Origin of the sequence: Pseudomonas sp. PGPPP4 (assembly GCF_002256045.1) — a bacterium.
Taxonomy (GTDB): Bacteria; Pseudomonadota; Gammaproteobacteria; order Pseudomonadales; family Pseudomonadaceae; genus Chryseomonas; species Chryseomonas oryzihabitans.
Window position 1 is genome coordinate 1 of record NZ_NKID01000011.1, and the last position, 57,671, is coordinate 57,671.

Below are 57,671 nucleotides of genomic sequence, written 5' to 3' on the forward strand. Positions count from 1 at the left end.
CGCGGCCGAGCTTGGGAATGGTGCCCAGGGTCTCGCCGGTGGCCGGGTTGTCCACGCTGACGGTGGCGCCGCTGTCGGCGTCGATCCAGGCACCGTCGACATAGGCTTGCTGGCGAAACAGGGAAGCGTCTTTGAGCTGCATTACGGTCTCCTTGGCTGAAAGGGCCGGAAGCAAGGGCATGACACCCCTGCGCCTGCGATAGGGTCAGGCCTGGAAACGCTGGCATCGCCACCGTTCAGTGCCCGCTCGAGCAACGTCCGAACCGCCCTGGGCGTTCGAAATATTGAACGCATCCTAGGAGAATATTGAACCCCCGCGCAAGAGCGCCGGAGCGGTTTTCGCGCGGACTTCCTCCTTGTTTATGCAGCCCTTGCCAAGCCCCGCGAAACAGTCGTTCAAAATCAACAACATCGTGCATGCGGGCATGGACGGTCGAGGGCAAGGTGAGTATGATGGCGACCGATTCAGCGTCACCGAATCGCTGCACTCGTAGCTCAGCTGGATAGAGTACTGCCCTCCGAAGGCAATACTCATCGAGTTGAGAAGGGTGTCAGCTAATGGTCAAATAGACCGCCGCAACATATACGCACCAGTAGCTCAGCTGGATAGAGTACCGCCCTCCGAAGGCGGGGGTCGTGGGTTCGAATCCCGCCTGGTGCGCCATATCTGTATGATTTAAAAGCCTTTTCCTAAGGCTCTGCCGATCCAGATCCCGAATTGGCTAATCTCTCAAAATTGATCTCCATGCGGATACTCAGATTGTGGTGAGTACTGCCCGCAGCGCTCCTTTTCGACTCATTTTCGGGCTGTGCCAATTCTGTGCCTAAACCGTGCCTCAAAGTCTGGCGCCCTATTTTGCGAGCGGGGATTTTGAGTACTAGCCATAAATCGAGCTGCAGCTACTAGTCGATGGTAGTGAAGAAATCTTGCGTCGCTGCCTGCCCAGGCGGGTGGCCGGAGGGCCGTGGAATCCAACATCCATGTCATCGGCGGAAAAAGCGTCCCGCAGGATAGGGGCTCCGACAGAACACTGGTCATTGACGACCCTGCGGTGCTCCAGGCTGTGGCGGGCGCAGCGAAATGTATGCGTATCTGCCAACGTACCAATACAGCTATTCGGGATCGTCTACGCAAAGAGTGCAGAGCGCTGTGGCCAAGGCGCAAGCAGCACCCAACCCTGAAAAGCTTCCGCCACCAATTGGGCTCAAACCTAAAAGCCTCCAGCGAGAGCGATAAGGCCATCGCCTACATGACGGGGCACCAATCCATCGAATCAATCAGCGTCTACGGGAACCGTCGATCTGGGGCTGGTCACAAATTGCATATCAGACCTGCACAGGACGCTGACTTGTCAAAAGTTCGTCAACCCAAGCAGCCTGCTGTTTTTGGTCGAGAACGCGTGGTGGGCCGTATCGAGGTGCCACAGCGCCTGGCAAACCGACGAACAACTGCACAACCTGTCGCAAATGAACGTTAGCGGCCGGGCATCATCTCAGGCGCCAGCCATCTGCCTAATCGTAAATGCCCTTCGTCCAACCACCGTAAACCCAGTGGACTCCGATATTGACTGCTCAAAAACACGCCCGGCCTGCTCCAAGCGCAGATAGCGCGTTGCGCATTTTTTATCCAAACAGTTGGCTTTGAACCCTACAGGGCTCTGGAAAACCAGCGGAGCCCTGCCAGTGCAAACCGGGCACTTTTCCAAAGCAAGAATCGCCTGGTTGTGACGTTCCAGGGCTGACGCTTGCGCAGTGGAGTTAGAGGAAACCAAAGCCTCCTTGAGCGCCGTCACTGCCTCCTCGGCCAAGGCCTCAGTAACAATCAGTTCATTTTGCTCTGAATTAACCTGAACCCCCGCAACCTGCTTTGCCTGTTCCAGCACCTTTTGCGGGATTTTTTGCAACGGCTGCGCATACGTAATCATAGCCATTCGGCAAAGCACCTGATCAACCAGCAAGCCAAAGCGCTCCGTGCAATACATGTCTGTGGGAGACAGCGGTATCCACTGCTCTGGACAATAGGCTGCATCAATCTCCTGCCCCATTGCCGGCCAGGCGATAAACCGCTCCTTGCTCTGTGGAGTCACCTCAGGAGCAGGCGCATCACTCAGCCAGGGCACAATGGTAAGCAATACGTCCTCTGGCGTTGAAAGGGCAGGAGAACTGCTAAGCAATTGCCACTCCAGCCCACGTTGCCGAAGAAGTATGTGCCTTCCGGCCCAGACACCTTCGTCCTGGCCATTCAGATAAGGCAGCAGCGCCCTCCTCATGACCAGACCAGCGTAGTGAGAGTAGGCAGAAGCAAGAGACTGGTTCTGCCTGAAGCGCTCTGCCGGCGTGGCACGTTTGGCCTGTGTCACCTTGGCCAACTGATCCCACAAGATAGCCAGATGCCGGTAATGCTGATCGTGACCAAGGATGTTGGTCATATGCAGCACACCTGTCACTTGTGCCTGCCGGCTGACCAACAAATACAGACCACTTTGCTGCAGGCCCGCAATCGTCTGGTACAAGCGTTCAAGCTTTTCAAGCGTTTCACCAAGCAACTTTGATGCGTTACTAGTTTCCTCTGCGCTGAATGTCATCCCCCACAAGCGGCAAATTTCTTCACGCAGACGGTAATCGACATTCTCCGCCTCATAGAAGCGCAGCGCCTGATTCAGCGTCGCCTGCAAGCCACGCAACTCCGCCAAGCGCGCGTGCAAATAGCGTTCAATCTTATCCAGCAAGCGCGCATAGACACGATTCTCATAGATGCCATAGTCATCTTCGCTGAAGCGGGCCAGTACCTTCTTGGGGATCACGCCACTCAACGTCTGCCGCTGCCAGCACTCCGAGTGCGAGGCCAGATGCACCAGCGCCCCTTTGGCCAAACGACGTGCACGCCCGATATCAGCAACCTCATCCTCATAGTGAAGATCGAGGCGCGGACGCTTCGAGATGTGATGCAGATGCCCTTGCTTCACCACATCCAGAAGCCGCTCCTCAAAGGGCTGCAGATGGCTCTTGGCATCGATGATGGAAGCTGGCATCAAAGGAGACATCAAAGGCGCCTGCAGTGCCTCGGCATCAATCGTCGCAATGACCTTGCTCAGCAATTCCGTTGCCGCCGCCAGACTTTTTTGCGGCGGCGTAAAAGTGCAAGCCTCATCACCCAACTGGCAGCGCTGATCACCATCACTCACCAGCACACCCGTAAATACCGGTGTATGGCCATTAAATGCAGGCCCGTCATTCACAGACTGATAGCGACCGGGCTGAATGAGTGCCGGCAACTGCCGGCACTGCTCACCCGTAAAACGATCAAACCACATCAGCTACGGCCATCCAGGCGACGAATATCAGCCTCCAACAGCTCCATAGACTTGCGCGGATCACCCGCCAGATCAGCGCTGATCCAGAAGTCCTCCAGAGCGCCTTTCAGATTGCGCAGCGTCTCGGCAGAAACGTTGTAGCGGCCGGTCACTTTGCCAGGGCGCATGATTCTCGTGGCCAACAAGTGGTCCAGCGCCTCCCCCGAAGAAGCCCCGCAAGCCAGCATGACAGGGATGAAATCCAGCGCCTGCTTTTCAAAGCGGTTCCCCCAGCCCAGCTCAAACTGACTGCCCAACTGTTCGGTGAAGGCATCGCCGGTCAGGTCCTTCAGTAGCTTGACGACCTCCTCCTTGCGCTCAGCACTTGCCTTGCCAAATGCCTTGCGCAAGGAGCGATAAGAGTAGTTGGCCGGCTCAAACGACTTGATCGTGAAGCGCTTATCCTGCTTGGGCAGAGTCATTACATGAGCACGATCATAGGTCTTGTCCGCCAGCTCATTGGTGGTTTCATCATGGTTCGCGGTACCAATAAACCAGACATTGGCTGGCACCCTGATCTTGCGGCCCTCGGCCAGCATCGCAGGTGCATTGGGCAACGACGTTTCCGAGAGGCTGATCAAGCGCTCATCGGGGTTGTTCTTCTCCAGGGCAGAGAGGAACTCGGCAAAGTATTGCTCAGGGCGCGACAGGTTCATCTCATCCAGCAGGATGATGTTGCAGGTGTCTTCCCAACGCGGGGTCTGCGCTTTGTATAGCGCCTGCAAGCAGTCCTTCTCGTAGAACCGTCGCTCAAAGGCGTTGTAATGACCAAGAAGATCATCCCGATCACGCCAACCGGCCTGCACTGAGATATCTGTGCAGAAGCCCCCCATAGCCTTGGCAAATGCCTTGGCCAAACTGGTCTTACCGGTACCACTGATACCCTGGAAGACATGCAGCTGGCTCATGGCCAAGCCCCCCAGCAACACGCGGATATCCTCGATCGGATAGAACAGCTCTACAGGCTTTTCAGCCAGGGCAATCCGGTGTTGCAACTGCTCTGCAAACGTTTTGAGATCAGGCACCGCATCCAGATCCATGCGCGCCCTGAAATCACGACCTGTATCCATCAGCGTCATTGCCGGGAATGGCGTCTGGGTCTTCTGGGCACTGGTCAGTTGCTCGATGCGGCTTTCCAGATCATTGATGTGCACCGCGAGCGTATTTTTGTGTTGCTCCAGAACGCGCTTCTCACGCGCGACAGCCTCAAGCTCTGTAGCCGCGACACGCTTGCCGCTCAACTCACGACGCAGCTCATCCCGCTCAGGGCGTAGCTCAGCTACTTCTCTTTCAAGATCAGCCTTGCTGTCACGCAGGTAGTCATTATCGCGCTGCAATTGCGCCGTATCCGATTGCTCCAGGCTGCGCTTGAGTTCACGGTTTTCCTGACGCAGCGCTTCCAGTTGCTGCAGGATCTCAGCTCCGGATACTTCGCCCAGGGATTGCTTGAGCTCCTGAATATCGAGCAGCTGCTCCTTGAGTTCATTCGCCTTGCTCCAGGCCCGCTCACGCTGCTCTTCCAGCTTGGCAACAACCTGGTGATGATTCGCCCGCTCGGATGCCATTTCCTCATCCAGACGCTGCTGCAAGGCCTTTTCCTCTGCCTGGATATCCGCCCACTCACGATCCAGGCGGCTACGCGCACGATCTAACTCGACCACTTTCTGCTTGATGTCGTGCTCACGCTGATCAAGCAACCTGACACGTTCAGCCTCTGCCTCCGTGCAACTGAACTTGACCTCCGCCAGCCGCCTTGCTGCCTGGGAAATTTCACCGTCGAGCTGGTGCTTGTCTTCGCGCAACGACTGAAGATCCGCTTCATGCTGACGCACCTGCTGACGCTGTTGCGCCTCCAGCTTACGTAAAGCCGCTTCGTTTTCCGCAACAAAGCCGGCTTGCGCATTGGCTTCTCGCATATTCAGGGAACGCTCGGCCTCCAAATTTTCGGCCATCTTCAGCGCCAATTCCTGCTGAGCCTCAAGCAGCTTGTCCCACTCAGCCTTGAGCTCAGCTTTCTCTGCATCCAGTCCGGAGCGGACGGCCACAAGCGCTTCCTGTTCGGCTACCTGCGCCAGTGCCGCCACCTCGGCAGTTTCAGCTAATTTGCTGGCAGCAGCCCACCGCTCGGCATATTCGTCATGCAAACGCTCCTTGAAGCGCACCAACTCCTTGCAGAGCGTGGCGAATTGCTCAATCCAGCGAACCAGATCACTGTCGCCCTCAAAACGCTCGCAGACGCCGCGCAACCACTCACGCTCGACAGAAATATCCAGTGTCATGTCAAAGGACTGATAGGCCTTGGAAGCGTTCTCGAAAGAAGCGCTCAATACATTCACTTGCTGCTCCACTGAAGCACGGGCCATACCGGCCGCAGACGGTGCCGCTGCTGGGATTTGCTGTGGACCAAACTTGTTCGAGCTTTTCTTGCCCATTACATCCATTCCTTAAAAAATTCGGTGAAGCCCAGCGCGTACTGGATGTTATCCAGCGTTTCCTCATAGGTGAGGGGGGCGACTTCTCGTCCGGTAAAGCGGCTCTGCGCATGGCTGCTGCGGTTACGCAAATCCGCAAGCAGCAACAGCCTGTCAAGTTGCAGCTCGCGAGCTAACAGCGTCTTGAACGGGTGCCCAGAGTGGTTGAGCGTTCCCATTGCTGCAGCAAACAGCAAAGCTTTGAGAGAATCGCTTGGCCGGGAACAAGCCCGAATAACCTGGCCAATCTTTTGCCCAGCCAGCGTACTGATAACCCCCGAGGTAAAGGCCGGTAACTGCAAGGCTGATAGCAAGCGCTCATTAAGCTCTCGATTAACGATTTTCTGTTTGGGCAGATGCCCTGCTTCAACTGGATATTGGTGAATCAACCACTGCATGAGGACCTCAAGCAGTTTCTGGCACTCCATCACTGCAGCATCCAGTTCCTGCTCACTCTGGTCGCCTTGTTCCAGCTTGTTCATACGCAGTAGCAGGGCTGCCAAATGCCGCTTGATATCCGGTTGCCGCGCCGCCCAGGGGTATTCCGTGAGCACCTGCATATCCGCCTGCTGGCGCATGGCCTGCAGCCACTGCTCAACCGTCTGATCATCCGCACGCGGAACAGAAACCAAAGGCTGTAAATGGTTGAGCAGGTACTTGTTACCCCCCTCAGTCTGCTCCCGCAAAGCATCCTGTAACCACCAGGCGTTGGCTCGCAGCGCAAACGGATCGTCGACTGCCCACAGCTCCAGCCCCTCGTCATCAGGCTTGGCCCAGAGCAGTACCCTTGCAGGCTTGGCGGTATCATCCAGCCGCTGCACACCAGACAACTTAAGGAATTGCGGGAACTGGCCGCTATCGAGCTGCCGAGCTGCCCGGCAATCATCCCGATAGTCGCGATAAGCTATCGCCAGCGCCTCATGATCCAACGTCGGCAGTGATGACTTGCCCGCCGCCATCACAAACGGCCGGATTGACTTGCCGCTTTTCCGCTCCCCTTTGAATACGGGATAGCGTTGCAGCGGATCTTCGGGCTCGATCGAATCAAGCTGCTCAGCGAAGCGTGGCCAGAACTGACCACTGATAGCATCCTGGAACAGATAACCAGCCTTCAGGTTGTCATCCTCAACAGACTCACCATCCAGCAGTTGCTCGCCTTTTTCAGTCAGCCCACGGGCACTATCAGTCAGCCAGCCGTTACTCACCCCTTGAGCCAGTATCAGCTTGATCAGATTGACATGCAGCCCGGTCAACTCAGCGATTGCCTCCGCTTGCGTCAACTGTGCCCGGATCAACCCCAGCACAGCGCGCTGGAACAGATTCAACTGAGCCTCTTTTGCCTCGGGATAAAGCACGCGATGAACCAGCACCGGCCACAACAAGGGCCTGGCCTCGCCGCGAGGCTTTTCAGCAAACTGCAGATAAATACCGGTTTCAGCGAATGCAGCCATGCTCACCCCCACACAGCTGATAAAAAGCAGCCAGAGCTGGTACAGCCTCTTGTGCATCCGGGTTACTGGCCAAAGCAGCATCCCCGACACAAATCAGCATCTGCCTTTGCCGGCTCATGGCCACGTTCATGCGGTTTGGCAAACGCAGGAAACCAAACTGACGGTTCAGTTGCAGCTCACGCTCATCCCCCTCGCTGGCAGCAGCTCGCACCGAGCGATTGGGCTGGAAACTGCGCACGCAAGACAGCAGCACCACATCGAACTCCTTGCCCTGGAAGGCGTCCACCGAGCCAACCCGCAAGCGTTCCTCTGCAACCACGCTTCCATCTGCCTGCACCTTGCGGGTCAACTTGAACTGCTCATGCGGCTCGTAGCCCCCCTCGCGCTTTACCATCAAGGGAGTACCGTCGATTTTCTGCTGAGCGAGCTTCTCCATGATCAGATCGCGCTGTGCCGCGTAGAAAGTAATGATGCCAACAGACAACGCCTCACCGCCGGCCTGCATCAGCTTTACCACTTCGTCAGCAATGCGCTGCGCCTCAATCTCTCGAACCCGGCTAGTTCCCCGGCGCTGATCACGCCCCTGTACCGCCGGCACATCAATCCACTGACAAACATGGCCACGGTAGGACTCCGCCAGCGGCCCCAGCCTGGAAAGCAGCTCCTGGCTGAATACAAACGCCTCTGCCGGCCTGCCGGAATGCAGAACCCCCAGGTTTTCACATTCGTAGAAGTGCTTACTGACAAAGTTGCCCAAGACCGGATGCATGCGGAACTGGGTATCAAGCATCACCACACGGCGAATCGAATCCTGCTTTTCCAAATCCTGTAGCTTGACCCGCATACGCTCGAAAAGACTGGATCGGAAAGCCGCCAGTTGCAGTTCGGTCAGTTCATGCTCCTCCTGTAACTGCCCCTCGATATCCGGCTCAAGCATGTGCGGGAGCTGGCGGTCATCGCCCACCAGAACAATCCGCCGCTTGGCCATGGACATCGGAATAAACAGATCTAATGGATTGGCCCGTGCTGCCTCGTCGATGACAACCGTATCGAACTCGATATCCGAGTTGGAGTTAGTGGATACCTCTTTCAACATTTCCATCTGCTTGCCCGCAGCCTGCTGGCAGGTTGCACCGACCACCATCGAATACTCATTGACCACAGCCCGCGCAGCGGAACGATCGGACTCCAGACTATCGACCAGTTGCTCCAAGACCCATGCAACCCCCTGCTTGCGCTTGGCCATGCGGTCTTCCAGATAGCGATCCACCTCATCAAGCAGCGCTAGGCCATCAGGGTCTACCTGGCGTTTCAGCGCAGCCGGCCGGTAATCCGGCAAGTGCTGATCAAGCAACAGATCCTTCCAGATCTTCAGAGCCTGAAGGGTCGCCGGCTCAACGTGCGAGCTGTCGGCAAGTTCTTCCAGCAGGCGCAGCAGCTCCGGGGCCACACCTTTTTCATGGCGCTTGAGCCAGCTCAGCAGATCCCAGGCACGCTCGCCGCCATCATCGGTAAAGGCAGCAACCTCGACACGCAGAGCACGGATACGCCTGAGCAGCTGAGAGGGAGGCAGACCTCCCGCAGCTGTAGCCGGCGCTTGACCGGCAAGCGTATCGATATACTCCTCGAACTGACTTTCAAGCCGGGGCGGCAATGCCAGGCCGCTTTGCTCCAGTTCACGCAAGTCATGCAAAAGGCGCTGGAACTCATCCGCCTGCTGTGCAGGGCCGGTACTCGCTACCCGGGCAAGGGCCAACCTCGCGGAAATGGCCCGCAACTGCTCAAGCTCAGGGAAGCGGCTGTATTCCTGCGCAATCTTGCGGTGCAAATGAGCCGCCTGGCGTTCCAGCCAAGGCTCAATCAAAGCCGCCTGATCACTCTCGCCGTGCTTGCCGCCCACCCGCGCGCCAGGTAAGCCGAATACATCGCTACGCTCCAGTGCATTGTCGACGGCATCATGCTGAAAACTGCTGACCAGTACCTGCGCCGCAATATTCTGCTTCTCCGCTCGCTCACCCAGACAACGCTGCAATGCTGCAATAACCTGGGTTTTACCGGTACCAGGAGGGCCGATGATGATTGCCAGATCAGGGGTATTGAGCGCGCAATCCAGCGCCAGCGCCTGCTTCTCGGTCGGCTTGCCACCCTTGAAAGACTCCAGCACGTATGGGGTCAGCCCGCTGATCGGGCGTCGTCGCGCAGCAGGAACCGCAACCCCTTCCAGCAGCCATTTCAATTGCGGCAGCCGCTTGCCCGAGTCAATCGACTGCTTGGCTGCCAAGCGACGCTTACCCATCGAACGTTGGCCGGCAAGAGACAGATACAACCAGCCCTCCCCCGCTTTCGGTCGGATGTTGGTCTTACCCGCCGCCTGTTTGAAAATCACGCAATCTGGCTCGAAGCGAATAGTCCCCCGCGGAGCATTGGCAGTCCTTTGAGCCTTCTCGGATGAAAGCTCTTCCAGCCAGTCCGGGCGCTGATCGCCCAGATCAAACTGATCATTGCTGCTCAGCTCCAGATCGCGCCAGCGCTCGCGGAACGCCTGATACTGCTCCTGCGACTTGGGAATAAGACGCCAGGCATTGCCACGCCCCTCCTGAAAGCCGTGGCACTCGGCGTAAGCCAGAGAACCCAAACTTTCTGCCTGCTCTAAAGCTCTTTGCCACTCTTTATCGTTGTAAAGATTCCAGAGTTCGAGATAGCTGGCGTTGTCACGCAGCGCCGCACTCAGCAGAGCCTGCTGACTGGCGCTGCCGAGTGCAGCCGCAACAGAGGCATCCTTAAATTCAAATTGGCCAAGCAGGATGGAGAATGCACCATCACGATGGGTATGACGGTTAACACGCTTAAGCAGATAACTGCCATCCTGGCGCCGCTCGACATCGGCACGCCAGCCATTACCCAGCAACTGAAAGCCGCCCTTGGTAGCGGTATTGCTGAAACGAGCAACCGTCAGCCAGTCATCCTCAGCCAGGCCCTGTACCACAAAGTGCTCGGCAAACCAGCGACAGGCCAGTTCAACAGTGCTGCCGGCAATTTCGCGCTTGGCGTGCAAATCCTCAGCAAGCAGCTCATCAACACCCAGTTCAAGCTGCATTGCCGTTACTTCAACCGGTGCGCAGTATTGCACCAGCAGCTTGTTTTTCTTCGTACCCGTCAGCAACCAGCGGGTCTGATCACGCAGGGCCAGACGGCCAAATATTTCGGCATCGGCCTTGGCACAATTAACGCGGATGCGCACATCTCCCTGCACCGCCAGCCAGTCATCTTGATAGCGCTGCAGGAAAATCGCCTGCCCGTCCTGCAAGGCATCCACAGACTCATCTGTAGAAAGCGCCAGCACATCGGCTGACAGCATGGGGAAATCTTTAAATTCCATTTGCCATCACCACCGGAATTGCCAGACGACTTTGCTGGAGGGCAACCCGGAGTCCTTATGCCCTGACTTCGCAGGCTCACCTACATGAATCAGGAAGGGTTCCTCATCCTGGCCACGCAGGCTCTCCTTGAGGCCCTGATAACGCTGCAACGGTTTAATGTTCTCCCCGCGCTGCAACTGCAACTGGCTCTCAGGCAATGGGAAAATCCCCAGGCCCTTGTCGCTGTACTCGATACGGATATGGTCAGCCGGCCAACAGTCATAGCTGAACGTCGGCAGCAAGCGCTTGAGCTCAACCTGCCCTCCCGGCTGCAGCCAGACCTTGCGCCCCGTCGCTACCAGGTCTGGAGGAGCCTCCGCATCCCCGTCCTGCTCGGCAGACAAGGCAATGAACTCCTCAAACATAACCAGACGACTGTCAGCCGGCTCCGGGCAGAAATAACACTCCGCTTTGTCCGCTGCCCGCAAGTCCGCTGGCAACAGGCTGGTACTGCCGCAGCCAGGGCAGCAATAGATACGCTCGTCCACTTCAACCAGCGCCTCAAGCCACTCGGCCATAGCCGGGCGCTCATAGGGGCTGGCTCGCCCACCCTCAAAGCAACGGCTAAACAGTTGGGGCAGCTCGCTGTGCTCCAGCAGTTGCAGCGGCAGATTAACGAAGCAAGCGTTACTGTCGTCCTCGCTATCGTTGATCCAGGGGTGCTCACCGCGCAGCGCGGCATCCTCGATTTCAGGCTCACCGCAGCTGACCATCTCACCCTTGAACGGGTGGTTGTGTGTCAGCAACTGATAGGCAATAACGGCGAAGCTCCAGCAATCGGTGAGGCTGGACAACAACGCCTCACCACGCACCACTTCCGGTGCGCCATAGTCCACGGTGTGCAGGGTCAAGCCACTGTGGCTATCGAGGCTGATGTTGTCGCAGTCAATCAACCACGTCTCGGCAAACGCCGGATCGTCCGAGACAAAGATATTGTTCGGCGACAGATCACCGTAGAGCATGCCGCGCCCGTGCAACTGATTCAGTGTTCTGGCCATCTGGCCCAGAATACGAATACGCCGACGCAGCCCGCCCTGGCGCAGATAATCTTCATGCGCCTCTTCTTCAGCATTAGCAAAACTGTCCAGCAGCCCCTGCAAAGGCACCAGCCCGTCCATCAGCTCCATCACATAACCGCAGCGTGGCTCAGCCAGCAGTTCAAGCGGTCTAGCCAGCTTCAAATCGGCCAGATCCTGCCGGGTCAGCCATTCGATGTGCTCACGCCAACGACGGCGCGCCTGCTCATCCTTATTGGTAAACCCCTTGATCAGAGCTTGTGGGTACTGGGTGCGGTAAACAACGCCCTGCCCACCACTGCTCAACTCACTCGTGAGCTCATAAACCGAACCTTTGCTGTCCTGCACCATGCGCTGCTTCTGCGGCGCGGCCTTGTTCGTGCTCATCTGTATCAATCCGTTAAGAAAATTCCAGCAATGCTCTTGTCGTCACCATGGCGTGGCGTCGACCAGTCCAGCAGCTCACCCGTCAACCAGCGGCGCATGCGGCGCTTGCTACTACAACGCAGTTGGCGCCGGTAAATGGCATCAAAAAACGACTCAAGCTGCGATGGAATCAGGTCATCCGAGATACCATCCGTCATCAGCAGTACGCCATCACCCGGCTGGCTCAACTCAAACTCGAAACTGCGAGTATTCCGGGCATCCGCCTGGGCCAAGGTCAGGGTCTGATTACCGAAGCCCTGGCGTTGATCGGTCAGCACCTTGAAAGCGCCAGCGCTTCTTGCCAGCAGCAATCCATCGCCAATCTGCCCGGCAACAGCCCGGCCACGGGCATCCACGCGCGCCCACAGGCAGGTCGTTTCATGCAGGCGATAACGCTCGCCAAAACAGGCCAGCCAGGCCTTGCGAACCTCGTCAGTAACCGCTGCATGAGTAATGTCCGCCTGGCACCGAAGCACGTGCCGTGACAACTGCACCGCCTTGCGCGAACCGAAGTGGCTCAAGGGGCGACTGCCCAATCCATCGGCAACTGCAACGCACCAACCGCCGCGTATACCACTGACGGCCAGGGCATCCTGGTTAGGTGAGTCATCCTGCTGGTGGGCGGGGCCCCTCACCGAAGCCCCACTCGCCAACAAGCGCATCAGAAATCCCAGTCCTGATCATCCGTCGGGATTTGCAGCGGAGCAGACTGATTCGGCGTCGCCGAGCGGCTACGTGCACTGACGCTCATCGTCACAGCGCGGAAAAAACGGTGGATATCCGCAGCATTCTCGGCACGGAACAGCGGTGCCTCCGGGTCATTGGCAAAATCACCGAGCATGCTCTCATCGGCATCAGCACCGATGGCCATGGCAAAGCGAGTGGCCTTGGACGAGCGCTCGCCATTGGCCAGACGAGCAAAGGAACCCTGCCAGTCATCAGTAGGGTGGCCATCGGAAACCAGCACGATTACCGGTTTGTAGGCGCGGGAGGGGATGCTGTCCTTGTCTTCGATCATCTGGCTGGCCAGTGCCAGAGCACCACCCAGCGGAGTCGCCCCCGCAGCAGTAAGCGGGGTGAAGCCCTGCAACTGATGAGCCGGAGTCAAAGGCAAATTCACCTCTGCTTGACTGCCAAAGGTGATCAAACTGACCTGCAGTTCAGCCCGCAGGCGGCTCTCGCCGGCAAAGCTGCTGATCATGTCTTTCAGGCCCTTGTTCAGCGCCTCGATCTTGCCATCCACAGACATGCTGCCACTGGTGTCAGCCAGAACGATGATCGGCAGCGGACGGGCGGTTTGGACCTGGAATTTTTTGAGTTCTGACACTGTGTACTTCCTTGATAGTCAATTGGATATCTCCCTATAAGCGCATCCCGTGCCAACTCATGTTTTATTTTAAAAACAGTATGTTATGCAATCTTGAAGGCCGAGAAAGATCGTTATATACGTAAAAACCGTTATTTATTGGTAATTTTGTTTACCGACACGAAGAGGGGCTCATTCACAACGCTGTGGGAAATACCCCTCACAATCCCCAGTAATACTGCTTAATCTTCTGCGCCATCAGCCGGCGGCGTTCGGTGAGGAAGGTTTCGAACTGCTCAGGCTGATAGGCAGCGAGGTCATCCGGGAGGCAGTTGGCCGCCAGGTTGGCCTTAAGGTCATCCAGGCTGATGATCGCACCATAGTGCGCTGCGCCTTGCTGACACTGGTCAAAGACCTTCGCCATATAAGCGGCCGGGGCGGTGTCGCCGATTTTGATGTTCACTTCCTGCTGCACGTACACGTAGTTGGCGACCTGGTTGTACTTGCTTCTGAGCAGCCCCCGCTGCTTGAGGAAGTTCTTCGGGAAGATGTGGTGGATATCGCCGTGGTGCGTGAGCATGTCACGCACGGTGATGTCCTTGGACAGGAAGCCCTTATCACCGCGATTGGCCTGCGCGGCCCAGAACACCTTGATTGCCGGAGCGTTCACTGAAGAGGTGTTCAACGCCTGCGGCAGACCGAAGTCCCAGAAAGCATCAGACAGTTCAGCCGCTTCGATATCAGCCAGTACGTCAGCAAACGCTCGCTCGTGTACGGCCTTGATGTCCTTGTCGAACCGGGACTCCGGCGAACCCGAGTAGCGCCCCGTCAGCAGCGACATGACGAACCAGCGGCGCACCCAGCTTTCGATATTGGGGTTGTTGCCCAGGTCGCGCTTGAGCTTGAGGTACAGCACGTAGGCGAAGTTCAGCGCGTTAACCGAGCCGATCATGGAGCTGTCCACGTAGCCAGCCGAACGGATGATCATCAGGAAGCGCTTGAAGTGCGTTTCATTGATGAACTCCCTGACCCCTTCGCTCAGGGTCTTGAAGGATGCTTCTTCGATTTCCTTCTCGTAGCTGCGGGTTTCGAAGTTACGGCCCGAGAGCAGCCCGACCAGATCCGACAGCCTTCCACGATTGAACTTGGTGGTGAAGGCCACGCGCAGCATGTCCGAGTAGCTGGGGTCGTAGAGGTCGTCGTTCTCACTCTTCAGCCAACGCATGGCTCGGAAGTAGTCGGTTTGCACGAAGGCCTTATCGTTGTTCTCGATATGCGCGTAGAACTCGGGCGCGATGGACAGGTGGCAGAAGTAGTCGATGGCCTTGCGCAGGGTGTTGCCGTCGAACTCCTCGTTGGCAGCGATCTTCGACATGACAAAGTCTGCCTGGCTCAGCACCACACCCTTGGAGTTGATGCGGATAAAGATCTCGGTGACCGTCTCGATATCCAAATCCGCCGCCAGCTCGATCAGGCCGATCTGCTTCTTGGTGATATCGCACAACCTGTCCAGGCGCTCGAAAACCAGATCTTCTTTCACATCCGGATTTAGCTCCAGATAGTCTCTCGCCACCTTGTACGACCGCTGCTCGCCGTTAACGATGGGCGCGATATCGGCAAACCAGGCTTTGTCCTTCTCGATGGCCGGGTTGCTGACCTCGAAGCGTTCTTCGATGGGGTGGAAGGCGATGCGGATACGCACCTGCTGGTAATCCTGGTTGACCACCTGCTGCCCGGCGATGGCAGCGGTCAGCGCCGTGACACGCTGCTGACCATCGATCAGCACCTTCTTGCCCTCGGCCAGCGAGCCGTCTTTCAGCTTCACCGTCGGGTTGCGCCAGGCAATGATGTAACCCACCGGAAAGCCCTGATACAGGCTGTCCATCAGATCACGCACCTTGGTGGCATCCCACACGAAAGGCCGCTGGATTTCCGGAATGGCGATCTCGCCAGACTTAACCCAGCTCAGCAGGGTTTCGATCAGGTGTTGGTTTACGGAGTATTTTTGAGAAGACATACCAAAATCCCTTTCTTATATTTAATGCAACTTAATCTGCCACCTGAAAATCAAAAATATACGACAGGAAAATAGCAATCGACTATAAATACAACTCAAAAATCAACCACAATTGATAACTTCATTGCCGTTCTAGCTTTTTCCAGCGACTTGCTTGCTACCGATACATCAACCCTTCCTTTATATATTTTGCTCATCGCGGACAATTTAGCCTTGGTCGAAGAGTCAAACATTCGCTTAATGTCTTTTGTTAGGTCAAGTGTAAACTCATGCTTAGTCAACTGATTAGACTTCAGCCTACGCATCTCATAAATGCTTCTAAACATATCATCTTTAAACAAACCATATTGCTTAAGCATTTCTTCAGCCGCCTCCAAATCTGGCTGGCCTCCAGTCGCCTCAGCGGTCAACCCCATGGTTCGCTTATTGACCTCATCGCTTGCTTTATTTGAGTTACGCTTTACTCCCGCCTCACCACTACCTATTGGCGACGTGACGCTTAAACCGACATCAAGATCAGATTTATCTTGCTGCTCGATCGATACATCCTCAATATCTTTAACAGATACTTTTTTTGCACCTAACGTTATGCACAACTGAACCCATAACCTATATTTCCTAAGCGCATAGTCTTCTGCAAATTCATCAATAGAACCAAACTGATCCGTATAACCTGCCTTAGCAATTACATTACCAACTCGAATCTCTGAGGGTGGCATATATGCAATCAATTCATTGATCTGCTCGCCTGTAGCAGGCAACTTTATTATTTGCGTATCGACTTGAGGCTCTATAAATTCCTTGAACTCAGCCAAGGACTCCTCCCTTAAGTCCTCCAAAAAATCGTTATCAACAAAGAAAATCTTCTGCGTATAAGCTTCAATCATCTACTTAAGCCTCTCGAAAAAATAAAAATGTGCATAGCAATAAAAACAACTGGCCAACTCAATATCTTTTCAAGCGCATCAATTGCGGAACGCTGCTCAACCGAGAAATCTCTCCGCATTAATTTTTCACAATCAAGAAGCATACGGGCCACACTCTGCCGAAGCCCATCATACACATTAAAAATTAAGACTATTGGAGCAAGGCGCCCACCGAAATCACGAGTCAGCGGATTTATTTTAATTAAACAATCTCCCTGAAAAGTCACCTTACACTCAAAGCTATCTGATCCAACTGGCCATAGCCTACCGTTATTATGGACGTGATCAAGAGATCGTAAAACTTCTGTTCGCCTAGGATCGGCATAATCAATCTCTTGGTATTCACCTGGGGTTTTGCTTAGCCAACATAAACTATCACCGGAGTTGTCTAAGGTCTGTGCATATAGATAGGCACATGCCTGACTGCTAGATCTTGCTATCATTGGCAATATCCTGCAGCAAGCGACTGGCACTCTTTTTATCCATTAAGTTTACTGAGTACACATAGCCTGCGACGCTCCCAAAAAGCTCACGCACCTCACGCATACTTGGATCTTGAAGAATCGTATTGTTAACTCGAGCCACATCAACAGACCTCCATTCAGATTTATCCAAGTGAGTACCAATAATATTAACCCGCTTACCTTTAGACTCAGGATCGGCTAGTTTTTCAACAGTTTTTTCTATATCGAACTTTACTTTTCGACGATAGCCTTCGTCCGCGACCCTGGCCAAATTAACAATATAAAATATGTGTTTTTTCGATGCCACTTGGTCCAACCAATCATTTAAACGATCTTTACTACCCGGCATATCAACAAGTTCTTGTATCTCATACGGACCACCATCCAAGCCCTTGACCTCAAACTTCCCAAAACGTCTTAATGAAGTCGTTTGTTCTTTCTCACCTGTAGGATCAACACCGCGTAGCCGTGCTATAAAAGTAGTCTTCCCAGTGTCAGGCTGCCCCCAAACTGCAAACTCACCCAAACTCTTGGGCGCCTTGGTCTCGCCGGCAGGCTTTTTTGAACTTGCATATTTATAAATGCCACCCGCCAAAGCGGCCACCCCAACAACGCCAGCAACGATAAAAGGCAACATGCATAACTCCTACTTTATAAAAACCGCGTCAAATTTCATTAAATACCAGCATAGAGAAACGTATGGCTATAACTTTTCAATTCATATTTTCGCGAACGCACCATCGCCTCAGTCAGATCATCAAACTCACAGGCAATCTCGAACTGCTCGGCGCCTTCGGCCAGGCTGAAGCAGTTCATATCGCTTTTGTCCGCCTTGACGTCGCCGCTCTCGAAGAAGATCGCCAGGGCTTCGAGGATGGTCGATTTGCCATAGTCATTGCGGCCGACAATGCCGGTCATGGCTTCGTCGATGGGAATGACGGTGGTGGCACGGTAGCCACGGAAGTGGGTGAGCTTGACGGACTTGAGGCGCATGGGGATGTCCTTATCTACAGCTGGCCAGAAAACGCTTTTTGGCTTAGCGATTCAAATAAACTGTCTCCCGCCTCCCTTGAAGAAGCAGATGCGTCGAGAGTTTCTTGAAGAGCCCAATAAATACGCTTGAATTTTTCCTGAAGCTCCATATTCGGAAAAAACGCATCTGTCTCTTCGAATTTCGACTTTGAAATATTCAACATTGAACCACTCGTACCAGTAGCCTGAGATGTCAACCTTTCTTTAAATCTTGGCTGCCAAAGTAGGTAGTTAAGGAATTCCGGCAGAAGTTTCTTTTGATCGGTTTCAACCAACCACAGCTTGTCTGGCAGAAAAACATCTTCTACATCAGTCATAACAATACAACTTGCAGCCACTAACTCCCTTGTATTTGCCCGACTGAACAAAAGATCCCCTCTTTTGGGGAATAAAAGCTTTTTCCCCTCAGGGATCTGGTCAAGGGGGACGGTTTTATTTTCTTCTGGCTTGAAAACGCCACTTGTAACTGCACTAATTTTAAGGACGCCTTTCTCACCATCGCTGCAAGGACGGTTTTCACCAGACGCACTCCACCCCGAGGAGATTGACCTTATACTGGCGGATAGCGGTTTCACGTCCCACCCCTTCGGATTGGTCACCGGGTCGCCGAACATGTCCAGAAACACGGCGCAGAGGAAGTCGTCGGCGAGCTGGATGGCTTGCTGGCGTTTGCGGCGGATGGCGTCGGCCTTGTCGAGGATGGCGGCGATGCGCTTTTGTTCGGCCAGTGGTGGGAGGGGGATTTCCAGATTTCTAATTACATCTAGCGTAATGCCTTTAACCGTTGCCCCCTTTCCCTGTTCATCAATAAATGCGGCTTTTGACTCTAAAAAACGCATTAGATAAAGCTTCGAAAGCGTTTTTTCGTCATTTACAAGCAAGGCTTTCAAGTCTTGATTGATTGCCATGTCAACTTCATTGATTGCTACTTTTCCGAGGGCCATTCGCGTCGGAACAATAACATTACCTGCAGGGATAACATTTGTTGCAGATTTTTCTACACCTAACTTAGTGATATAGTCGGCAGTTTCTTTAAGTGAACTAGATTTGAAATCCTTGACCGATGCCCAAGGTATATCCCCGCCCCAAAACTCCGGATTACTCTTGCTTGGAGTTCCGCCTCCTTTGATGTCGACAATATTTCCCAACTTCACCATCGGCCAACTCACAGCATCGCCTCCAGCTCATCCAGATCCGCCAGAATCTCCTGCTCCAGTCCTTTCAGCCGCTGCAGAATTACTTTCGGGTCCTCGTACTGCTCCTGCTGGTACTCCACTTCCTTGTAACGGTTGATGGAGAGGTCGTACTTGTTGGCGGCGATATCTTGGGCCTGCACGACAAAGGCCTTTTTGCGCTTGTCGCCAAACAGGGTATTGATGGTGCTGGCGCTGATGTTGCCCTCCACCATCTGCCGGTATTTGTGCCACTGGGCGATGGCGTCGGGCAGGTCGTTGCTGCCCTCGCCTTTCAGTTCGGTGCGCTTGTCGTCCAGCGAATAACCGTCGGCCTGCAGGTCATAGAACCACACACGCTCGGTGCTGCCGCCCTTGGTAAACATGAGGATGGCAGTGCTGACGCCGGCGTAGGGTTTGAACACACCGCTGGGCAGGCTGACGATGCCTTCAAGCTGGTTGTTGTCTAGCAGTTCCTGGCGCAGTTGCTGGTGGGCCTTGGAGGAGCCGAACAACACGCCGTCTGGCACGATCACCGCCGCACGGCCACCGAGCTTGAGCGAGCGGAGGATATGGGCGACGAACAGCAGCTCGGTCTTCTTGGTTTTCACTAGGCCGAGCACGTCGGGGTTGGTGTTGGTTTCGTCCAGGCTGCCTTTGAACGGAGGGTTGGCCAGCACCACGTCGAAGAAGTCCTGTTCCTGACGCGGGTAGTGCTCCTTGATGGATTTGCTCAGGGAGTCCTGGTAGCGGATGTTCGCGCCGTTCACGCCGTGGAGCATCATGTTCATGCTGGAGACGCGCAGCATGGTGGTGTCGAAGTCGAAGCCCCAAAACATGTACTTGTTGATGTGATCGCGATAAGGCTCCAGCAGGTCGCCAGTGTAATGCTGGTTACCGTCCTCATCGGTAATGATGCCTGCCTCGCTGGAATGCATCCGATTTAGGTATTCCATGGTGCGGGTGAGAAAGCCTGCCGTGCCGCACGAAGGGTCACAGATGACTTCGCTCGGCTGCGGAGCGATCAGCTCGATCATGGCGTCGATGATGTGGCGTGGGGTGCGGAACTGGCCGTTGATGCCGGCGGTGGTGAGCTTGCTCAGCAAGTATTCGTAGATGTCGCCCTTCACATCGCTCCGGGTCAGCGGCAGGTCGTTGACCATCTCCACGGCGGAGGTGAGCACGGACTCGTTCTTGATCTCCAGATCGGCGTCCTGCATGTATTCGCCGATATGCCCCAGCCCCTCCAGCGCGCTGCCCTCCTCGCCCAGGCCATCGACCGCATCAGACTTTCGGCCCAGCTTGGCGAAGTAGGGGTAGACGTTATGCTTGAGGTGCTTGTGCAGCTCCCGGCCGCTCATGTTGCGAAAGTTCTTCCAGCGCAGCAGTTGGCCTTCCGACGTGTTGGGGAACAGGCGGTCGAAGGGTTTGCCGGTACGGTTGGCCTTGCGCTCGGCCACGTCTTCCTGCATGTCGAGCATACGGGCGAACATCAGGTAGCTGATCTGCTCGATCACGGTCAGCGGGTTGGTGATGCCGCCGGTCCAAAACTTTTCCCAGAGCTTATCGATATCGTTACGGATTTTGCCGGTGAGCATTTACTGGTCTCGATCTATAGGTTGTGCGGCCATCAGGCGGGTGTGCCGGGCTGGTCAGGGTTTTTCAAAAAAGGCTTGAGCACGGCCACCAGTTCGGTGACATCGGCAGGGGTAAAGACGCCGTCGATACCCTCATGGGAGATACTGGAGAACGGTGCGTCGTAGAGCGTTTCTATGACGATGCTGCCGTGCTGGGCGATGTAGTTTTTCAGTAGGTTCATAAAGCGAACCTGCTGAGCGGTGAGGCTGGGGTGAGCATGGAGGAACTGCTTGAAGTGTTCCTCGATGGCATGGGCATGCAGGCCGATGATCTCGCGCACGGTGAGGTGCAGTTGATCCGCGGTGCGGCCATAGAACTCGTTTAGCACCTCCAAGCTGACGCCGGGGTGGCTGGTGAGGATAGTCGAGGTCAGAGTTTTCAGCTCGGTCTCGGCAATCGGCTCCCCCTTGTGGATTTTCTGCAGGGTCGGGCTGGCGGCGAGCATGCCAGCGAGGATGTCCTTGAGGCGGCGGCGGTAGATCATGGCCTCGCTGGCACCGGCAATCACCACCTTGCGCTCCTTCACTTGCACGCCGTCGTCGCCGGTACGGGTGCTAGGCATGGCATAGCCGCCCGTGCTGCCGGTCTGCCGGTATTTCATGATGCCGCGCAGTTCTTTGCGGGCGTTCTCCAGCCTGTCGATACTCGGCTGCAGCCAGAAGTCGGCGGTGCGTACTTCGGCGATCAGAGCATCTTTCTGACGTACCGCCTGGATATTCACGGCAAGTTTGTCCAGCTCGGTCAGCAGGGCAATTTTGCCGTCCTCAAAACAGCTGGCCTGGTCGACAAGGCAGCATTGAATGCCGGCGATGAGCTTATCTAGCGCGGTGGCGTGTTTGTCGCGCAGCACACGGGCGGACATCAACGGAGCAATGGTGTTGGCCAGCAGGTGCTGGGTTTTGCCATCGAACTGCTGCAGCTGCTGGGTTTGCTGCAACTGGTGTACGGCACGCAGCTCTCGCTTTACCGCCACGCTGGTATCGGGCAGGTCGTTGATATCGGCCCGCAACAGGGTAATGGCAGCATCGAAGGCGGCAGCATGGTTATGACGCAGGGCGGCCTGCGCAAGCGCCAGGCGCGCTTCAAAGGTAGTCTGCAGCAGGGATCTGCTGCCGGTGTCTTCCGGCTCCTGATATTCCTGCTCGAAGAAATCGAAGTTTCCGTAATGGTCGAAGATAAGGAACTCAGTCTTGTCTTTGCCGGGGCCAAACAGATCAGGGCGCAGGCGCGTGCCACGACCGATCATCTGCCAGAACTTGACCCAGGATTTCACCGGCTTGGCGAACACCAGATTGACGACTTCCGGTACATCGATACCGGTGTCGAGCATGTCGACCGAGATGGCGATACGGAAATCGTTATCCGGCTTTTTGAATTCCTTGATCAGAGTGTCCACATGCGGAATAGCGTTGTGGATGACCTTGCAGACCTTGCTGCCGTACTGCGGGTAGAGCTTGCAGAAAAGTTTTTCCAGGTGCTCGGCGTGGTCCTGACGCTGGGCGAAAACGATGGTCTTGCCGACCAGTGAGCCGGTTTCATCCTTGATGCCTTTGTTGATCAGGTTTTCCAGGATGATGCGGTCGGTGTCTTCGCTGAAGATCTTGCGGCCGATATCCTTGCCGGCGATGGTAGTGCGCTTGGCTTCTTCCTCGCCAAGGTCTTCTTCGAGCTGACGCTTCTGATCATCACTCAGATCATTGTAGTGGATGCCATCGCGCAGGAAGTCGGTGGTGTGATCCTTGACGCGGAAAGGCACCAGATACGGCGGATCGTTGTTGATGGCGGCATCCAGACCGAACTCGAAAGTGGGGTCGGTGGTTTCGCAGTCGAAGATATCGAACGTATTACGGCTGATGAACTTCACCGGGGTGGCGGTGAGACCCACCTGCAGCGCATCGAAATAATCGAAAAGGTCGCGGTACTTGTTGTAGATGCTGCGGTGGCTTTCGTCGGCAATGATCAGGTCGAAGAAGCCAACATCAAGCTGGGCGAAGCGGTTCATCATGCCTGGGTATGTGGCGATGTAGACGCGGGCGGTCAGGTCCACCTTGTTGGTTTCACCAATCACACACCGCGGTTCGCTAGGCAAGTTCTGCTTGAAGGCATCATCGGCCTGCACACGCAGCTCCTTGCGGTCACACAGAAATAGCACGCGCTTGGCCCAACCAGTGCGCAGCAGCAGCTCGGCCAATGCAATGGCCACACGGGTCTTGCCCGTACCGGTCGCCTGGATGATCAGCGCTCGGCGGCGTTGCTGCTGGAAGTGAGCGGCAACCGTTTTGATCGCTTCGATCTGATAGGGACGGTCAGCAATGTTCAGATCAGGGTTATGGCGCTCCAGCTCCGCTTTGCGGTATTGCCGCTGGTAAATCAGATACTCGATGCTGTCCTTGCTGTAGAGGCCATACACCGGCCGGTAGGTGTTGTACTGCGCGTCGTCCCAGATGAAGGTCTCGTATCCGTTGCTGTAGAAAATCACCGGACGTTGCATGCCCATGCGCTCGAAGCCATCGGCGTACATGCGCGCCTGTTCGCGTCCGGCTTGCAGGCTGACATTGCCGGATTTCTTGGCCTCGATCACCGCCAGGGGCTGACCGTTGTCGCCCCATAGCACGTAGTCCGCACGACCCTTGCCGGAAACGTTGCTGGGGAAATCAACTTCGACTTCCTGACCGACCTGCGCGGGATTGCTGACATCCCAACCCGCCTGCGTCAGCATGACGTCGATCAACAGGGCGCGGGTCTTGGCCTCGTTCCACTGCAGGCTATCTGCAACCCTCTGGCTCTGCTGCTGACGCTTCTGCTGGTCCGGCTTGGCAGGCGGTTCCAGCTTGTCAAGATTGCGGGTGCGCTCCTGCTCCAGCTTCTCCATGACGCGCTGCAGCTCTTCCTGCTGCTGATTGAGCTCCTTCTCGTAGCTGGAAACGGTTTTCTGCAGGCGGGCGAGGGCTGCGGTTGGATCTTGCACTTCGATAAAGACAGGAATATTGGCCTGTGCAGTAGCGTAGTACTTGATGGCCATGTACATGGCCAATTGATGGGCCGTCTTTAGCGCCAGCTGGGCGTTACGCAGGTCACCTTCAGCGCCGTGAGCGGTGTCGTTACCCTGGATGCGCAGGAAATTGATCTGGTGAACCAGCGGCTTGCTGACGCAATCGGCAAACACCGGGTTTTTCACCAGGTCGTAGAAGGTCGACTGCGGCATGCGCGGCAGCAGCTCTTCCTTGTAGATGGCTTTGGTGAGCTCTTCGGCGAAGCTACGCAAGCGAGTAAGCGCACTGCCCGGATCGATGTGCAGAACGGCTTCGGCAAGGCCGGCAAGGTTTGCCAGCAAATCGTTACCGGTGCGAAGAAACTCGAAGTTAACTGATTTCATGTGGGCGATTCTGTTCATAACGGTCTTTTAGCGAGGACCGTGCCAGGTTTTATTCGATGCCGTACTTGTCCATCCAATTGCTCAGCGTCTGCTGGCTTTTGAGGCCAAGCAGGCTAGCCGCACGGGTCTTGTTGTTGCCGGTAAGCGCCAAAGCCTTACGCAGATAATGCCCTGCTACCCCAGCAATTATCTTTTGTAAATCAATGCCTTGCGCAACATTCATTGCCAGTACGTCGACCTGCGCGTGCGGCAATTTGAACAGTGCCTGCTCGATATCATGAGCAGCAATCAGATTGCCCGAGCACCAGAGAGCCGCGCGCAACAAGGTGGATTGCAGTTCGCGAACGTTGCCACGCCAGGGATGCTGAAGGATAAGATTTTTTGCTTCGGCAGAAATTTTCTTATCGCCGAGGCTGGCATCCTGGCTGGCAATGCCGACCAGCAGCTTTTCCGACAGTAACAGCAGATCACCTTCGCGCTCTCTGAGCGGCGGGAGGTGCAGCACACCCACAGCGATGCGATAAAACAGGTCTTCACGGAAGCACCCACGAGCAACTTCCTGCATCAGGTTGCGGTGAGTGGCGGTGATCAGCCGCACATCGGCCTTGAGTTCCTGGCTGGAGCCAACCGGAGTAAACGTGCCTTCCTGCAGTACGCGCAGCAGTCGCACCTGCACATCTGGCGTCAGTTCGCCGAACTCATCGAGAAACAGCGTACCGCCATGGGCCTGTTGGAATACCCCGGGCCGATCGGCAATTGCGCCGGTGAATGCGCCCTTCTTGTGGCCAAACAGAGTGGAGTCGATCAGCTCCGGCACGATGGCCCCGCAGTTCACCGCCACAAAGGGCGCAGCAGAACGCGGGCCGGCATTGTGGATGGCGCGGGCAAACAGCTCTTTGCCGGTACCGGTTTCGCCGTAAATCAGCACCGGAACCTGCTTCGCCGCGAGTATTTGTGCCTGCGCCTTGAGGGCCAGCATGCGCTCGCTCTGCGTCACGATGCTGTCGAAGGCCGCATCCACAGGAACATCCAGTCCGGCGAGCTGAACCAGCTTGTCGGTGCTGATGGTATTGGCGGCTGGCACATACTCGGCCGCGATTTCAAACGGCACCTCAACCTGCTGCACGCCTTGCTCAAGTGAGGACTGGTAGAACTTCGCCGGATAGCGTGTTTTGCCCAGCAGAATCCACACTGCTTGCATGGCCGGTGTGCCGGGACTGAGCAGAATGGAAAGCTGATTGCTGGAGATGCTCAGGCGTTTTAACTGCTGGCTGGCGGCCTGGTAGATTTCCCCGAAATGAACGGGAGAAGACAGGGAAACGTAATGCGCTGCGATTGATACATCGACCTGCTGGCGCAGCCAGTCCAGGTAGGGTTCAACGATCTCGGCGGGATATGAACAGAGCAGCTCGACGCTATCAAAACCTACCCTGTTTAGGGTCGATAGAATCGGGCCTATTTCACCGCCCTTAACTGCCTTGAGATCATTTCCGCCCACCCAGCTTGCCAATACGCTTTGCTTCTTTACCACTGTCCCTGTACCCCCGGATTCCCTCTTGCCTGCCTGCAGGCAGGAAAAAATGTGCTCTGGTTCGCGCCATGGATAGTAAACCAATCCGTCGATCCGGGTCTTCAAATGTCTGACTACATGTACAAGCTGAGGTGTAGCCGGCAGGGACTGGTGACTCCACCAAACGAAGATTAGCGAGTGAATGGAGCAATCTTGCCACTACCAAGGGGGAACAATGAAGGAGCCTTTCGGCCCCTTCCGAACTTAGTTAACCAACAGGTTCTCAAGCTTCTCGATCAGATGATGCAGGGGACTTCGACCCTGCAGGCGCGTCTCGAAAACTTCATTCCGGTGGTAAGCAATCCAGGTTTCGAGGGCGTGCCGATTATCCTTCTCGTAGCCGGAGCCGAGGATGCAGACAAGCTCGGTGCCATGGGGATTCTCAAGGTAGAGACTCATGGCTGAAGCCAGATGCTTAAGGTACTTATGCTCGCGAGCCTCCATCGATGGATGCAGAGGGGTCACGTTGTCACGTTTGATCAGTTTCATGGTGGAACTCCTCAGCCCTTGAGATTGGCTTTGATCAGGTTGTCGAAGGCACTGCCATCACGCCGGGTCAGGTTGGGGACATAGCGCGAATAGACACGGAACAGCATCTCGGTGGTGGTGTGTCCCATTTGCCTGGCGATCCACTCCGGGTTTTCGCCTGCAGCTAGCCAGAGGGTCGCGGCCGTATGACGAGTTTGGTAGGGACGCCGCCTACGCAGACCCAGGTGACGCAGCAGCGGATACCAAACCCGGTCGTTGATGTTGCGGTATGCGTGCGGCGTACCTTCGCGGGTGCTAAAGACAAACTGTCCGCTGCCGGTTTTCTCCCGCTGGCCGAGTAGCGCCTGGTAAACCGGCCCAGACATATCGATCTCACGCTGTGAGCCGTCGTTCTTGGTGTAGTCGAGCTTGCCGCCCACCCAGGTTTCACGGATCAGAATCTGCCGTCGCTGAAAGTCGACATACTTCCATTGCAGACCATCAACTTCTGCCGTCCGCATGCCTGTGAAAAAGCGCACGGTGTAGTAGTTGCGAAAGTCATCACGCACTGTGCTGAGGATCTGCAGCACCTCATCCAAGGTGAAGGGTTCCACGTCTGTCTTGGGGACTTTCAGTGATTTGATGTTGAGATATGGCGAGGTAAACTCGAAGCGGTCAGCTGCCTCACTAAGGATCATGCGCAATGGCGTCATGATGTGGTTGATTCTCGTCGCTGTCAGACTCTGACCTTTCTGCCCGGGAACTTTGCCGAGTGCCGAGCGGAATGACAGAAGTTCTGCTTTGGTGATGGCGCTGACCTCTTTTTTGCCGAACTCAGGCAGCAAGTGCTTATCAAGGGTAAGGCGCACGGTTTTGGCGTGCGTATCACGCCATTCGACCCTCATCTCCTCAAACCACAATTCGGCAAAATCCTTGAAAAGTGGTGTTTTCAGTGATGCACAGCCAGCCTGCAGCCGACTGATCTCTTGCACCTTGCTGCTTTGAGGGAAGTAGGTGGCGTAGTCGAAGCAGCCGAGGGTGATTTCCGCCTCTATGCGCTCCAGGATCTTCTCCAGCTTTTTCCGGTTAGCAGGCGTATCAGGCAACGTAGTCTGCTCGCGGCACCGCTGATCCAAATAGGTGAAGTCAAAGAACAACTTCTCGTTGTCAGCGCGGGCGCGAACCTTACCCATGGCAGATACCTCCACCAGCCATCGGAACCAAACCAGAAGCCCGCGAGAATTTCTGCATGTCTTCTTCGACGGCTTCCCAGATGAAAAGGATCTTGCGGCCGCCAAAGGGACGGAAGTAGTGAATCCCTTCGAGCAGGACTGAGTCTTTCAAGCGATTACGGATGGTGCGCGCGTCGTACTTCATGCGCGTGGCCAGCTCTTCGGTAGTCAGGTATGTGTGAGACATGGATATGCCCTCTCTGCTAAATTGAACGACAGCGGATTCTTATGAGCTCCTGAATACTCATAATGATCTCCTGCAGATCAATATAACGCTCATTTTGAGCTTTGCAAGAACAAAATGATCTTCTGAAGATCATTTTTGGAGATTAGGATGGTCAAGTGCCATTTATCTCGCTTACTGGGCGAGCGGAAACTGAAGATCAGTGACGTGGTCAGGGACACCGGCATCAACCGCGGAACCCTCACGCGGCTGTATCACGAGACTGCGCAGAGGGTAGAGCTCAAGGACCTGGAAGCGATCTGCCAGTACCTGAACTGCCAAGTGGGAGACTTGCTAGAATTGCAGGATGATCCGGAAGGCTGAATGTCCTCCGGACCTGGTCAGGCGCGGAAATGCCAGTCGATGGAAGCCATCAGCAGCAGGTAACGTAAGGCCGCGCCTGAATGCCTGTTCTGCTGCAATCCATCTTGGAGCTCCAGTGTGGCGCGAATGCCTAAATGCAGATTCTCCACCTCGGTATTCTCCGGCTGGAGCAGCGCGACTGGCTTCCGGGGGGTTCCAAGCGCGCGGCGCCAATATGCTTTGCTCGCTCTCGGCTTTCGCCTGTCATAAACGATCAGCTCAATCGACCGCGCAGGAATGCCTAGCGCATTCAGCAGCCACAAGTAGTCCCGTGCCTGGTCCTCATCACGGTTACGGTAAAAGCGCAGAGTGCTTTCCGAGAACCAGCTTCGCTCTACAAAATCATCTAGAACTCGATTGGCGCGATCGCCTTCGGCGCCTTCCAAGATCGTGTATAGACAGTGGGCGTAAATAGCTACTGAGTTGCGCCCCCCATGGCGCGGCGGCATCGGCACTAGCGATGGCGCATTGGCGTGTAATGAAAAACGCAATCGGTGCTTGTTGCCATTACTAGACAGAGAGCTCTGTGCCAAATCTCGTATATAGCGCGCCCGCTCAAGCATCAAGGCCCGATCCTCTGGAGAAAATTCCAGCCAATCCAGATTAATCTGCTGATTGGCTTCCTCCGCATAAGAGGCATAGGCCAGCATGGACTCGATTTGGCAAATTCGCTTTATCGCCCAGTTTTGCTCAACGAACTGCACGACTGGACGCATTACAGCTTTTCGAGTCCGCCTATGCGCTCTGAGAGACCTGACCCGACGGATAACCTTCAGAAGGTGCTCAGCTTCCGAAGACGCCTCCATCGTAGGCAGACTCACCTGTGCAATCGACGCTACATTGGAAGCGCTAAACAGCCAGGCTTTGGGGTTCCACTGCCAGGCTAGTGCCAACATCTGCGGCAGGCAGTGAACATAGTGCAGAAGCGACACCTTCGGGCTGCTATGGCCGAGAAGGGCGCTGACGATATGGGCAACACGCCGTGTTGGCCCGCCACCGGGCGGTGCTAGCCCAGCACGCAATCTTTCTAGATCCTGCAGCCACCGGCTAGTCTGCGGTAGATCATCGAAAATAAGCTTCGGTGTGACATTGGTAACTAAACCGCTCAGCTTGAGCATCAGCCAGGTGGCGCATGAGTGGCGCAGATGATGGTAATGAATGACGTCCGAACCCGTCACAGCACGCATGCAGGCATGTAATGCCGGCATTAAAGTGCTTTCGCTTATCCACTGTGATCTCAACTCTGGGATACAGAGCAGAAACTCCGAAAATGGCTTTTTACCTTCCTCTGCCTGACGTTGCTGGCACCAGCTCATCAACAAAGTAAGCTCGTCAGGCTCCAGCAGCATCACAAGGGGCAGCCTTCTGACCGAGTTCTGTGTTTTCAGGCCGCGCAGGGCGTGAGGTCGAACGAGCAGGTCAATGGGCAAGTCCAGATGAACAAGCTCTGGTAGAGACAGTCTGCGCATGTTTGGTTGACGCTGGTGAATGCGTTCGCTGCAATCCGCTTCTAGCAAGGGAAAATGTATATCGCATAGCCGTAGCTTCAGGGCCTCGTTACGCCGCAAGCCTAGCCGGAATCCTAAGATGAGGAACAACTTGGCCGCTGTCACCAAACGCGGTGTTCGAAGCTCAAGTCCGCAGATAGAAATAGCGCGTAAAACCGCCTGATACTGATCTTCGGAGAGGATACGTGCATCAACGCTTGAGACGTCCTGGCCGATACCCAATACTGCAAAGGGGCTGATGGGAGGATAATGGTGATGGCGCTCCAGAAACGTATGAAACTCATAAATTGCTCTAGCCAGAGTCCGGCGCTTGCCATTGCTGGGCTGGGCCTCGAGCAAACCTTCATAAATGTTCTCCAGTGCATCTGGCTCCAGTCTGAATACCGTCAGACCATCTAGCTGTTCGAACGCCTGCCCTAGCAGCCGAACATAGCGGGCAACCGTTGACCGGCCGATACTGTTTCCATATACCGAGCCCCCAGAGAGCATGCAGCCTGCCCACTCCGTCACCAAGAGCTGAAGCTCACCGGCATCTTGGGGTGCCTCAATGCGTTGTTCCGAGCGAATCTTTTGACATATCTCCAGTAACCAATCTGGCGCGTCCGCCCCCTCCTCTATTTCAGCCTCCCCACCAGCACTTCTTCCATAAGCATTAGCGGGGTCATCTAGTCCGGCGACCCCAAATATTTCTCCCCATGAGGAAGGGCGTAGTGAATGGGACACGAACATCTGTCGGCAGGCAAAATTGACTATCATCTGAGGCAGGTGCAACTGCACCTGCATACGTAGCAGCTCCAGTAGTTCTCTCAGACTGCCCGGGAGATCTTTAACAGGCATCCCAGATGACGTCAAAAATGCGTTAACGCATCGGAGCATGCCGCCTCTACGCTGCAGTTGCTCCTTCAATAAGCGAAGATCGTCCGCGCACCGAAACATCAACATCAGCGTCGCCGGATCCGGGAACCACTGTCTGTGCTCGGCCTCTCGCTTGCCACGAAGCGATAAAGGAAGCCTTACCTCAGGCACACCCGCCAGCCATTCGATCCGCTCCAAGGGTACTGAAACGAGAGCATCCAGCTGAGCGATATCTAGCAACCCACCGCTATAGGCAGCGCTCATTAGCAATAGTCCGACGCGCTGTGGAGGATGGAGCGACTCGAGATCGCGCCGGTAACCCATCTGCAAGGCCCTGAGCAACTGACGGCTGAGGCGTAATCGCTCAGCGGTGTAAATATCTGGGTTGAACGGGTTTGCGGGACGTTCAACCGCGATAGCCAGGCGCGCTAGTGGGAATCTGGGGAGGTGGTTCCGCACCCGCTGGGTAATGCTTCGCAGCATGTTACGCAGCGCGTGATCTGTTCCCAATTGAGCCTCCAACTCGCGTACATGCTCGACAGTGATGTCTCGAATGGCACATGCACCTAGTAACCACTGCCCAAGTGGCACTCCACATTCCTCAACGATTCGCCTCAAACGCTCACGAACCATTCCTCTCCAGTCCGGCTCATGAGGTGCTGCAGACCATAAATACTCAACCTCTTGGTCGCTCAGACGTGTCATCTCATCACCCCCACCGACTTCCCTGGACGTACCAGCCCAGTGTTTTCAGCAGTTGCGTTATCCAGTCGCTCACCACCCCGGCATAGGCTGCGGGACAAAACGATGAATACGGGTCTTGAGGCTCTTCTCCGCGCAGCCAGTGCCCCATAAATGCAGCAAGGACCTCTGCAGGACAGCCACGCTCGAACAGCTCTGTGCGTACAAATTTTCGGTAAGCATTGACCCGATGTGGAATGTAATCAGCTACCTGCTCCATATACAGGTAAAGAGTGGCGGGCCTGATCTCTATGCGGCGGACTCCGCTATCACTACGCGAGAGGAAGAACCCGCGAGACCATCGCTCATGATCCTCCGAGGAGCCAGCGAGAAGCACTTTCGAGATAGCCACGCAGTGTGCGAGGTAGTGGGCCAATTGCCGTTGCAGCATTTCAGGCACCCAGACCAGCCGGCTCATGTGCCGATCGCCGTTGTCCTTGTCAGCTATAGCGCCAATCCTTAGTAGCGAATCAAATTCGTCGACGAACCGCAACGGGTTGCTGATCGCCCGGCAGCCCGTGGATAGCATGAACATTTGCACAACCCATAGGGTATAGACGTTATGCCACGTAATTTGGTGAATAAGGGTCGACGACGGCTTCTTACGCAGTATGCTCGCCATGGATCTTACATTGGATGCAATCGTCTCGGGCAATAGGCAGTGCGTGGCGCCCACACTTCCGTGCTGACCGACCTTATCCATTTCTGGCAATTGGTATGCTAAGCCAGCACAGGCATAGACTCGTTGTAGGACGCGTCCCAGAGAAGAACGGTAGATGTGCTGTAAATGGCTGGCCCTGGGCTGCAGGTAATACTGTGGCGTTTGTGCGGAAGGCACTCGGACGCCAGACAGCATTCCAGCGATAGCTACGTCCTGCGTATCCGCGGCGATCTGATAGAACAAGTAGTTCCTGACCTTGCTCAGGGTGTATCTGGGATCGCTCTTGCCTAGAACCGCGAGAACCTCTCTGACTTCTGCGACCAGCTCTTCGACCTGATGGGTAAAAACATAATCGGACGTGCGAGGAAAATGTCTCAACAGCACTGCTATTAAAGCAGAGCTGCCGGCCAGATCAGGCAGCAGCAAGCAGGCCTGTGAAGATCGAAATCCGTATTTAGCCTGCCAACGCTCATCTCCCACCAATTCCGGGTGACGAACACGAACACAGAACTGCGAGACTGCCCCTCTCAATAGGCACATACCGTCGGTGCAATTTGCTTCCCGATCAACCACCGTTAGCTGAACGACGTGGTATGGAGCCTGTCCGAGCCAGAGGCTTATGTGCAGCATTAGGATGGCTTCCATCCGCAGCTGAAGGTGCACCTTATTCTGGCTATGGGTTAGCGCCCGCCGACATTCCTCAAACATATCACTGGCACCGAACAGCAGATCCCTCAACTCTGTCAGAGTGAATTGGGTATATGTGAACGGCAACTGCTGGCGACTTCGTATTATGTGATTTTCGATGCTCCGCTGACTGAGCAAATCAGCAACAAATGGCCGCTCTGCACACACGTCGTCCAGCACCCAGATTTCAGCAACAGGGCTCAACTCATCTGGAGCTAACTCAGCCATGTCGGTATCAGTAGTCGGGGGCTGGGTGAGGATTTGATAATGACCCGGCAACTGGTCAGGATCATCTGGATCGCCCAATGCAAAACCATCGCGATCCTCAGCAATGAAATGCGTCAATTCAAGAGCGACCGGTTTTCCGCGCCGGCCGCGGCTACCGCCGCCGCCTGATCTCGTTGGCGGCTCCTCCCCTTGGCTGTAACGAACCAATCGAGTAATAGAAGCGAATCGATCTGAATTCTCAGAGCTGGAGTCGAGCGCTGAGAAACCTCGACATGCCGCCACGAAGCTGGCTGTGTCCCCCCAAACCCTCAGTTCGGGGGGAATGATCAGATGACGCGTTTCGCACAACCACCTCAGATCTAGAAACGCGGCATACCGCTGAGCGGACAGTGGCGAATGGCTAGGGGGCTGCGTTGCCGCAAGTAGCTGAGCGACCAGACGGTCGTAGTCCGGTGCATTCTCCGTATCTCGTGGCGCATGCCACAGCGCTGCATAAGGGAACCCATACTTTTTCACCCCCTTGCTCAGCACTGGGTTTCGAATAGGTGGTGGTGTTCCCAACCAGAAGCGGTTCCCCAAACGCTCCGAGATTTGGGGCTGTCTGCTCAGCGAGACGATCCACAGGCATACCTCTCGCCACACGAGCGGGTCACAGCTCCCTATTCTGATAGGTGAACCAAGCTCGGATATACGCAATGCGCGCAGCAGCCCTGCCACCATACGTGGCAAGTCGATCAGATCTGGGTGTGCACAAAGGACATCAAGGATTTCTCCAACTACTTGGCCGGATTGGCCTTGCTCTATGGCCAGAGAAATTAGCGCTTTTCGGTTCATATGGTTACCGCTCTACAAAGGGTTCACCTCCATAGTGGGAGAGCCAAATCCCCTAATCACGGGCGCACACGATCCGCGCATGCGCGGATTTTCGATGCCTACCTAGTCGAACCTAGTTGCTGCCAGATAACTGGTTTTGGAGTGACACCTCGTGGCACACCTTCAGTAAGCACTGCCATTCCAGGTGCGAGAGACCATGCTGCAGATCAAGAAGCGATAAAACCGGGTGGAATCCAAAGGTGATCTAGCAGATCGAACACATTGACAGCGCTGCGGCGACTCTTGTCTCGCCTTAGCAAGGATGCGAAATTGGATCAGCTTTAATGCTATGACTCATGAGCAAGATCAACAAGATAAGCAGCGCTTAACTGAAGGGCCACACCCAGCTGAATCAGGAGAGGGCAAGGTCTGCCTGAATAGTTATAATCGATCGGGGAAGCAAGCGGAACTAACATCGACGCGCGATACATTCCAAACGACCGGCACCGGCTAGTTACTTTCCTCAAAGTAGAAAATTGACCCGGAACATTGGGCAGGCATCGACTGCATTTTTAGTGATACACGCCATACTCAATGCGCTGCAAGTAAGCCTCGACAGTTTGCAATCCTACCGGATCAGCGATAATTGCCGATGGTGATTCACCATTGAAGTACCTGCAAGGTCGGCCAAGCCATTCCTCAGCTAGTACTCGGTTACCAAAGACGTCAATTGCCAGCTCCAGCACCCTCTTGTAATGTTCTGAGTTGAACTGGACCGAGTGTTTCTTTACTGAACGCCGTTTACGCATCACGACCTCTTCCTAAGCTATTAAGAATTCCATTTCATCAGATCTTCTGAGTTAAAATCTGTAGAGTTCTTGCCGCTTGAACATGCCATGCATTCCAACTACGATCAGCGCGCGCCATCATGATTACGTCCTTTTTTAGAATCCTTCCATTCCGTCCACTTAGCAAAACACCACGTCGCGGCCCCTAGCGTCAACAAGGCCCAAAGTAGCCATTGCGGAAACTGGTACTGGCTACTTAGCCAAAGCCCTGCGCCTCCGCTAAGCATCACCATAAACAACCATCTCATCAGTTATTCTTCCGATTAGATACGAAACACCAAGATAACCGGATGCTCGGCTGTGCTAACGCCTGCACTGAAAATTTTCTCAACTCCCACATGGGGAATTGAGAATGGGCTCCGCAGGTCAGCGCCAACCTTTTCAAGCCCCGAAATCACGTCGTTCGGATCAGCGCAAGCAAGGCTGAATCGGGACTTTCTGATAGTGAAGACCTCAACGACCTATAAGCCGCCATTTCGGGTCAGCAGACCTCAGCAGACGACAGGCCTTATAATCCGCTTCTAGAATCCGAGTCTGGAAATTTCGCACTCACCGCTTGAAGCGGCCGAGCCGCAGCCTTTGCAGGAATTGGTATTGGCTGCCTGGCCAAATACCTGCGGCTGCGCTAAGCATCATTCGATAACCCTAGGTTTCTGAAAAGCCGGTGCGATTGCTCAGAAAAGTGACAGCAGCCATTCCTAAACGGTGGTTGCAGAATTCCGCGCTAGAGTTTTATGCTTTTGATCTGCGCCGCGGGACTTCGTTGGCAACAGCTCCGTTGCCTCCCCCTGCGGACATCCATTTAACCGCTCTAAGAGTTACGATGAAGCACTATGTGGTGCTCGAAGACTGGAACGGTGACGGTGCTGCTCGGCTTCCTTAAGAGGTCGTGCAGGAACTGGGCGTCGAGGTCGGGGGCACGCTCTACCTCCTTGAGGAGTATGTGGGGTACGGCCTGCCGCCTAGTGCTTAGTAGGTCACCTCGCATACCTGATCGTGTGGATGAGCTAACTGGCCATTCGGCACCATTTGGCAAACTTTCCGCCGAGATAAACGCCAAGGACGAGTGAGTAAACTGCAAAGCCACTTGCCCGCAAGTGTCCTTGATTACGACGCTGGCATTGCCTTTTGCCAAAGCAGGGTCCGCCATGCGCCGATAATTTGGCCAGCCCCATGCTTGGGTTGCGCATAAGTGACAGCCTAGAACCTGCGATAGGTTAGCGAGCTCAGAAGCGGCACGACTTAGCCTTGCATCACACGCACCGACGGGTCCAAAAACGCACCTAAGCTCCTTTACGCTCTAAGCCCACCGGTGAGAGCATTGCGCTACTTTGCTCGCCGCGGACCGCAAACAGAGCTCAAGCTCAATGGGAAGACGGTAGGACGCACCAGGGCCTGGCCAATAGTCAAAAAAACGATACCCCAAATTTCGTTTATTGTGCCAAGGATAACCACGTTCAGATGCCGCTATCTGCCTTAAACTGCTAGGCGCAGCAAAAGGCGAAAACCTTGCCGTACGGCACCTAGAGACATTTTTGAACGCCTTCCGCCGCCCAATACTTCTGTACCGCATTAGCCTCCGACGGGCATTGCCGGCGCAGAATTCGGATGGACCGCAGATCAATGGCTACAGGTTATCCATCGCCTGCAGGACGAAGATCTTGTCAGGTATGATACCAACCGGCGTAAATTGCGTGGCGGCGATACGGCATTTTTTTCGGCCGCAGTGACTCCCACAGGTTATCCACCACATAGGGCACATTACTGTGTACACGAACGGTAGACTGCCGCCCAATACCAATGGCGGCATCTGCAAGCCGGCTGGCGGGAATCGCTCGAAAAAGCTGCATGGCGGTACTCACAGGCAGAAGAAGAGAGGCATCAAAAATCGGTGTAAATGCCGAGCGCATCGCTGAGTTTTCCGCTGCGGATCAACTCAAAAAAACCACGCTCGATATCAGCAACCCGATACTTGCCTGCATAGTAGGTGCCGCTGATACTCCGACACTCCTCACGCCAGAGGTCATACACCTTTTCGTTGTGTACGGTGATAGGGATGCTGGTTGGATAAACCCTTAACGTATCCAGCGCTCTGGGCACAGAGCGGCCAGGCACTGCCAATTTACTTATCTGCAAATCGAGCACACAAAAATTCAGTGGATCGAGAAACATCAGGACTTTGGAAACAAAGGAAATGCCTGAGTAGGCGGGGTAGCCAAGCTTTTTGATGCTCCCCAGGGACAAGGTGCCCGAACTGTGGAGCGAGCAAAAGTCAGCGTATGGATGAAAGGGTTTGATCGTTTTGAGAAACCGGTTGAAGCGATCATCGCGATATCCAGCGCTAGCGTTTCCCCAATAGATAACGTTAGCCAGCCCCTCCTCGACAGCGCCCGGAATACAGGAGCTCAACTGCGCAGCGATTACTGACTCAAGCTCCTGCACGTTCAAAGCCACTCGCGGATTGGCCGTAGGAGCGAGCTTGAAATCGTAATAATCAAGCGGAAATTGATAGTTCAAGACTGCCTGTTCTAACACGCCAACCTGGATACTGCTCAGAGCCATTGGGAGGGGTTTCCTTGATTTGAAACGCTACGAATACATCCATGAGCGTGCATCTTATTCTCGCATCATGGCCAATTGACATCTACCCTCACGGTGCAGCGGATTTCAGACCAGTCCCTCCCTGAGACAGCGCCCTATCTCGCCAGAACCGATACGTCACACCATCAGGGTCCGGCGGCGCGTCGAACTCCAGGCGTAGAAATCCGCTAACCGCTCGCTGGCAGAAACCTGCCCCTGCATTGCAGCGACTTGCAGCCAATGGAGACCGCTCGCCACGTCGTACTCAGCGGACTGTTCTTCCAACAGCAACTTACCGAGCAGGAAACAAGCCATGGGGTCCAGCTCCGCCGCTGCTTGCTTGTACCAAGTGACGGCCTTGGCATGATCAGAAGCAACGCCTTCTTCGCCGTCCTCGTAAATGCTCCCCAGCGCCTGCGCCGCGCAGGTGATGCCGGCTTCGTATGCCTGCTGGTAGTAGCCGACAGCCAACGGCACATCGACTTCAAGCCCTTTGCCGAAATAGGCAAGTTCGGCAAGATTGAACAACGAATGCGCTGAGCCCAGGCACGCGGCCGATATGAACAGACGCTTTGCCAATTGAGGGTTGGCAGCCAGGCGTGTGCCATTGAGCCAAAGCCAGCCCAAGTCATTGAGCGCGTCTGCATCGCCCTGCAAGGCCTGAGTACGGAGCATGCCGTATTGCTGCGAATGACTACGCGATCATTGAGTCCGCCCTGCGCCGACACCGAGATGCCGACGCCCGCATACAACTGCTGCAACAGTCCTGGCTCGCAGACACTGACCTGCTCAAGGGAAGGCAAAAGGTGGTCTAGCAGATTGAACACATCGACAGTTTTGTTCATGCTGCGCCCTCGCTACTGATTGCATCAGGCCATTATCAACAGCGTTGCGACAGCTCAGGTCGCACTCCAGCAAGGATGCGAAATTGGATCGGCTTTATCGCCATGACTTGATTTTGCGTATGCTTCTGAGAAAGGAAAACGCGATCGACACCACGACAGTGGTAGCCAGGCTTGCAAACCAGGGTGTTGAAAAAAGCACGCGTTCCATCCAGCGTGACCTTAAGGAACTCGAGGCAAAGTACCCCCACGTACGCAGTCGTGGAGAAGGCAGCGCAAAACTTTGGTGGGCGGACAAATCGCTATCGCGTTTGAGCATGCTGCCCAGCGATGCGATGAACCTAGTGATGATCATGGACCACGCCGCGCGCTTTGGTATGGCGGCACAGGTAGACAAGCTCCAGCCCCTGCATGACTACGCCAGATCGCTGCTTAGCGGCAACCGGGTAGTTCAGGACTTCACCGGTAAAGTGATGAGCAGTACGCGCTTCGTCATCTTGTTGCCCGGCACCATTTCACCGGAGGTACTCGAAGTAATTCAGAACGCGCTATTAGCGGGGGCTTGCGTCGATGTGCTGTATTTGAAGCGAGGCGCGACCGAGCCGCGGTCGATGCACCTGAAACCCTTAGGCCTGTCCTACCAAGACTCCAATATCTACCTGTCCTGTGTGTTCAAGGGAATGGAGCCAGGCAGCATCGCCGCCTTGCCGATGCACCGATTCGTAGCAGCCAAAGAGACCTTTGAAAATATCCCGGCTCCGGAGAATTACGACATTAAATCGGTAGCGGCGCAGCGCAGCGCAGTCTGACTGGCCTCAAATCCGACACGCCGGTGCAGCTGCAACTACGTGTTAGCCATACGCTCTGTCAGCGGCTGCAGGAAAACCCGCTCAGCCTCGACCAACAGCTGTCCCCCTGTGAAGATGGCTGGTGGCAGGTAACGGCAAGCCTGCATCTGAGCCAGGCCCTGGATTTATGGTTGCTTAGCCAGGGCGAACACTTGGAAGTATTGGCGCCAAAGGCGCTAAGAGAACAGATTGCCGACACGGCGAAACGCATGGCGGCGCTTTACGCCGTCACCTAGGCAGCGCGACACAGTTTGTCGTAGGAATGCCGAAGCCTGGCGATCAAGTCAAACAAACCACACGACACGGAGCAAAGACGTTATGTCAAACCATACATTTGAAAAAGATTACTCAGACGACTCGTTCTGGACGAAGGTTAAAACCTACGCAAAATCCGCCGGTGAAACGGCGCTCGAACCCGCGTTGAAGATGTACTACGCCGCGATTGATGCAGACACGCCGGTCTGGGCGAAAACCACCATTTACGGGGCACTCGGCTACTTCATATCGCCTGTTGACGTTATTCCGGACATCACTCCGATGGTGGGCTACACCGACGACATCGGCGTGCTCTGCGCGGCATTGGCAGCGACGGCAAGTCATATCAAGGAAGAACACGTCGCCAAGGCCAAAGAAACACTAAAGCAATGGTTCTCCTGAAGCCGGGTAGCTCAGCCCTCCCCGGCATCCTGCCGCGGGGAAGGCGTGAGCGAATCGCCTACTCACGCTAGGCACAAAAAAGTATTTCATTGCGCCATCGAATGTCGTAAGGCCAACAGATTCTCTCTCCTGTCACTTCACAGGAGAGTCATCCATGAAAACCTATACCGCCTCGCTGCAACGCGTAGTCGCCAACGCCGGCCCGCGCGCCAACTTCAGAATGACCGTGCAGGCCGTGAGTTCGGAAATGGCGCGGATTACGGCCGAAGCGCAATACCCTGGCTACAAATGCATCAACGCTCCGGTACCGGCGCGTTGAAGATGAGCCACAAAACCATCGCAGTGGTCGCCGCCACGCTGATCGAAGCGCATGAGTTAGCCGAATGTCTTCAGCAGCACGCCGGTTCCGCCGGCAATGCGGCCAGCGGCATAGTAGGCATTTCGTTTACCGCACTGGCCTGGAACCAGGAGTGGCCAGATCAGCCTTTCGCTGAGCTGCATTGGCTGTGCACCAATGAGCAGATGCCCAAGCCAGCGCAAGACATCACCGCGCGCGCAGCGATTGTGCATATTCACTATCTGGCCGGTGCACAGCCGCCGCGCCACTCAGGCAGCCGCACTTACTTATGGAGCAGTACAGATGAACTGGCACGGTTCTGGGCCAGCTTTCACCGGGCACAGATATGGCACAACGTCCTCGGGCTCGACTGGAGTAGCTATGAATCGACAACGCTTTCCGGGGCCATATGCCAAATCGCGACGGGCTGGGGCGCCACCCGCGTCGCCGCCGTGAATGCATTGCTCATCGATGCACCACCCGAGGTGTACCTGGCAACTAGTGATGCCGTGCTGTTAATCGAGGCTAATCTTGACTTTTTACTCGGCGACTCGGCCTCGCTGAAAAACCTTGTCGAGGACGCTCTAGGCATCACTACGGCGGATGTGTTTCTGTTCACCGAAGGCTATCAGGGATACGGCCTGAAGCTTCTGGTCCTGGAGGAGGTTTGAGTGCGACATAAACTGACTGTGCCATGGTCGATGTCGCACGCAACGCTGTGAAGAAGGCCATTTTCAGTGCAGTCGCCACGTCGACTCATGTTGCCAAGCAGTTGTTGGCTTTCAGGAAACTCTGCCAGTCACAGCTGCTGAACCGGCCACCCTGGTCTGAGTCAGTCATCACGTCCTGCTTTGGCTTAGGCCGGCAAACCGCCATCAGCAAGGCATCGATAACCAGGTTGCTGGTCATTTGCGGCTTCATCGACAAACCAAGTACTTGCCCGCGAAAACAGACCAAGCACGACCGCCCGAAATCGCACGGGGCTCTTGTCAATGTTCATCGGTACGTCGCCGCCCAGATACTTACAAGGGCGACCTAGCCATTCTTCCGCCAGTTTTTGAGCGCCGAACACTTTGATAGCGTGCTCCATCACCTTTGCGTATTGGAAGGCAACGGTGCTCTGCTGGGAATCGGGATGTGCAGGCTGCTTACTGCTGTCTGACCTCCAGCTGTCCTGCTGGGCTTACCCACGATTCGATTCATGATTTTTCTCGAAAGTATGTCTTCGACGTTTCACTCCAAAGACGTTGACTATCATCCCGCAGAGCATGGCCCAGCTGAGCTGGCGTGAGCAATACCGAGAAGGATTCCGTTGAGCTGCGACTGTCTTGCGCGTAGGGTCTCGGCGGAACTCGCTGATCGCCAGCTGCAAAATATGACGCAAGTGTAGCGCTATTTGCACATCGTACGTCGGTCCCGCAAGAGCACCTTCACATGAGGTATCGCTCTGCTTGCGGCCAACGCCGCTCGTTAATTCTTTCCGATGCGTCCCTGAACAGCGAATAATTTGCGTTCGTTAGTCCCTTTTGAGACCAATCGTTTTTGGTATCCTATCGATCTGCGCCGCGGGACTTTGTTGGCATCGGCTCGCCGTTGCCTCCCCCTGCGGACACTTCATTCAGCCGCTGCCTGAGGTCACCATGCGGAATCATGTAGTGATTGAGGACTGGGACGGCGACGGTGCTATTCGCCTACCCGACGACGTTCTGCAGGAGATGGGCGTCGACGTTGGGGACACGCTCTATCTGCTTGAAGAGTACGTAGGCACTACCCGTTGCCTGGTGCTCAGTAAATCTCCGCGCATCCCTGATAGCGTAGATGAGCTGGTTGGCCACTGGGAGTCGTTTGGCAAAGTCTCTGCCGACGTAAACGCCAAGGACGAGTGAGCTAACCGCAACGCCTCTCGCCCGCAAATCTTGTTGCTTGCGACTCTGTTGCCTCCTGCAAGAGCAAAGTCCTACACGCATAGATAGGTGCCGGTAACTTTTGACCAGCCCATGCTTGGTTGCGCATATGTAAACGCCCAGGACAAGAAACAGGTTGGTACGAACTCAGGCTCAGGCGCAGCAAGGCTGAAGTCATGCATACCACACGCCGCTGGAGCCAAAGCAGCGCCAGGTGCTAGCGATCCGTTAAGCTCCACGCCCACCGGTGAGCGTACTTGGCCTATCCCGCTGCGTGTCGCGAGCAAAGCTTTGGCTCAATGAGAAGACGGTAGGACGTATCAGGGTCTGGCTAGTGGTCAAAATCGATATCTCGGATTTCGTTTTTTGTGCCAAGGGTAACCGCCCCCAGATGTCACTATTAGCCCTAAACTGCAAGGCACGCTAAAAGACTAAACCCTTGCAGTACGGCACTTTGAGGCATTTTTGAACGCTTACCGCCAGTCAAGATTCCTGTACCGTATTGGCCTCCGAAGGAGGGGTCGTGGGTTCGAATCCCGCCGAGTGCGCCATCTCCCGTTCACCGTCGCGTGAACCTCAGCAAAGCCCGCCATCGCGCGGGCTTTGTTGTTTATGGCTGTCGCTCAAGCCGTTCCGAGACGCTCAAAACGTTCTGTAAAAGGCGATCGCCAGATCACCGGCGTGAATTATCTGACCATTATCCCTGGCGCTAACGCGATTCTGCTCTAAGCTCTGACCTCTAGACCCGCTCCAACAGGCCGGCCGGATGCCGATACCCTGGTGATCACCCTGCAAGGACGCCTCATGAGATACCTCCTGACCAGCTCGGTCACCCTCTTTCTCGCCGCTCCGCTCCTGACCGAAGACACCGCCCTGGCCCAGGCCGGCCATGCCCTGCGTCCGGGGATAGAGGCAGCGGCGCACGCCCTCAACCTGTCGCTGCTGCAGAGCAGCGCGGTTGGCAGAGGGCCGGTGGCCGACGGCGCGCGGCTGCAGCTGGCGGCGCTGGAACGGCAGGCGCGGCTGGACGACTAGGGCTTCAAGGCGTTTGCCAAGGCCCGGCGCAGAGCCATTCTTGAACGAAGCGCCCGTCCCGGGCTCTCAAGGTCTCCACCATGGCCACCCGAGGAGACCTGGATGAAATCCCTGATTCCCCTGTTGCTGCTGCCCCTCGCCCTGGGCGCCTGTACCAAGGAGCAACGACCGCGCGACGATCTCGGCCTGCCCAGCTGCAATCTGCAGCAGCAGCGTGAATTGCCGGGCGAGCTGGGCGGCGCCATAACCGATCCGCGGCAGGCGCATGTATCCATGCGCGCCAATGTGCTGCTGGCGGATGTGAGCACGGCGCGCAAGGCGCAGCGGATCAGTCAGGAACAGGCGACCGCCTTCAGCGAGCGCATTGCCGCGGTGCGCAGCCAGACCGATGCCCTGGTCGGGCAGCAAGGCTTTCTCAGCGCGGCCGAACGCGCCAGCTTCGACCGGGAATTCGACGGGATCGCCATGCAGATCTGCCAGCCGCGCTAGCGGGTGATGGGTAGCGACTGCCAGGCCGGGTCGAACGGCGCGGCCATGAACGGCTAGGATAGTAGAGCCGATCAGGCGGTGGAGCAGCCTGCCGCCCTTCTCTCTTGGCCCCCGGGGACGACCCCGGCGATTGGTGGGCAGCGTTCCGGGACGGCCCGGTTTTACAGGAGGCCGTCGTTGGCTTGGTTCTATCTGGTGTGCGCGGGACTGCTCGAGGTGGTCTGGGCGTTCTATATGAAGCAGTCCGCGGGCTTCACCCGTCTCACGCCCACGCTGATCACCGGGGTCGCCATGGTGGCCAGCGTGGCGCTGCTGTCGATCTCAATGCGCAGCCTGCCGCTGGGCACCGCCTATACGATCTGGACCGGTATTGGCGCGGTCGGCGCCTTCATGGTGGGCATTCTGGTGCTGGGCGAGGCGGCGAGTCCGCTGCGCATCCTGGCCGCCGCGCTGATCGTCAGCGGACTGGTGCTGATGAAGCTGACCTCGTCCTAAGCGCCCTCCCCTAGCGCGGGATCACCGAGCGCGCCAGCCAGATGAACAGCAGCCCGCCAAGCAATCCACCCACGGCCATCGCCAGCAGCCCCTCCAGGGTGCGCGTCGCATAGATGAGCACGGGCATGGGCGCGAAGGCGTCGATCAGGCGGATGGCGGCGACCAGGCTGAGGCTGCTGGCCAGCGGCAGCAGGCAGGCGCGATAGGCACCGCTGTGACGCCCCAGCCAGAGGGCCGCGGCAAAGGCTGGTAACCAAGCGGCGAGCACGATCGCGGCATAGACGGGTCCGAAGCCCAGCAGATCCTCCAGCGAGGTCCGCCAGCGCGTGGCCAGGTCGATCGGCTGGCCGAGCCCCTGGAGGGCGGCCAGGTTGTACTGGGTCTGCACCAGGCTGCCCCAGGCGGTGGCCAGCAGCAGGGCCCCGGCGAACGCCAGCAGGGTGCGCGCTTGCAACAGGGCGCGCCAGAGCGGTTGAGGCATGGTCGGAAGATCCCTTGGAGAGAGGCAGATGCTAGCGAAAGCGGGTACCCGGAGTAGACCTAAAGCGTTACCTAAAGCTTCCGGCCGCTGGGCCTGGCTGGCCTGGCTGGCCCTGCTGGCGGTTCCGCTGGCGCTGGCGACGCCGGCCTATCGGATCGAGACGGTGGCGACCGGACTGGACCGGCCCTGGTCGCTGGCCTTCCTGCCCGATGGCCGGGCGCTCCTGACCGAGGGCGCCGGGCGCTTGCGGCTGCTGGTCCCGGACGGCGCAGGTCGCCTCGGGCTGCAGGCGCAAGCCATCACCGGACTGCCGGACCTCTACTCCGAAGGCCAGGCCGGTCTGTTCGAGGTGCTGCCGGATCCGGACTTCGCGCGCAACCAGCTGATCTATCTCTCCTATGCGACAGGCACGCGCCAGGCCAATCACTTGAGGGTGGTACGCGCGCGGTTGGAGGGCGAACGCCTGCAGGACGTCCAGCCGTTGTTCACCAGTCAGCCGGCCAAGGCCTTCGGCCAGCACTTCGGGGCGCGGATGGCCTTGCTCGGCGACGGCACCCTGGCCATCGCCCTGGGTGATGGCAACGTGGAACGTACCGACGCCCAGCGACTGGATACCCATCTGGGCAAGATCGTGCGCATCACCCGCGACGGCCAGGTGCCGGCGGACAATCCCTTCATCAAGCGACCCGGCGCCCTGCCGGAGATCTACAGCCTGGGCCATCGCAATCCCCAGGGCCTGGTCTGGGTGGCCGAGCGCCAGGCGCTGTACGAGCACGAGCACGGCTCCAAGGGCGGCGACGAACTCAATCTGATCCGCAGCGGTGCCAACTATGGCTGGCCGCTGACCACCGGCGGCGTGGACTACACCGGCGCGCGCATCTCGCCCTTCCGTGAATTGCCGGGCATCACTCCACCACTGCTGGAGTGGACCCCCTCCATCGCCCCGGCCGGCATGACCTGGTACGACGGCCAGGGCTTTCCCGCCTGGCGCGGCAGTCTGTTCGTGGCGGCGCTGCGGGAAAAATCGGTGCGGCGAATACCGCTGGTGAACGGCCAGCTCGGTCAGCAGGAGCTCCTGTTCCAGGAGCTGGACCAGCGTCTGCGCGACGTGCGCAGTGGACCGGACGGCAATCTCTGGCTGCTCACCGATGGCGAAGACGGGCAGCTGTTGCGGGTGGTGCCTGGGTAGGAGCAGCTAGTTGGTTGCGTCTATAGCGGTCCGTTGAGACGGTCGCCTTATCGCGGCCATGGGCCGCTCCTACGGGACGCATCAGCAGTCTTTAGGAGGATATTTCGACAGCCAAGCGAGGCGGCTCGTCGAAACGACGAATATTCCGTCGTTTCGTCAAATAAAGCACAACGATTCGACGCTCTGACGCTCACATCTGACAGCGCCACTTTTTAAGCTGGAGCCTCAACCACGGAGGATCCGCCATGAAAGTAACCCTGCTCGGCGCCGGCCATATCGGCTACACCATTTCGCAATTGCTGCACGCCAGTGGCGACTATCAGGTGACGGTGGCGGATCGCGACGAGCGCGCCCTGGCGGCCATCGCGGCCTTGGGCGTGCAGACCCGGACCCTGGATACCGCCGACGCCAGCGCCCTGGCCGCGGCCCTGGACGACCAGGACGTGGTGCTCAATGCCCTGCCCTATCACCTGGCGATTCCCGTGGCCCAGGCGGCCAAGGCCACCAACACCCACTACTTCGACCTGACCGAAGACGTCAAGGCGACCAAGACCATCCGCCAGCTGGCCGAAGGCGCGAGCAATGCCTTCATGCCCCAGTGCGGTCTGGCACCCGGCTTCATCGGCATCGCCGCCCATTCCCTGGCCAAGCGCTTCGACAGCGTGCGCGAAGTGAAGATGCGCGTCGGCGCCCTGCCGGAATTTCCCACCAATGCCCTGAAGTACAACCTGACCTGGAGCGTCGACGGCCTGGTCAACGAGTACTGCCACCCCTGCGAAGCCGTACGCAACGGCGAGCTGCAACTGGTGCAGCCGCTGGAAGGCCTGGAGCACTTCTCACTGGACGGCGTGGAATACGAGGCCTTCAACACCTCGGGCGGTCTGGGCACCCTCTGCGAGACCCTACAGGGCCAGGTGGAAACCCTGGACTACAAGACCGTGCGCTATCCCGGTCACCGCGACCTGATGAAATTCCTGCTGGAAGACCTGCGCCTGGCCGGCGACCAGGAGCAACTCAAGAACATCCTGCGCGGCGCCGTGCCCACCACCATGCAGGACGTGGTGCTGGTGTTTGTCACCGTCAGCGGGATGCGTGGCGGCAAGCTGGTGCAGGAGGTCTTCAGCCGCAAGATCTTCGCCGCCGAGCGCGACGGTCGCCTGACCAGCGCCATCCAGATCACCACCGCCGCCGGCATCTGCACCGCCCTGGACCTGTTCCGCGAAGGCAAGCTGCCGCAGCGCGGCTTCATCGCCCAGGAGCAGGTAGACATGGACGCCTTCCTGGCCAACCGTTTCGGCAAGGCCTACCAGCCAGTCTGATCGGGGAAGCTTAGCGGCGCACGCGGGGTCCATAACGGAACAGTTGCCGTTAGAGGACCCTTCGTCATGCTCAGCGTCGCCATCGTGGGTTGCGAACAGATCCACGCCCAGGACTACCTGGACACCAGCCTGGCCGATCCGCGGGTGCGGGTGGTGGCGGTGGCCAGCGAACGGGATCCCGCCCGCGCCCGGCGCCTTGCTGCCCCTCAGGGTTTGCCGGTAGTGGACGATTTCACCCGGCTGCCCGTGGTGGACCTGGCCTTCGTCACCACCGCCATCGAGGATCACGAGGCGGCGGTGACCGCCCTGCTCCCGCGCGCCCGTCATCTTTTCGTGGAAAAGCCGCTGGCCGTCTCGGCCGCCCGGGCCACCGCCCTGGCCAGGCAACTCGCCGGGCATTCCTGCTTCAGTGGCTTCTATCTGCGTACCGATCCTGACCTGCAGCGCTTGCGCCAGCTGGCGCAGGGCGGGGCCATCGGCACGCTCAGCCACCTGTCGCTCACCGCCGGCCACCCCGGGCTGCTGGAGGGCTGGCTCAGCGACTGGCCGGCGCACCTGGACGAGGGCCGCATGGGCTATGGCGCCTTTGGCGACTTGGCCGTGCACCTGCTGGATTTCAGCGCCTGGATTAGCGGTGAGACCCTGACCGTCACGCACAGTCGGCTGGACCGCGATCCGCGCTGGCCACTGGATCATGGCGGCGAGGCCCTGCTCCAGGCCGGTGCTCTGCCGATTCATCTGCGCGCCAGCGCCACCCTGCGCGGTCCGCGGCTGGCCATTCGCCTGAACGGCAGCGCAGGCAGCCTGGAGCTCTCCGCGGGGCGCCTGGAGCTGCACGACGCCGAAGGCCATCGGCGGGTGCTGGCCGAGGGGGTGGAGCCCGGCGTGCCCCAGGGCGCCCGGGCGGTGTTCGACCAGCTGCTCGGCCAGCCGCGACCGGAACTGGCCAGTCTGGCGGACGCCCTGGTGGCCAATCGGCTGCTCGACGGTCTCTATGGACGCGGTTGAAGACGGACTCAGACGCTCCGGGGCTACCTAAAGGTCGGACAGTCGGTGCCGATAGCGAGGGTATCCAGCGCAACTTGGCTGAAACCCACCTCGTAAAAAGGAAGGCTCCATGGTCTGGTTCAACAATCTGGCGCTGGCGAAGAAACTCGCCGTGGCCTTTGGTCTCTGTACGCTCATTACCTTGAGTATCGGCGCGGTCGGCATGAGTGGGCTCAAAAGCCTCAACGCGCTGCTCGATTCGGTTTTGAACAACAACATGCGCTCGATCACCCAGCTCAATGATGCCAAGAGCAATGTGATCGGCCACAACCGTGACATCTTCCGCTTGATGTCCATGGCTTATGCCAATGCGCCCCAGGCTGAACAGGACCGCATCGTAGCCTCCCTGCGTGCCAACCAGGCCGACGCGGAAAAGCCCTTCGCCGACTATCGTGCCACGCCCCTGGAGGCGGACGAAAAGGCCGCAGGCGATGCCTATGAAGGCGACTGGAAAACCTATCTCGCCGGTATTGATGCCGTGCTGGCACGACTGGCCGCCAAGGACCTGGCCGGCGCCAACCAGTTGCTCAACGAGCAGGTGCAACCCAGCTATCGTAAGACCATGGCCTCGTTCAAGATCATGGTGGAGTCCAACAAGCGGCAGGGTCGGGAGTCCGGTGCTGCAGCCATCGTCGCCTACGACCGCGCTTTCTGGACCTTGGGCACTGGTGTCCTGCTGGCGGTGCTCTGCGCAGTCGCGCTGGGTATCGTCATCACCCGCCTGATCGTGGCACCGATTCGCGAGGCCGTCTCCAGCGCCGAGCGCGTCGCCCAGGGCGACCTGACGCAGTCGATCCAGAGCTCGCGCCGTGACGAGGCCGGGCAACTGTTGCAAGCGCTGGGTGGCATGCAGCGCAGCCTGAAAGATACCGTGCAACAGATGGCCGGTGCCTCCAACCAGCTCGCCGCGGCCGCCGAGGAACTGCACGCCGTGACCGAGGAGACCTCCCGGGGTCAGGTCCGCCAGCACGATGAAGTGCAGCAGGCCGCCACCGCGGTCAACCAGATGACCGCGGCCGTGGAAGAGGTGGCGCGCAATGCCGCCTCCACCTCCACCGCCTCCCAGGACACCAGCCGCGAGGCCCAGCAGGGTCGCGAACAGGTGCAGCAGGCGGCCCAGGCCATGGCGGTGATGACCGGCGAGATCACCGATTCCACCCAGAAGGTGCAGACCCTGGAAGGCCAGGTGCGCGAGATCGGCAAGCTGCTGGAGGTGATCCGCGGGATCGCTGAGCAGACCAACCTGCTGGCGCTCAATGCCGCCATCGAGGCCGCCCGGGCCGGCGAACAGGGCCGCGGCTTCGCCGTGGTGGCGGACGAGGTCCGCGCCCTGGCTCATCGCACCCAGGGTTCCACCGGCGAGATCGAACGCATGATGAGCGCCGTGCGCAGCAGCGCCGAAGAAGCGGTCAGCGCCATGCACAAGAGCCAGTCCCTGGCCGACAGCACCCAGGCGCGCGCCAACCAGGCCGGTGAAGCCCTGGACCGCATCGCCGCCGGGGTCGCCCAGATCGAGGAGCGCAACCTGGTGATCGCCAGCGCCGCCGAGGAGCAGGCCCAGGTCGCCCGCGAGGTGGACCGCAATCTGGTCAATATCCAGGACCTTTCCACCCAGACCGCCACGGGTGCCCAGCAGACGGCTGCCTCCAGCCAGGAGCTGTCGCGACTGGCCACCTCGTTCCAGGGCCTGGTGGCGCAATTCCGCTATTGATCGGCCATCCGGAAAACTTCCGACCAGCGGTCAGCCTGTCCCTCGCCCCTGCGCGGGACAGGCTTTCGGCGCAGCCCTGGAACGGCTGGCCCGGCGCCTGGATGTTCGCAATTGAACATTGCGCGCCGACGCGGTTCTGAGCTGAAACACCTGAATGGATGCTCCCATGCGTTTTACCTACGATGCCAGCCGCAGCTATCGCCTGATCGGCCTGGACGACGGTCGTCTGGCGGGTCAGTTGCTGCGCGGGCAGCTGTACATCATGGTCGCCGGGGATGGCAGGCAGCCAGAGTCCTATGCCCAGCTGGAAGACGACCAGCTGCGCACCGCCGAAGGCCGGCTGATCGGCTGTCGCGAGGCGGATATCCTCACCCTGCAACGCACCGGTGTCGCCTTGCGGCTGGAGCCACTCGACGCCTGAGCGCGACGGCTAGCGCGGTCCCCTTTGCTCCGGGCCACCGCCGGGTCCGCCGTGGCCGCCATGACTACCCCCACCAGGCGGTGGCATGAACAGCCAGCAACCGGACAGGGACAACAGGGCCGCCAGCACGGCCACCTTGACGCCTTTCATCACCACCTTTACCTCCACTCCAGAAGGGCCCTTCCCTTCTCGTTGTCATTGGACGCCAGGGCGGGCCGGAAAAGGCGTAGTCGTGGGTAAAAACGGGGTAAGAAAGCTGTCCAGCTCGATACAACCCCTGTGAATCGGCGGGAACCTCTCCTGCGCCTTGCGGCTCCATTTCCTTGAACGTCATCGAAAAGATGCCAAACGGGCGCCTTTTGGCCCCCTTCAGGAGATGTCATGTCCAGCGACAACCAGTACAGCATGCAAAACCCCCTCACCCAGTATCCCCAGCCGGAATTTCCCAAGCAGCCCCAGGAGGCTCCGGGTCTGGCCCAGGTCATGGAGCCGCGCCCCGATCATGGCGAGACCAGCTACCAGGGCTTCGGTCGACTGGCCGGGCGCAAGGCGCTGATCACCGGCGCGGATTCGGGGATCGGTCGGGCCACGGCCATCGCCTATGCCCGAGAGGGTGCCGATCTGGTGCTGAACTACCTGCCCGAGGAAGAGGCCGACGCCCAGGAAGTGGTCAAGCTGGTGGAAGCCGAGGGTCGCAAGGCCGTCTGCGTACCCGGTGACCTGAAGGACGAAGCCTTCTGCACCCAGTTGGTCAGCAAGGCCAAAGAGGCCCTGGGCGGCCTCGACATCCTGGTCAACGTCGCGGGCAAGCAGACCGCCGTGCAGGACATCGCCGAGCTGACCACCGAGCAGTTCGACGCCACCTACAAGACCAACGTCTACGCCCTGTTCTGGCTGTGCAAGGCCGCCCTGCCGCACCTGCCGGCCGGCGCTGCCATCATCAACACCACCTCGATCCAGGCCACCCAGCCTTCCGAATTCCTGCTGGACTACGCCTCGACCAAGGCGGCCATCACCAATTTCACCAAGGCCCTGGCCAAGCAGGTCGCCAGCAAGGGTATCCGCGTCAACGCCGTAGCCCCCGGTCCCTTCTGGACCCCGCTGCAGCCCAGCGGCGGCCAGCCCCAGGAAAAGATCCCCACCTTTGGTGGCGAGACGGTGTTCAAGCGTCCTGGGCAGCCGGCGGAACTGGCACCCATCTATGTGCTGCTGGCCTCCCAGGAGTCGAGCTATGTGACCGGTGAGGTCTATGGCGCCACCGGAGGCATGGGCTGACGGCCGTGGCGGCCTTCGACCCCGCCCGCCAGGACGGCTATGCGCCCCTGGCGGGCTATGCCGCCCTCTCAGACGGCCGTTCGGTCGCCCTGGTGGCGCCGGACGGCTCGCTGGATTGGTGGTGCGTACCCAACATGGATTCCGCCCCGCTGTTCGACCGCCTGCTGGACGCCCCGGCTGGCGGTTTCTTTTCGATCGCTCCGGTGGCCGACTACCGCGTCGAGCGGGCCTACCGGGAAGACAGCAATGTGCTGGAAACCTGTTTCCACACCGCCGATGGCAGCGTGCGCCTGACCGAATCGCTCAACAGCGGCTCGGCCGGTCGCCTGCCCTGGTGCGAACTGGGGCGCCGGGTGGAAGGCCTGTCCGGACGGGTCGAACTGCGCATCGAACTGGTGCCCGGCACCCAGGGCCAGACCGTCTCGCCCTGGATGCGCAGCACGCCCAATGGCGAGGTCATGCACGTCGACGGGGTCATGGCCACCCTGAGGTATTGCGAGCGGCTGGAGATCCTCCAGTGCGACGACCGCCGACTGGTGGCACGCCTGGTGCTGGAAGCCGGGCAACGCAGCGTCCTGGCGCTGACCGCGACCGAGAACGAACCGCTGGTGGTGCCCTCGCTGGACGAGGTGGACCAACGCATCGACCGCAGCGACCAGGCCTGGCGCGAGTGGGCTCAGGGCTTCGCCTATCGCGGCGAATTCCTCAGCGAGGTGAAGCGCTCGGCGCTGGCCCTCAAGCTCTTGCTCTACTCCCCCACCGGTGCCATCGTCGCCGCGGCCACCACCTCGTTGCCGGAACGCATCGGCGGCGACAAGAACTACGAATACCGCTACGCCTGGGTGCGCGATGCGGTCTTTACCATCAAGGCCTTCCTGCGTCTGGGTGCCCTCGGCGAGGCCCAGGCGGCGCTGGCCTGGATTCAGAATGTCATCCGCCGCCACGGCAATCGCCTACACACCTGCTTTACCCTGGAAGGCGAACTGGCGCCGGAAGAGCGCACCATCTCCGTGCCGGGCTATCGCGGCTCTCAGCCGGTCCGCGTCGGCAACCGGGCCAGCACCCAGTGCCAGCTGAGTCTCTATGGCGACTTGCTGGAGACCTTTCGCCTCTATGCCAGCAAGGGCCATGTGCTGGATTTCGCCACGGCCAGTCTGCTCACCGACCTGGCCAATCTCTGCGCCGATGGCTGGCGCCAGCCGGATGCCGGCATGTGGGAGCTGCCCGAAGAGCGCCACTACACCCTGTCCAAGCTGGGCTGCTGGTTCGCCCTGGATCGCGCCGTGACCCTGGCCCGCGAAGGGCACATCCCCGATGCCATGTGTGGCCGCTGGGCGCGCGAGCGCGATCGCATCCGCGACTGGGTCAACGAACACTGCTGGAGCGAGCGCAAGCAGGCCTATACCTTCTATGCCGGCACCGAGCGCCTGGACGCCGGGCTGCTGCTGGGCATCCGCTTCGGCTTCGACGGGGGTGAGCGGTCGGTGAGCACCCTGGCCGCCATCCGCCGCGAGTTGGCCCGCGGTCCGCTGGTCTATCGCTACAGCGGCGCCGAACGGGAGGAAGGGGCCTTTCTCGCCTGTTCCTACTGGATGGTCGAGGCGCATGCCGTGCTGGGCGAGGTGGATCAGGCGCGCGAACTGATGCGCGAGGTGCTGGCCGCCAGTCTCAATGGCGTCGGCCTGATGACCGAGATGCGCGATCCCACTGACGGCACAGCCCTGGGTAACTTTCCCCAGGGTCTGAGCCACCTGGCCATGGTGCATGCCGCACTGATCCTGGAAGAGCCGGAGCCCGAGGCGTGAGCGATCTGGATTTCAGCCGTCCGGTGGACGAGGTCGCCCGCCAATTGATCGGCGCCACGCTCAGGGTCGCGGGCGTCGGCGGCCTCATCGTCGAGACCGAGGCCTACGATGGTGAGGACCCGGCCTCCCACAGCTTTTCCGGCCCGACTCCGCGCAACCGCGCCATGTTCGGGCCGCCCGGCCATGCCTATGTCTATCGCTCCTATGGCATCCACTGGTGCTTCAACCTGGTGTGCCGCGAAGCCGGGCATGGCGCCGGCGTGCTGATCCGCGCGCTGGAGCCCCTGTGGGGGCTGGAGGTGATGCGCGAACGCCGGGGCGGGCTGGCCGATCGCCTGCTCTGCGCCGGCCCCGGTCGGCTGTGCCAGGCCCTCGCCATCGACGGCGGTCACGATGGCCTGCCGCTGGCCGAGCCGCCCTTCCTGCTGGAGCCGGCGGCTGCCGAGGTGGCGGTGCTCGCGGGCCCGCGCATCGGCATCAGCCGCGCGCGCGAGGTGCCCTGGCGCTTCGGTCTGGCCGGTTCGCGCTATCTGAGTCGTGGCTTTGCTGGCTGAGCACTGCCGCGCGATGCTGGCGCCGACCGCGGCGCAGGTCGACGATCAGGGTCAGGAGCCCGAAGGCCAGAATTGCCAGGACGATGCCCAGGCCGAGTAGCTGCTTTTCCATGTTGTCCTCTGGTGCTATCGATGAAGCGTGCTAGGCCGCGCGCGCGGCGGATTCGGCCCGACGCCGCAACGAACGGCGCAGGATCCAGGTCAGGGCGAGACTCAAGGCGGCCATGGCTGCCAACAGCAGCGAATAGGACAGCCACCAGGGGTGACCGGCGGTCATCATGCTGAATTCGGACATGCCGCCGATGCCGGCAATGAGGTTGAGTGGCAGGAACACCACGTTGATCAGCGTGAGGTTGCGCAGGGTCAGGTTCATGCTGTTGTTGGCCAGATTGCCGCGGGCATCCATGAGGCGGGCGAACACCGTGGCGTAAATGTCGGCCTGGCGGCGGCACTGGTCGTTCTCGATGATGAGGTCTTCCAGGCGCGCTCGCAGCGCCTCGCCCAGTTCGCGCCTTTCGGCGATCTGCCGCAGTCGGTCGAGCACCGCGCCGTTGCCCTGCAGGGCGTTGATGTAATGGATGAGGCTCTCGCTGAGGTTGAACATCTGCAGCAGGTGCTCGTTGCCCAGGGAGCTGTCGAAGCGCTGCTGCAATTCGCGGCCGACCAGCCTGATGACCTTGAGATGCCCTTGGTAGTGATGGACGCTGCGAAACAGCAGCTCCACCAGCACATCCAGCGGATCGTGCAGCGGCTGCAACGGCCCCTCGCCCGCCAGCAGTGATTGCCCGGCGGAGATGACCACCAGCCGCTCGGGATGCCAGAGCAAGCCGAAGGAAGACACCTCGAAGGCGAAGCGCGCTCCGCCGGCATAGCGCTCCGGACGCTTCCAGATCAGGAAGAGTTCGTCGCCCTGCACTTCCAGGCGCGAGACCTCGTCCGGGTCGAGCGCCGAGGCCAGGCGGTGGCTGTCCAGGTTAAAGGCCTGCTGCAGCCAGGTGCGTTCCCGGGCATCCGGATCGCTGCACAGCAGCACCGGCGCCGAGCGGTCGTCGGCCGGCACCAGGCCACCCTCCCGCAGGGTGAAGGCTTCGATCATGGCGTGCTCCTACCAGCCCTGGCGCCGCTGCTCCAGGCGCCGGACGAAATCCTCCAGCACCCGTCGATAAAGGCCCTCGCCCAGCAGGCCGTCTTCGATGCCGGCGTCAAGATTGGGGTTGTCGTTGACCTCGATGACCACCAGCCGATCACCGTCCTGTTTGAGATCCACCCCATAGAGGCCATCGCCGATCAGGGCGGCGGCCTGCACCGCCAGCCCCACCACCGCCGGCGGTACCGCGGCGATGGCCACCGCCTCGCAGCGCCCCCCGGTACTGCCGGATTCCGCCTTGTGGTTGTAGATCTGCCAGTGACCGGCGGACATGAAGTAGCGACAGGCATAGAGCGGCTCGCCGGCGAGTACGCCGATGCGCCAGTCGAATTCGGTGTAGAGGTATTCCTGGGCCAGCAGCAGCACCGAGCGCTCGAACAGCTCCGCCGCGGCCTGGCGCAATTCGGCGGCGTCGGCCACCTTGAGCACGCCGCGAGAAAAGCAGCCGTCGGGAATCTTCAGCACCAGCGGATAGCCCAGGCGTCGCCCCACCTCTTCCAGCTCATGAGGCCGCTCGCGATAGAGAATCTCGGTACGCGGCATGCCCAGGCCGTGCTGGGCCAGCAGGTCGCTGAGAAACACCTTGTTGGTGCAGCGCAGGATGGAGGCGGGATCGTCGAGTACCACCAGCCCCTCGCTCTCGGCCTTGCGGGCGAAGCGGTAGGTATGGTCGTCGACCCGGGTGGTGGCGCGGATGAACAGGGCGTCGTATTCCGCCAGCCGGCCATAGTCCTTGCGCTCGATCAGCTCCACGGCCACCCCCAGGTCACGCCCGGCGGCGACGAAGCCGGCCAGGGCCGCGGCATTGGAGGGCGGCAAGGACTCCTCCGGGTCATGCAGGATGGCCAGGTCGTAGCGCGCCTGGCGCCGCGAAGCGGGTTGCCGCCAGATGCGCCGGTTGAAGGCATCCAGGGCATCGGCGAAGGCGTATTGCTGGGCGTCCTGCAGCCGGTGCAGGGCGCCGCTCTTGATCCCGGCGATGTGCCAGTGGCGACTGTGGCGCAACTCCACCTGCAGGATCGGGCAGGGAAAGGCGTCGAACAGCTGCCTGGCCAGCGCCTGCAGCGGCGCGAAGTCGGTGCGGCCGAAGTAGAGATTGAGGGTGAAACCCTCGGTGGCGCCCAGCGGATGCTCGGCCAGGGCCTGGTCCACCAGGGCGTCGAGGTCTTCCAGCAGCAGCCCGTAGAGCGCCTTGCGATTGAGTTCGCTCAGAGTCCGCACCGAGGGGATGACGCGATGACCGCGCGCCTCCGCCAGCAGCGAGCAATAGTAGCCGTGGCCCAGGTAGCGGTAGTTGCGACAGAGGTTGAGCACCTGGATGCGGCCACCGCCCGCGGTGAGGCGGCGGTCCTCCAGGTACTCCTGGGCGGTGACGATGCTTTCGCTGGGCAGGTAGTCCGACCAGTCTTCCTTACGCTCGACGATGATCAGCAGGGTGCTACTGACTGGCAGGTGCAGTACGGGTTCGGGACGGGGAACGGGGGTGGCGACGGGCAGGCGGGCTTGAATCGCGACCATGATGCGGACCGGGCTCTGGCGAAAGGGATGTCCAGCAATACGCCTTCCGCCGGCGGCTGTCCCACGCTGTTACGCAGGCTTTATGCCCTGGCGGCGGAGTTGACCGAGACTTTGCGCCGGGCACACCGTTCGGCGGTTGGCTAAGCTTGGCGGACGTCCTGCCCTGGAGTCCTCATGAAGCCCCGTCAGCTGCTGCCGATCGCCCTGCTGTGTCCCCTCCTCGCCCAGGCCAGCCTGCGCTGTGGCCAGAGTCTCGTCGAGGAAGGCGACAGCGTCGAACAGGTCCTCGCCGCCTGTGGCGCTCCTGCCGAGCGCAAGATCAATCCACCGGCGCTGCGCAACAACGGCGTGCCCAAGTTCAATGCGGCCGAAACCCAGTTCTGGACCTATGCCCCGGAGAACGGCGCCTCGCGTCACCTCAAGTTCATCGACGGCAAGCTGGTGGAGATCAGGGTGGAGCGTTAGTGGGCGGGAGCTTCCCTCACCCCAACCCTCTCCCAGAGGGAGAGGGGGAAAAGCAGCGGCTCCGGCGTAGGGGCGGAGCGGCTCAGCCGTAGGTTGGGTTGAGCGCAGCGACGCCCAACAGGTGCCAGGCGAGCCTTTCTGTCGCGCAGGCAAAAAAGAACCGCCCGAGGGCGGTTCAAGCGGAGCACGAGCTGAGGGCCGTGGTTAGAACTTGGCTTCCAGGTCCAGCTGCAGGGTCTTCACATCGGCGTCGCGGCGGAAGCGGCTGGCGGTGTCGGACTCGGCGAGGAAGTAGGTCAGGCCGACGCCGAAGTTCTTGTCGATGTCGTAGCCGAGCTTGAGCTTGTGGCCGCGGGCGCCGGTCGAGCCGTTGCCGAAGTCGGAGTCGGTGAAGGCGCCCACCACGGCGTTGCGCTGGACATCGCGGTAGTTGTATTCCAGTCCGACTCGCTGCATCAGCTTGGTCTTGGCGCCCACCAGCCAGGCGGTGTCCTCGCCGTCGTCGGCCTTGTCGTTGACCACGTATTGGCCATAGAAGGACAGCGGCACCCATAGCTTGGTCAGGTCCAGCTGGGCGAAGCCCTCGTAGAGCTGGAAGCGGTCGGTGGTGTTGCCATTGACCGCCAGGGCGCAGGGCGAGGTAACCGAACCGGTGGTCGGGCAGCTGCTGTCCTGGTCCTTGTCGTAGGCGTAGACGCTGCCGCCGACCATCAGCTTGGCGGCGTCGCCCAGGCTGAAGCGGCTGCCCAGCTGGCCGGCGTAGAGGCGCAGGTCGTGCTTGAACTCATAGCCCTCGCCGTCGACGTTGTCCTTGAGCACGTAGTAGCCGGTGCTGCCGAACAGCTCGGCGCCGCCGCCCAGGTCGTACTTGTAGGTGCCGGCCAGGCCTTCGGGGTTGATGTCGGCGTCCCAGATGACGTCGCCGGTGCTGACCCACTGCTGGCCCATCTTGCCGCCCACCAGGTGCAGATTCGGCAGCGCCGTGGGGTGGTAGTCGATGTAGGCCTGATCCAGCCAGAGCTGCTTCTTGTTGAAGTAGCCATTGAGGTCCTGGTTGGTGGAGCGGGCATCGTCGCCGCCGCCGGTGGCGATGCGGATGCCGGTGTCCACCTGCGGATTGATCTCGCTGTAGGCACCCAGGCGCGCCCGGATGCGCTGGCGGTCGCGGTCGCGACCGTTGTCCGGCTCGCCGCTGATGTCGATGCTCTCGTGGCGCACCCGCACATCGCCCTTGATCTGGGTCTTGGCGGCCCAGGCCAGTTTCTTCTCGAAGTCGGAGGTCTTCTGC

The 57,671-nt window shown here is 58.4% G+C and carries 49 protein-coding genes, 1 tRNA gene and 3 pseudogenes (1 of these 53 running past the window's edge); 22 read left to right on the forward strand and 31 right to left on the reverse strand.

Features of this window, described 5'->3' with window-relative positions; translation table 11 throughout:
• A partial coding sequence (locus CFE50_RS18300) for a hypothetical protein (protein ID WP_286736749.1) occupies window positions 1–142 on the reverse strand: 142 nt, incomplete at its 3' end.
• A 445-nt stretch (window positions 143–587) separates the two neighbouring features.
• Here CFE50_RS18300 and CFE50_RS18305 point away from each other — a divergent pair.
• A tRNA-Arg gene (locus tag CFE50_RS18305) sits at window positions 588–664 on the forward strand.
• Between the two features lie 301 nt (window positions 665–965).
• Window positions 966–1,478 carry a site-specific integrase gene (locus CFE50_RS18310; protein WP_286736580.1) on the forward strand — a complete coding sequence of 171 codons (513 nt, stop codon included), beginning with the start codon at window positions 966–968 and terminating at the stop codon, window positions 1,476–1,478.
• A gap of 15 nt (window positions 1,479–1,493) precedes the next feature.
• Here CFE50_RS18310 and CFE50_RS18315 read toward each other — a convergent pair whose 3' ends face one another.
• The 19 genes from CFE50_RS18315 to CFE50_RS18405 all read right to left on the reverse strand — a co-directional run bounded on the left by CFE50_RS18315 (window position 1,494) and on the right by CFE50_RS18405 (window position 27,524).
• Complete coding sequence (locus CFE50_RS18315; protein ID WP_286736583.1) at window positions 1,494–3,314, reverse strand: hypothetical protein; 1,821 nt, start codon at window positions 3,312–3,314, stop codon at window positions 1,494–1,496.
• Entirely contained in the window at window positions 3,314–5,785 is a 2,472-nt protein-coding gene (locus CFE50_RS18320; protein WP_070748103.1) for an AAA family ATPase, read from the reverse strand. Before CFE50_RS18320 ends, CFE50_RS18315 begins: the two co-directional genes overlap by 1 nt.
• Entirely contained in the window at window positions 5,785–7,275 is a 1,491-nt protein-coding gene (locus CFE50_RS18325; RefSeq protein WP_041110560.1) for a hypothetical protein, read from the reverse strand. Before CFE50_RS18325 ends, CFE50_RS18320 begins: the two co-directional genes overlap by 1 nt.
• Window positions 7,259–10,654, reverse strand: a complete 3,396-nt coding sequence (locus CFE50_RS18330) for a DEAD/DEAH box helicase (RefSeq protein ID WP_286736589.1) — start codon at window positions 10,652–10,654, stop codon at window positions 7,259–7,261. Before CFE50_RS18330 ends, CFE50_RS18325 begins: the two co-directional genes overlap by 17 nt.
• A gap of 6 nt (window positions 10,655–10,660) precedes the next feature.
• Window positions 10,661–12,097, reverse strand: coding sequence for a protein kinase domain-containing protein (locus CFE50_RS18335; protein ID WP_286736591.1), 1,437 nt, complete (start codon window positions 12,095–12,097; stop codon window positions 10,661–10,663).
• Window positions 12,098–12,102: 5 nt separating this feature from the next.
• Entirely contained in the window at window positions 12,103–12,798 is a 696-nt protein-coding gene (locus CFE50_RS18340) for a PP2C family serine/threonine-protein phosphatase (protein WP_065278677.1), read from the reverse strand.
• Window positions 12,798–13,463 (reverse strand): vWA domain-containing protein, encoded by a 666-nt coding sequence (locus tag CFE50_RS18345; protein WP_038664489.1) that lies wholly within the window; start codon window positions 13,461–13,463, stop codon window positions 12,798–12,800. Before CFE50_RS18345 ends, CFE50_RS18340 begins: the two co-directional genes overlap by 1 nt.
• 199 nt (window positions 13,464–13,662) lie before the next feature.
• Window positions 13,663–15,459, reverse strand: a complete 1,797-nt coding sequence (locus tag CFE50_RS18350; RefSeq protein WP_286736596.1) for a GmrSD restriction endonuclease domain-containing protein — start codon at window positions 15,457–15,459, stop codon at window positions 13,663–13,665.
• Window positions 15,460–15,554: 95 nt separating this feature from the next.
• Complete coding sequence (locus CFE50_RS18355; protein WP_286736597.1) at window positions 15,555–16,346, reverse strand: hypothetical protein; 792 nt, start codon at window positions 16,344–16,346, stop codon at window positions 15,555–15,557.
• Window positions 16,343–16,828 (reverse strand): hypothetical protein, encoded by a 486-nt coding sequence (locus CFE50_RS18360; protein WP_286736599.1) that lies wholly within the window; start codon window positions 16,826–16,828, stop codon window positions 16,343–16,345. Before CFE50_RS18360 ends, CFE50_RS18355 begins: the two co-directional genes overlap by 4 nt.
• Window positions 16,812–17,486 carry a GTPase gene (locus tag CFE50_RS18365; RefSeq protein WP_286736600.1) on the reverse strand — a complete coding sequence of 225 codons (675 nt, stop codon included), beginning with the start codon at window positions 17,484–17,486 and terminating at the stop codon, window positions 16,812–16,814. The genes CFE50_RS18360 and CFE50_RS18365 overlap by 17 nt, the downstream gene beginning before the upstream one ends.
• A gap of 38 nt (window positions 17,487–17,524) precedes the next feature.
• Entirely contained in the window at window positions 17,525–17,842 is a 318-nt protein-coding gene (locus CFE50_RS18370; RefSeq protein ID WP_286736602.1) for an AAA family ATPase, read from the reverse strand.
• A gap of 14 nt (window positions 17,843–17,856) precedes the next feature.
• Window positions 17,857–19,050: a restriction endonuclease subunit S gene (locus CFE50_RS18375; RefSeq protein ID WP_286736604.1), complete on the reverse strand. Its 1,194-nt coding sequence runs from the start codon at window positions 19,048–19,050 to the stop codon at window positions 17,857–17,859.
• Entirely contained in the window at window positions 19,047–20,651 is a 1,605-nt protein-coding gene (locus CFE50_RS18380; protein WP_286736606.1) for a type I restriction-modification system subunit M, read from the reverse strand. The genes CFE50_RS18375 and CFE50_RS18380 overlap by 4 nt, the downstream gene beginning before the upstream one ends.
• Window positions 20,652–20,683: 32 nt before the next feature.
• Window positions 20,684–24,067 (reverse strand): DEAD/DEAH box helicase family protein, encoded by a 3,384-nt coding sequence (locus CFE50_RS18385; protein ID WP_353744011.1) that lies wholly within the window; start codon window positions 24,065–24,067, stop codon window positions 20,684–20,686.
• A 49-nt stretch (window positions 24,068–24,116) separates the two neighbouring features.
• Entirely contained in the window at window positions 24,117–25,703 is a 1,587-nt protein-coding gene (locus tag CFE50_RS18390) for a sigma-54 interaction domain-containing protein (protein WP_286736610.1), read from the reverse strand.
• 138 nt (window positions 25,704–25,841) lie between these two features.
• The gene (locus tag CFE50_RS18395; RefSeq protein ID WP_144956921.1) at window positions 25,842–26,126 is read right to left on the reverse strand and encodes a hypothetical protein; all 285 of its coding nucleotides are present in this window, start codon (window positions 26,124–26,126) and stop codon (window positions 25,842–25,844) included.
• A gap of 11 nt (window positions 26,127–26,137) precedes the next feature.
• Complete coding sequence (locus CFE50_RS18400; RefSeq protein WP_286736614.1) at window positions 26,138–27,298, reverse strand: site-specific integrase; 1,161 nt, start codon at window positions 27,296–27,298, stop codon at window positions 26,138–26,140.
• Window positions 27,291–27,524, reverse strand: coding sequence for a hypothetical protein (locus CFE50_RS18405; RefSeq protein WP_003292744.1), 234 nt, complete (start codon window positions 27,522–27,524; stop codon window positions 27,291–27,293). Before CFE50_RS18405 ends, CFE50_RS18400 begins: the two co-directional genes overlap by 8 nt.
• 147 nt (window positions 27,525–27,671) lie before the next feature.
• Between CFE50_RS18405 and CFE50_RS18410 the strand changes: the two genes are divergently transcribed.
• Entirely contained in the window at window positions 27,672–27,884 is a 213-nt protein-coding gene (locus CFE50_RS18410; protein WP_023123783.1) for a helix-turn-helix domain-containing protein, read from the forward strand.
• A gap of 17 nt (window positions 27,885–27,901) precedes the next feature.
• On the opposite strand, the gene CFE50_RS18415 is transcribed toward CFE50_RS18410, so the two are convergent.
• The 3 genes from CFE50_RS18415 to CFE50_RS18425 all read right to left on the reverse strand — a co-directional run bounded on the left by CFE50_RS18415 (window position 27,902) and on the right by CFE50_RS18425 (window position 34,225).
• Window positions 27,902–30,991: a site-specific integrase gene (locus CFE50_RS18415; protein ID WP_286736619.1), complete on the reverse strand. Its 3,090-nt coding sequence runs from the start codon at window positions 30,989–30,991 to the stop codon at window positions 27,902–27,904.
• A gap of 4 nt (window positions 30,992–30,995) precedes the next feature.
• Window positions 30,996–32,720, reverse strand: coding sequence for a site-specific integrase (locus CFE50_RS18420; protein ID WP_286736620.1), 1,725 nt, complete (start codon window positions 32,718–32,720; stop codon window positions 30,996–30,998).
• 1,268 nt (window positions 32,721–33,988) lie between these two features.
• Window positions 33,989–34,225, reverse strand: coding sequence for an MbcA/ParS/Xre antitoxin family protein (locus tag CFE50_RS18425; RefSeq protein ID WP_145156049.1), 237 nt, complete (start codon window positions 34,223–34,225; stop codon window positions 33,989–33,991).
• A 928-nt stretch (window positions 34,226–35,153) separates the two neighbouring features.
• Here CFE50_RS18425 and CFE50_RS18430 point away from each other — a divergent pair.
• Window positions 35,154–35,334, forward strand: a pseudogene (locus CFE50_RS18430) (AbrB/MazE/SpoVT family DNA-binding domain-containing protein).
• 811 nt (window positions 35,335–36,145) lie between these two features.
• Here the strand turns inward: CFE50_RS18430 and CFE50_RS18435 are convergent.
• Together CFE50_RS18435 and CFE50_RS18440 are read right to left on the reverse strand one after the other, a co-directional pair.
• On the reverse strand, window positions 36,146–36,826 hold the full coding sequence (locus CFE50_RS18435) for a hypothetical protein (protein ID WP_286736621.1): 681 nt from the start codon (window positions 36,824–36,826) through the stop codon (window positions 36,146–36,148).
• Between the two features lie 156 nt (window positions 36,827–36,982).
• Complete coding sequence (locus CFE50_RS18440) at window positions 36,983–37,519, reverse strand: tetratricopeptide repeat protein (RefSeq protein ID WP_286736623.1); 537 nt, start codon at window positions 37,517–37,519, stop codon at window positions 36,983–36,985.
• A 253-nt stretch (window positions 37,520–37,772) separates the two neighbouring features.
• On the opposite strand from CFE50_RS18440, the gene CFE50_RS18445 reads away from it, so the two are divergent.
• The 5 genes from CFE50_RS18445 to CFE50_RS18465 all read left to right on the forward strand — a co-directional run bounded on the left by CFE50_RS18445 (window position 37,773) and on the right by CFE50_RS18465 (window position 40,199).
• The gene (locus CFE50_RS18445) at window positions 37,773–38,495 is read left to right on the forward strand and encodes a WYL domain-containing protein (RefSeq protein WP_286736625.1); all 723 of its coding nucleotides are present in this window, start codon (window positions 37,773–37,775) and stop codon (window positions 38,493–38,495) included.
• Window positions 38,496–38,518: 23 nt separating this feature from the next.
• Complete coding sequence (locus CFE50_RS18450) at window positions 38,519–38,770, forward strand: WYL domain-containing protein (protein ID WP_286736627.1); 252 nt, start codon at window positions 38,519–38,521, stop codon at window positions 38,768–38,770.
• 82 nt (window positions 38,771–38,852) lie between these two features.
• Window positions 38,853–39,191, forward strand: a complete 339-nt coding sequence (locus CFE50_RS18455; RefSeq protein WP_145156043.1) for a YkvA family protein — start codon at window positions 38,853–38,855, stop codon at window positions 39,189–39,191.
• Window positions 39,192–39,345: 154 nt separating this feature from the next.
• Complete coding sequence (locus CFE50_RS18460; RefSeq protein ID WP_186375347.1) at window positions 39,346–39,510, forward strand: hypothetical protein; 165 nt, start codon at window positions 39,346–39,348, stop codon at window positions 39,508–39,510.
• A gap of 2 nt (window positions 39,511–39,512) precedes the next feature.
• Window positions 39,513–40,199: a hypothetical protein gene (locus tag CFE50_RS18465; protein WP_145156041.1), complete on the forward strand. Its 687-nt coding sequence runs from the start codon at window positions 39,513–39,515 to the stop codon at window positions 40,197–40,199.
• A gap of 44 nt (window positions 40,200–40,243) precedes the next feature.
• On the opposite strand, the pseudogene CFE50_RS18470 reads toward CFE50_RS18465, so the two are convergent.
• Both CFE50_RS18470 and CFE50_RS18475 read right to left on the reverse strand, forming a co-directional pair.
• Window positions 40,244–40,501: pseudogene (locus tag CFE50_RS18470) on the reverse strand (DDE-type integrase/transposase/recombinase); the annotation flags it as partial.
• A pseudogene (locus tag CFE50_RS18475) lies at window positions 40,490–40,798 on the reverse strand (hypothetical protein); the annotation flags it as partial. The pseudogenes CFE50_RS18470 and CFE50_RS18475, both read right to left, overlap by 12 nt.
• Window positions 40,799–41,168: 370 nt before the next feature.
• Here CFE50_RS18475 and CFE50_RS18480 point away from each other — a divergent pair.
• The 4 genes from CFE50_RS18480 (at window position 41,169) to sugE (ending at window position 43,451) form a co-directional block, all read left to right on the forward strand.
• Window positions 41,169–41,414: an AbrB/MazE/SpoVT family DNA-binding domain-containing protein gene (locus CFE50_RS18480; protein ID WP_145156039.1), complete on the forward strand. Its 246-nt coding sequence runs from the start codon at window positions 41,169–41,171 to the stop codon at window positions 41,412–41,414.
• A gap of 822 nt (window positions 41,415–42,236) precedes the next feature.
• Window positions 42,237–42,467 (forward strand): hypothetical protein, encoded by a 231-nt coding sequence (locus CFE50_RS18485; RefSeq protein ID WP_039975808.1) that lies wholly within the window; start codon window positions 42,237–42,239, stop codon window positions 42,465–42,467.
• Between the two features lie 102 nt (window positions 42,468–42,569).
• A complete protein-coding gene (locus CFE50_RS18490) occupies window positions 42,570–42,956 on the forward strand; it encodes a hypothetical protein (RefSeq protein ID WP_007160754.1) in 387 nt (128 codons plus the stop codon).
• A gap of 177 nt (window positions 42,957–43,133) precedes the next feature.
• Window positions 43,134–43,451 carry a quaternary ammonium compound efflux SMR transporter SugE gene (sugE, locus tag CFE50_RS18495; RefSeq protein ID WP_007160753.1) on the forward strand — a complete coding sequence of 106 codons (318 nt, stop codon included), beginning with the start codon at window positions 43,134–43,136 and terminating at the stop codon, window positions 43,449–43,451.
• Between the two features lie 10 nt (window positions 43,452–43,461).
• Here sugE and CFE50_RS18500 read toward each other — a convergent pair whose 3' ends face one another.
• Window positions 43,462–43,932, reverse strand: coding sequence for a hypothetical protein (locus CFE50_RS18500; RefSeq protein WP_286736637.1), 471 nt, complete (start codon window positions 43,930–43,932; stop codon window positions 43,462–43,464).
• Between the two features lie 28 nt (window positions 43,933–43,960).
• On the opposite strand from CFE50_RS18500, the gene CFE50_RS18505 reads away from it, so the two are divergent.
• From CFE50_RS18505 to CFE50_RS18540, 8 genes are all read left to right on the forward strand, one after another.
• Complete coding sequence (locus CFE50_RS18505) at window positions 43,961–45,121, forward strand: PQQ-dependent sugar dehydrogenase (protein ID WP_286736639.1); 1,161 nt, start codon at window positions 43,961–43,963, stop codon at window positions 45,119–45,121.
• Between the two features lie 245 nt (window positions 45,122–45,366).
• The gene (locus tag CFE50_RS18510) at window positions 45,367–46,440 is read left to right on the forward strand and encodes a saccharopine dehydrogenase family protein (protein ID WP_286736640.1); all 1,074 of its coding nucleotides are present in this window, start codon (window positions 45,367–45,369) and stop codon (window positions 46,438–46,440) included.
• Window positions 46,441–46,506: 66 nt separating this feature from the next.
• Entirely contained in the window at window positions 46,507–47,448 is a 942-nt protein-coding gene (locus CFE50_RS18515; RefSeq protein ID WP_286736642.1) for a Gfo/Idh/MocA family protein, read from the forward strand.
• Window positions 47,449–47,557: 109 nt separating this feature from the next.
• Window positions 47,558–49,198: a methyl-accepting chemotaxis protein gene (locus CFE50_RS18520; protein ID WP_286736644.1), complete on the forward strand. Its 1,641-nt coding sequence runs from the start codon at window positions 47,558–47,560 to the stop codon at window positions 49,196–49,198.
• 166 nt (window positions 49,199–49,364) lie between these two features.
• Window positions 49,365–49,619 (forward strand): hypothetical protein, encoded by a 255-nt coding sequence (locus CFE50_RS18525; RefSeq protein ID WP_241808037.1) that lies wholly within the window; start codon window positions 49,365–49,367, stop codon window positions 49,617–49,619.
• Window positions 49,620–50,000: 381 nt separating this feature from the next.
• Entirely contained in the window at window positions 50,001–50,894 is an 894-nt protein-coding gene (locus tag CFE50_RS18530; RefSeq protein ID WP_278438903.1) for an SDR family oxidoreductase, read from the forward strand.
• A gap of 5 nt (window positions 50,895–50,899) precedes the next feature.
• Entirely contained in the window at window positions 50,900–52,699 is a 1,800-nt protein-coding gene (locus CFE50_RS18535; protein WP_286736648.1) for a glycoside hydrolase family 15 protein, read from the forward strand.
• On the forward strand, window positions 52,696–53,253 hold the full coding sequence (locus tag CFE50_RS18540) for a DNA-3-methyladenine glycosylase (protein ID WP_241808035.1): 558 nt from the start codon (window positions 52,696–52,698) through the stop codon (window positions 53,251–53,253). Before CFE50_RS18535 ends, CFE50_RS18540 begins: the two co-directional genes overlap by 4 nt.
• A gap of 142 nt (window positions 53,254–53,395) precedes the next feature.
• Here the strand turns inward: CFE50_RS18540 and CFE50_RS18545 are convergent, their stop codons facing one another.
• Window positions 53,396–54,349 carry a magnesium transporter CorA family protein gene (locus CFE50_RS18545; protein WP_241808034.1) on the reverse strand — a complete coding sequence of 318 codons (954 nt, stop codon included), beginning with the start codon at window positions 54,347–54,349 and terminating at the stop codon, window positions 53,396–53,398.
• Window positions 54,350–54,358: 9 nt separating this feature from the next.
• Window positions 54,359–55,918, reverse strand: coding sequence for a RimK family ATP-grasp domain-containing protein (locus CFE50_RS18550; protein WP_286736651.1), 1,560 nt, complete (start codon window positions 55,916–55,918; stop codon window positions 54,359–54,361).
• A 174-nt stretch (window positions 55,919–56,092) separates the two neighbouring features.
• On the opposite strand from CFE50_RS18550, the gene CFE50_RS18555 reads away from it, so the two are divergent.
• Window positions 56,093–56,383, forward strand: a complete 291-nt coding sequence (locus CFE50_RS18555; RefSeq protein WP_241808032.1) for a DUF2845 domain-containing protein — start codon at window positions 56,093–56,095, stop codon at window positions 56,381–56,383.
• Window positions 56,384–56,587: 204 nt separating this feature from the next.
• On the opposite strand, the gene CFE50_RS18560 is transcribed toward CFE50_RS18555, so the two are convergent.
• A protein-coding gene (locus tag CFE50_RS18560) for a putative porin (protein WP_286736653.1) crosses the window boundary here: on the reverse strand, window positions 56,588–57,671 show its 3' portion. Its footprint extends 203 nt past the window's final position; only the last 1,084 of its 1,287 coding nucleotides appear in the window; its start codon lies off the right edge, out of view — the gene reads right to left on this strand; the stop codon is at window positions 56,588–56,590.

Bases quoted from the DNA above. Each gene is read 5' to 3' on its own strand.
- CFE50_RS18545 (WP_241808034.1), bottom strand. From the start codon at position 54,349: ATGATCGAAGCCTTCACCCTGCGGGAGGGTGGCCTGGTGCCGGCCGAC.
- CFE50_RS18325 (WP_041110560.1), bottom strand. From the start codon at position 7,275: ATGGCTGCATTCGCTGAAACCGGTATTTATCTGCAGTTTGCTGAAAAG.
- CFE50_RS18360 (WP_286736599.1), bottom strand. From the start codon at position 16,828: ATGATAGCAAGATCTAGCAGTCAGGCATGTGCCTATCTATATGCACAG.
- CFE50_RS18455 (WP_145156043.1), top strand. From the start codon at position 38,853: ATGTCAAACCATACATTTGAAAAAGATTACTCAGACGACTCGTTCTGG.
- CFE50_RS18370 (WP_286736602.1), bottom strand. From the start codon at position 17,842: ATGCGCCTCAAGTCCGTCAAGCTCACCCACTTCCGTGGCTACCGTGCC.
- CFE50_RS18415 (WP_286736619.1), bottom strand. From the start codon at position 30,991: ATGACACGTCTGAGCGACCAAGAGGTTGAGTATTTATGGTCTGCAGCA.
- CFE50_RS18355 (WP_286736597.1), bottom strand. From the start codon at position 16,346: ATGATTGAAGCTTATACGCAGAAGATTTTCTTTGTTGATAACGATTTT.
- CFE50_RS18380 (WP_286736606.1), bottom strand. From the start codon at position 20,651: ATGCTCACCGGCAAAATCCGTAACGATATCGATAAGCTCTGGGAAAAG.
- CFE50_RS18460 (WP_186375347.1), top strand. From the start codon at position 39,346: ATGAAAACCTATACCGCCTCGCTGCAACGCGTAGTCGCCAACGCCGGC.
- CFE50_RS18410 (WP_023123783.1), top strand. From the start codon at position 27,672: ATGGTCAAGTGCCATTTATCTCGCTTACTGGGCGAGCGGAAACTGAAG.
- CFE50_RS18330 (WP_286736589.1), bottom strand. From the start codon at position 10,654: ATGGAATTTAAAGATTTCCCCATGCTGTCAGCCGATGTGCTGGCGCTT.
- CFE50_RS18365 (WP_286736600.1), bottom strand. From the start codon at position 17,486: ATGTTGCCTTTTATCGTTGCTGGCGTTGTTGGGGTGGCCGCTTTGGCG.
- CFE50_RS18315 (WP_286736583.1), bottom strand. From the start codon at position 3,314: ATGTGGTTTGATCGTTTTACGGGTGAGCAGTGCCGGCAGTTGCCGGCA.
- CFE50_RS18465 (WP_145156041.1), top strand. From the start codon at position 39,513: ATGAGCCACAAAACCATCGCAGTGGTCGCCGCCACGCTGATCGAAGCG.
- CFE50_RS18440 (WP_286736623.1), bottom strand. From the start codon at position 37,519: ATGCTCCGTACTCAGGCCTTGCAGGGCGATGCAGACGCGCTCAATGAC.
- CFE50_RS18385 (WP_353744011.1), bottom strand. From the start codon at position 24,067: ATGAAATCAGTTAACTTCGAGTTTCTTCGCACCGGTAACGATTTGCTG.
- CFE50_RS18500 (WP_286736637.1), bottom strand. From the start codon at position 43,932: ATGCCTCAACCGCTCTGGCGCGCCCTGTTGCAAGCGCGCACCCTGCTG.
- CFE50_RS18320 (WP_070748103.1), bottom strand. From the start codon at position 5,785: ATGGGCAAGAAAAGCTCGAACAAGTTTGGTCCACAGCAAATCCCAGCA.
- CFE50_RS18405 (WP_003292744.1), bottom strand. From the start codon at position 27,524: ATGTCTCACACATACCTGACTACCGAAGAGCTGGCCACGCGCATGAAG.
- CFE50_RS18425 (WP_145156049.1), bottom strand. From the start codon at position 34,225: ATGCGTAAACGGCGTTCAGTAAAGAAACACTCGGTCCAGTTCAACTCA.
- CFE50_RS18435 (WP_286736621.1), bottom strand. From the start codon at position 36,826: ATGGCTCTGAGCAGTATCCAGGTTGGCGTGTTAGAACAGGCAGTCTTG.
- CFE50_RS18480 (WP_145156039.1), top strand. From the start codon at position 41,169: ATGCGGAATCATGTAGTGATTGAGGACTGGGACGGCGACGGTGCTATT.
- CFE50_RS18505 (WP_286736639.1), top strand. From the start codon at position 43,961: ATGCTAGCGAAAGCGGGTACCCGGAGTAGACCTAAAGCGTTACCTAAA.
- CFE50_RS18340 (WP_065278677.1), bottom strand. From the start codon at position 12,798: ATGCGCTTGTTGGCGAGTGGGGCTTCGGTGAGGGGCCCCGCCCACCAG.
- CFE50_RS18550 (WP_286736651.1), bottom strand. From the start codon at position 55,918: ATGGTCGCGATTCAAGCCCGCCTGCCCGTCGCCACCCCCGTTCCCCGT.
- CFE50_RS18510 (WP_286736640.1), top strand. From the start codon at position 45,367: ATGAAAGTAACCCTGCTCGGCGCCGGCCATATCGGCTACACCATTTCG.
- CFE50_RS18350 (WP_286736596.1), bottom strand. From the start codon at position 15,459: ATGTCTTCTCAAAAATACTCCGTAAACCAACACCTGATCGAAACCCTG.
- CFE50_RS18530 (WP_278438903.1), top strand. From the start codon at position 50,001: ATGTCCAGCGACAACCAGTACAGCATGCAAAACCCCCTCACCCAGTAT.
- CFE50_RS18515 (WP_286736642.1), top strand. From the start codon at position 46,507: ATGCTCAGCGTCGCCATCGTGGGTTGCGAACAGATCCACGCCCAGGAC.
- CFE50_RS18395 (WP_144956921.1), bottom strand. From the start codon at position 26,126: ATGAAACTGATCAAACGTGACAACGTGACCCCTCTGCATCCATCGATG.
- CFE50_RS18335 (WP_286736591.1), bottom strand. From the start codon at position 12,097: ATGAGCACGAACAAGGCCGCGCCGCAGAAGCAGCGCATGGTGCAGGAC.
- CFE50_RS18525 (WP_241808037.1), top strand. From the start codon at position 49,365: ATGCGTTTTACCTACGATGCCAGCCGCAGCTATCGCCTGATCGGCCTG.
- CFE50_RS18485 (WP_039975808.1), top strand. From the start codon at position 42,237: ATGAGATACCTCCTGACCAGCTCGGTCACCCTCTTTCTCGCCGCTCCG.
- CFE50_RS18400 (WP_286736614.1), bottom strand. From the start codon at position 27,298: ATGGGTAAGGTTCGCGCCCGCGCTGACAACGAGAAGTTGTTCTTTGAC.
- CFE50_RS18520 (WP_286736644.1), top strand. From the start codon at position 47,558: ATGGTCTGGTTCAACAATCTGGCGCTGGCGAAGAAACTCGCCGTGGCC.
- CFE50_RS18490 (WP_007160754.1), top strand. From the start codon at position 42,570: ATGAAATCCCTGATTCCCCTGTTGCTGCTGCCCCTCGCCCTGGGCGCC.
- CFE50_RS18555 (WP_241808032.1), top strand. From the start codon at position 56,093: ATGAAGCCCCGTCAGCTGCTGCCGATCGCCCTGCTGTGTCCCCTCCTC.